The sequence below is a fragment of the Mobilicoccus massiliensis genome, assembly GCF_000826525.2.
Classification (GTDB): Bacteria; Actinomycetota; Actinomycetes; order Actinomycetales; family Dermatophilaceae; genus Mobilicoccus; species Mobilicoccus massiliensis.
This window is the reverse complement of record NZ_LN651322.1, coordinates 1-57,195: the sequence shown is the minus strand read 5'-3', so window position 1 is coordinate 57,195 and position 57,195 is coordinate 1. Positions and strand designations below refer to the sequence as shown.

General features: G+C 69.8%; 51 protein-coding genes (1 of these 51 only partly in view). 27 read left to right on the top strand and 24 right to left on the bottom strand.

Annotated elements, in window-relative coordinates; all coding sequences use genetic code 11:
• The 4 genes from BN1197_RS00385 to BN1197_RS00370 all read right to left on the bottom strand — a co-directional run.
• Positions 1 to 898, bottom strand: the 5' portion of a protein-coding gene (locus tag BN1197_RS00385; RefSeq protein ID WP_052465800.1) for an ABC transporter ATP-binding protein. Its footprint begins 104 nt before the window's first position; 898 of the gene's 1,002 nt are visible here — the first part of the coding sequence; the start codon lies at positions 896 to 898; its stop codon lies beyond the left edge, outside the window.
• Between the two features lie 219 nt (positions 899 to 1,117).
• Positions 1,118 to 1,786 (bottom strand): methionine ABC transporter permease, encoded by a 669-nt coding sequence (locus BN1197_RS00380; protein WP_040155219.1) that lies wholly within the window; start codon positions 1,784 to 1,786, stop codon positions 1,118 to 1,120.
• A complete protein-coding gene (locus BN1197_RS00375) occupies positions 1,783 to 2,763 on the bottom strand; it encodes a methionine ABC transporter ATP-binding protein (RefSeq protein ID WP_040155218.1) in 981 nt (326 codons plus the stop codon). The genes BN1197_RS00380 and BN1197_RS00375 overlap by 4 nt, the downstream gene beginning before the upstream one ends.
• A gap of 2 nt (positions 2,764 to 2,765) precedes the next feature.
• Entirely contained in the window at positions 2,766 to 3,662 is an 897-nt protein-coding gene (locus tag BN1197_RS00370) for a MetQ/NlpA family ABC transporter substrate-binding protein (RefSeq protein WP_052465798.1), read from the bottom strand.
• A gap of 263 nt (positions 3,663 to 3,925) precedes the next feature.
• Here BN1197_RS00370 and brnQ point away from each other — a divergent pair, with 263 nt between their 5' ends.
• Positions 3,926 to 5,347, top strand: coding sequence for a branched-chain amino acid transport system II carrier protein (brnQ, locus tag BN1197_RS00365; protein WP_052465797.1), 1,422 nt, complete (start codon positions 3,926 to 3,928; stop codon positions 5,345 to 5,347).
• On the top strand, positions 5,344 to 6,243 hold the full coding sequence (locus tag BN1197_RS00360) for a Cof-type HAD-IIB family hydrolase (RefSeq protein WP_040155217.1): 900 nt from the start codon (positions 5,344 to 5,346) through the stop codon (positions 6,241 to 6,243). Before brnQ ends, BN1197_RS00360 begins: the two co-directional genes overlap by 4 nt.
• Before the next feature lie 105 nt (positions 6,244 to 6,348).
• Here BN1197_RS00360 and typA read toward each other — a convergent pair whose 3' ends face one another.
• The 3 genes from typA to BN1197_RS00345 all read right to left on the bottom strand — a co-directional run bounded on the left by typA (position 6,349) and on the right by BN1197_RS00345 (position 10,171).
• The gene (gene typA, locus BN1197_RS00355) at positions 6,349 to 8,235 is read right to left on the bottom strand and encodes a translational GTPase TypA (RefSeq protein ID WP_390622692.1); all 1,887 of its coding nucleotides are present in this window, start codon (positions 8,233 to 8,235) and stop codon (positions 6,349 to 6,351) included.
• A gap of 63 nt (positions 8,236 to 8,298) precedes the next feature.
• The gene (locus BN1197_RS00350; protein WP_141397149.1) at positions 8,299 to 9,348 is read right to left on the bottom strand and encodes a glycoside hydrolase family 26 protein; all 1,050 of its coding nucleotides are present in this window, start codon (positions 9,346 to 9,348) and stop codon (positions 8,299 to 8,301) included.
• Between the two features lie 343 nt (positions 9,349 to 9,691).
• Positions 9,692 to 10,171, bottom strand: coding sequence for a (deoxy)nucleoside triphosphate pyrophosphohydrolase (locus tag BN1197_RS00345; protein WP_052465795.1), 480 nt, complete (start codon positions 10,169 to 10,171; stop codon positions 9,692 to 9,694).
• A gap of 115 nt (positions 10,172 to 10,286) precedes the next feature.
• On the opposite strand from BN1197_RS00345, the gene BN1197_RS00340 reads away from it, so the two are divergent.
• The 8 genes from BN1197_RS00340 to BN1197_RS00305 all read left to right on the top strand — a co-directional run bounded on the left by BN1197_RS00340 (position 10,287) and on the right by BN1197_RS00305 (position 22,369).
• Positions 10,287 to 12,785: a sodium-translocating pyrophosphatase gene (locus BN1197_RS00340; RefSeq protein ID WP_082043483.1), complete on the top strand. Its 2,499-nt coding sequence runs from the start codon at positions 10,287 to 10,289 to the stop codon at positions 12,783 to 12,785.
• Between the two features lie 101 nt (positions 12,786 to 12,886).
• Entirely contained in the window at positions 12,887 to 13,315 is a 429-nt protein-coding gene (locus tag BN1197_RS00335; RefSeq protein ID WP_040155215.1) for a CBS domain-containing protein, read from the top strand.
• 316 nt (positions 13,316 to 13,631) lie between these two features.
• Entirely contained in the window at positions 13,632 to 15,308 is a 1,677-nt protein-coding gene (locus tag BN1197_RS00330; protein ID WP_040155214.1) for an ABC transporter substrate-binding protein, read from the top strand.
• Positions 15,309 to 15,378: 70 nt separating this feature from the next.
• The gene (locus tag BN1197_RS00325; protein WP_040155213.1) at positions 15,379 to 16,392 is read left to right on the top strand and encodes an ABC transporter permease; all 1,014 of its coding nucleotides are present in this window, start codon (positions 15,379 to 15,381) and stop codon (positions 16,390 to 16,392) included.
• Complete coding sequence (locus tag BN1197_RS00320) at positions 16,389 to 17,411, top strand: ABC transporter permease (protein WP_040155212.1); 1,023 nt, start codon at positions 16,389 to 16,391, stop codon at positions 17,409 to 17,411. The genes BN1197_RS00325 and BN1197_RS00320 overlap by 4 nt, the downstream gene beginning before the upstream one ends.
• A 3-nt stretch (positions 17,412 to 17,414) precedes the next feature.
• Complete coding sequence (locus BN1197_RS00315) at positions 17,415 to 18,599, top strand: ABC transporter ATP-binding protein (RefSeq protein ID WP_082043482.1); 1,185 nt, start codon at positions 17,415 to 17,417, stop codon at positions 18,597 to 18,599.
• Positions 18,596 to 19,816, top strand: coding sequence for an ABC transporter ATP-binding protein (locus tag BN1197_RS00310; protein WP_040155211.1), 1,221 nt, complete (start codon positions 18,596 to 18,598; stop codon positions 19,814 to 19,816). Before BN1197_RS00315 ends, BN1197_RS00310 begins: the two co-directional genes overlap by 4 nt.
• A 165-nt stretch (positions 19,817 to 19,981) precedes the next feature.
• Positions 19,982 to 22,369, top strand: a complete 2,388-nt coding sequence (locus tag BN1197_RS00305; RefSeq protein ID WP_082043481.1) for a nitric-oxide reductase large subunit — start codon at positions 19,982 to 19,984, stop codon at positions 22,367 to 22,369.
• Positions 22,370 to 22,458: 89 nt separating this feature from the next.
• Here the strand turns inward: BN1197_RS00305 and BN1197_RS00300 are convergent, their stop codons facing one another.
• The 4 genes from BN1197_RS00300 to BN1197_RS00285 all read right to left on the bottom strand — a co-directional run bounded on the left by BN1197_RS00300 (position 22,459) and on the right by BN1197_RS00285 (position 26,321).
• Complete coding sequence (locus tag BN1197_RS00300; protein ID WP_040155209.1) at positions 22,459 to 23,064, bottom strand: response regulator transcription factor; 606 nt, start codon at positions 23,062 to 23,064, stop codon at positions 22,459 to 22,461.
• A gap of 88 nt (positions 23,065 to 23,152) precedes the next feature.
• The gene (locus tag BN1197_RS00295; RefSeq protein WP_176489681.1) at positions 23,153 to 24,478 is read right to left on the bottom strand and encodes a histidine kinase; all 1,326 of its coding nucleotides are present in this window, start codon (positions 24,476 to 24,478) and stop codon (positions 23,153 to 23,155) included.
• 62 nt (positions 24,479 to 24,540) lie between these two features.
• A complete protein-coding gene (locus BN1197_RS00290) occupies positions 24,541 to 25,377 on the bottom strand; it encodes an ABC transporter permease (protein ID WP_040155245.1) in 837 nt (278 codons plus the stop codon).
• Between the two features lie 26 nt (positions 25,378 to 25,403).
• Positions 25,404 to 26,321 (bottom strand): ABC transporter ATP-binding protein, encoded by a 918-nt coding sequence (locus BN1197_RS00285; RefSeq protein WP_040155208.1) that lies wholly within the window; start codon positions 26,319 to 26,321, stop codon positions 25,404 to 25,406.
• 555 nt (positions 26,322 to 26,876) lie between these two features.
• Between BN1197_RS00285 and BN1197_RS00280 the strand changes: the two genes are divergently transcribed.
• The 4 genes from BN1197_RS00280 (at position 26,877) to BN1197_RS00265 (ending at position 31,125) form a co-directional block, all read left to right on the top strand.
• The gene (locus BN1197_RS00280; protein WP_040155207.1) at positions 26,877 to 28,106 is read left to right on the top strand and encodes a pyridoxal phosphate-dependent aminotransferase; all 1,230 of its coding nucleotides are present in this window, start codon (positions 26,877 to 26,879) and stop codon (positions 28,104 to 28,106) included.
• 95 nt (positions 28,107 to 28,201) lie between these two features.
• Entirely contained in the window at positions 28,202 to 28,915 is a 714-nt protein-coding gene (locus tag BN1197_RS00275) for a type 1 glutamine amidotransferase (RefSeq protein ID WP_052465792.1), read from the top strand.
• A gap of 390 nt (positions 28,916 to 29,305) precedes the next feature.
• Positions 29,306 to 30,046 (top strand): type 1 glutamine amidotransferase, encoded by a 741-nt coding sequence (locus BN1197_RS00270; protein WP_052465791.1) that lies wholly within the window; start codon positions 29,306 to 29,308, stop codon positions 30,044 to 30,046.
• Entirely contained in the window at positions 30,046 to 31,125 is a 1,080-nt protein-coding gene (locus tag BN1197_RS00265; protein WP_040155206.1) for an FAD-dependent monooxygenase, read from the top strand. Before BN1197_RS00270 ends, BN1197_RS00265 begins: the two co-directional genes overlap by 1 nt.
• A gap of 596 nt (positions 31,126 to 31,721) precedes the next feature.
• On the opposite strand, the gene BN1197_RS00260 is transcribed toward BN1197_RS00265, so the two are convergent.
• Positions 31,722 to 32,660: an NAD(P)-dependent oxidoreductase gene (locus BN1197_RS00260; protein WP_040155196.1), complete on the bottom strand. Its 939-nt coding sequence runs from the start codon at positions 32,658 to 32,660 to the stop codon at positions 31,722 to 31,724.
• Between the two features lie 703 nt (positions 32,661 to 33,363).
• Here BN1197_RS00260 and BN1197_RS00255 point away from each other — a divergent pair.
• Positions 33,364 to 34,410 carry a DUF808 domain-containing protein gene (locus tag BN1197_RS00255; protein ID WP_040155197.1) on the top strand — a complete coding sequence of 349 codons (1,047 nt, stop codon included), beginning with the start codon at positions 33,364 to 33,366 and terminating at the stop codon, positions 34,408 to 34,410.
• A 77-nt stretch (positions 34,411 to 34,487) separates the two neighbouring features.
• Positions 34,488 to 34,970 carry a TetR-like C-terminal domain-containing protein gene (locus tag BN1197_RS00250; protein ID WP_082043478.1) on the top strand — a complete coding sequence of 161 codons (483 nt, stop codon included), beginning with the start codon at positions 34,488 to 34,490 and terminating at the stop codon, positions 34,968 to 34,970.
• A 99-nt stretch (positions 34,971 to 35,069) separates the two neighbouring features.
• Here the strand turns inward: BN1197_RS00250 and BN1197_RS00245 are convergent, their stop codons facing one another.
• The 4 genes from BN1197_RS00245 to BN1197_RS00235 all read right to left on the bottom strand — a co-directional run bounded on the left by BN1197_RS00245 (position 35,070) and on the right by BN1197_RS00235 (position 38,133).
• A complete protein-coding gene (locus tag BN1197_RS00245) occupies positions 35,070 to 35,516 on the bottom strand; it encodes a methyltransferase family protein (protein ID WP_040155240.1) in 447 nt (148 codons plus the stop codon).
• Positions 35,513 to 35,671: a hypothetical protein gene (locus BN1197_RS17195; RefSeq protein WP_176489679.1), complete on the bottom strand. Its 159-nt coding sequence runs from the start codon at positions 35,669 to 35,671 to the stop codon at positions 35,513 to 35,515. The genes BN1197_RS00245 and BN1197_RS17195 overlap by 4 nt, the downstream gene beginning before the upstream one ends.
• Before the next feature lie 443 nt (positions 35,672 to 36,114).
• Positions 36,115 to 37,209, bottom strand: a complete 1,095-nt coding sequence (gene ychF, locus BN1197_RS00240; RefSeq protein WP_040155200.1) for a redox-regulated ATPase YchF — start codon at positions 37,207 to 37,209, stop codon at positions 36,115 to 36,117.
• A 66-nt stretch (positions 37,210 to 37,275) separates the two neighbouring features.
• Complete coding sequence (locus BN1197_RS00235) at positions 37,276 to 38,133, bottom strand: thioesterase family protein (RefSeq protein ID WP_040155201.1); 858 nt, start codon at positions 38,131 to 38,133, stop codon at positions 37,276 to 37,278.
• A gap of 167 nt (positions 38,134 to 38,300) precedes the next feature.
• Between BN1197_RS00235 and BN1197_RS00230 the strand changes: the two genes are divergently transcribed.
• Positions 38,301 to 39,536, top strand: coding sequence for a DNA recombination protein RmuC (locus BN1197_RS00230; protein ID WP_052465788.1), 1,236 nt, complete (start codon positions 38,301 to 38,303; stop codon positions 39,534 to 39,536).
• Positions 39,537 to 39,645: 109 nt separating this feature from the next.
• Here BN1197_RS00230 and BN1197_RS00225 read toward each other — a convergent pair whose 3' ends face one another.
• Positions 39,646 to 40,659 carry a 4-hydroxy-3-methylbut-2-enyl diphosphate reductase gene (locus tag BN1197_RS00225; RefSeq protein ID WP_040155202.1) on the bottom strand — a complete coding sequence of 338 codons (1,014 nt, stop codon included), beginning with the start codon at positions 40,657 to 40,659 and terminating at the stop codon, positions 39,646 to 39,648.
• Between the two features lie 211 nt (positions 40,660 to 40,870).
• On the opposite strand from BN1197_RS00225, the gene xseA (BN1197_RS00220) reads away from it, so the two are divergent.
• Positions 40,871 to 42,112 (top strand): exodeoxyribonuclease VII large subunit, encoded by a 1,242-nt coding sequence (xseA, locus tag BN1197_RS00220; protein WP_040155203.1) that lies wholly within the window; start codon positions 40,871 to 40,873, stop codon positions 42,110 to 42,112.
• Entirely contained in the window at positions 42,109 to 42,351 is a 243-nt protein-coding gene (locus BN1197_RS00215) for an exodeoxyribonuclease VII small subunit (protein ID WP_040155204.1), read from the top strand. The genes xseA (BN1197_RS00220) and BN1197_RS00215 overlap by 4 nt, the downstream gene beginning before the upstream one ends.
• Positions 42,352 to 42,567: 216 nt before the next feature.
• On the opposite strand, the gene BN1197_RS00210 is transcribed toward BN1197_RS00215, so the two are convergent.
• A complete protein-coding gene (locus BN1197_RS00210) occupies positions 42,568 to 43,254 on the bottom strand; it encodes a DUF4245 family protein (protein ID WP_176489680.1) in 687 nt (228 codons plus the stop codon).
• 210 nt (positions 43,255 to 43,464) lie between these two features.
• Here BN1197_RS00210 and BN1197_RS00205 point away from each other — a divergent pair, with 210 nt between their 5' ends.
• Positions 43,465 to 44,091, top strand: coding sequence for a TetR/AcrR family transcriptional regulator (locus BN1197_RS00205; RefSeq protein WP_040155205.1), 627 nt, complete (start codon positions 43,465 to 43,467; stop codon positions 44,089 to 44,091).
• Positions 44,092 to 44,471: 380 nt separating this feature from the next.
• Here the strand turns inward: BN1197_RS00205 and BN1197_RS00200 are convergent, their stop codons facing one another.
• Positions 44,472 to 45,098: a TetR/AcrR family transcriptional regulator gene (locus tag BN1197_RS00200; protein WP_040155205.1), complete on the bottom strand. Its 627-nt coding sequence runs from the start codon at positions 45,096 to 45,098 to the stop codon at positions 44,472 to 44,474.
• A gap of 210 nt (positions 45,099 to 45,308) precedes the next feature.
• Here BN1197_RS00200 and BN1197_RS00195 point away from each other — a divergent pair, with 210 nt between their 5' ends.
• Entirely contained in the window at positions 45,309 to 45,995 is a 687-nt protein-coding gene (locus BN1197_RS00195) for a DUF4245 family protein (protein WP_176489680.1), read from the top strand.
• A gap of 216 nt (positions 45,996 to 46,211) precedes the next feature.
• Here the strand turns inward: BN1197_RS00195 and BN1197_RS00190 are convergent, their stop codons facing one another.
• Together BN1197_RS00190 and xseA (BN1197_RS00185) are read right to left on the bottom strand one after the other, a co-directional pair.
• Positions 46,212 to 46,454 (bottom strand): exodeoxyribonuclease VII small subunit, encoded by a 243-nt coding sequence (locus tag BN1197_RS00190; protein ID WP_040155204.1) that lies wholly within the window; start codon positions 46,452 to 46,454, stop codon positions 46,212 to 46,214.
• Positions 46,451 to 47,692, bottom strand: coding sequence for an exodeoxyribonuclease VII large subunit (gene xseA / locus BN1197_RS00185; RefSeq protein ID WP_040155203.1), 1,242 nt, complete (start codon positions 47,690 to 47,692; stop codon positions 46,451 to 46,453). The genes BN1197_RS00190 and xseA (BN1197_RS00185) overlap by 4 nt, the downstream gene beginning before the upstream one ends.
• Before the next feature lie 211 nt (positions 47,693 to 47,903).
• Between xseA (BN1197_RS00185) and BN1197_RS00180 the strand changes: the two genes are divergently transcribed.
• Positions 47,904 to 48,917, top strand: a complete 1,014-nt coding sequence (locus BN1197_RS00180; RefSeq protein WP_040155202.1) for a 4-hydroxy-3-methylbut-2-enyl diphosphate reductase — start codon at positions 47,904 to 47,906, stop codon at positions 48,915 to 48,917.
• Between the two features lie 109 nt (positions 48,918 to 49,026).
• On the opposite strand, the gene BN1197_RS00175 is transcribed toward BN1197_RS00180, so the two are convergent.
• Entirely contained in the window at positions 49,027 to 50,262 is a 1,236-nt protein-coding gene (locus BN1197_RS00175; protein WP_052465788.1) for a DNA recombination protein RmuC, read from the bottom strand.
• A 167-nt stretch (positions 50,263 to 50,429) separates the two neighbouring features.
• Between BN1197_RS00175 and BN1197_RS00170 the strand changes: the two genes are divergently transcribed.
• From BN1197_RS00170 to BN1197_RS00160, 4 genes are all read left to right on the top strand, one after another.
• The gene (locus BN1197_RS00170; RefSeq protein WP_040155201.1) at positions 50,430 to 51,287 is read left to right on the top strand and encodes a thioesterase family protein; all 858 of its coding nucleotides are present in this window, start codon (positions 50,430 to 50,432) and stop codon (positions 51,285 to 51,287) included.
• Between the two features lie 66 nt (positions 51,288 to 51,353).
• Positions 51,354 to 52,448, top strand: a complete 1,095-nt coding sequence (gene ychF / locus BN1197_RS00165) for a redox-regulated ATPase YchF (RefSeq protein ID WP_040155200.1) — start codon at positions 51,354 to 51,356, stop codon at positions 52,446 to 52,448.
• A 443-nt stretch (positions 52,449 to 52,891) separates the two neighbouring features.
• A complete protein-coding gene (locus BN1197_RS17190; protein WP_176489679.1) occupies positions 52,892 to 53,050 on the top strand; it encodes a hypothetical protein in 159 nt (52 codons plus the stop codon).
• Positions 53,047 to 53,493, top strand: coding sequence for a methyltransferase family protein (locus BN1197_RS00160; protein ID WP_040155240.1), 447 nt, complete (start codon positions 53,047 to 53,049; stop codon positions 53,491 to 53,493). Before BN1197_RS17190 ends, BN1197_RS00160 begins: the two co-directional genes overlap by 4 nt.
• 99 nt (positions 53,494 to 53,592) lie before the next feature.
• Here BN1197_RS00160 and BN1197_RS00155 read toward each other — a convergent pair whose 3' ends face one another.
• A complete protein-coding gene (locus BN1197_RS00155; RefSeq protein WP_082043478.1) occupies positions 53,593 to 54,075 on the bottom strand; it encodes a TetR-like C-terminal domain-containing protein in 483 nt (160 codons plus the stop codon).
• 77 nt (positions 54,076 to 54,152) lie between these two features.
• Positions 54,153 to 55,199 (bottom strand): DUF808 domain-containing protein, encoded by a 1,047-nt coding sequence (locus tag BN1197_RS00150; protein ID WP_040155197.1) that lies wholly within the window; start codon positions 55,197 to 55,199, stop codon positions 54,153 to 54,155.
• Between the two features lie 703 nt (positions 55,200 to 55,902).
• Between BN1197_RS00150 and BN1197_RS00145 the strand changes: the two genes are divergently transcribed.
• Complete coding sequence (locus BN1197_RS00145) at positions 55,903 to 56,841, top strand: NAD(P)-dependent oxidoreductase (protein ID WP_040155196.1); 939 nt, start codon at positions 55,903 to 55,905, stop codon at positions 56,839 to 56,841.
• Positions 56,842 to 57,195 lie beyond the last annotated feature (354 nt).

The following is a 57,195-nucleotide window of genomic DNA, read 5'->3' as shown; positions in this document are numbered from 1 at the left end:
CCTCGACGTCTCGTGCGGCGGTCGCGGTGAGCAGGTGCCGGGCCAGGGCGTCGGAGTCGCGGGTGTGCAGCCGTACGACCTCACCGCGCCGCTCGAACGAGTTGACGCCGCGAAGGACGGCGAGCGCCTCGTCTTCGCTCGAGTCGGGCAGGGTCGCCCGGACGTGACGCCCGAGAGCGGTGCCCTTGATGCGGCCGGGAGTGTCGTCCGCGACGATCTCCCCGTCGCGCATGAGGACGATGCGGTCGGCGATGTCGTCGGCCTCGGCGAGGTAGTGGGTGGCGAAGAGGATCGTGCGGCCACGCTTCGCGTCCGCGCGGATGGCACTCCAGAAGTCGCGGCGTGCGCCGACGTCGAGGCCGGTCGTCGGCTCGTCGAGCAGCAGGAGGTCGGGGTCGGGCAACAGCGCGAGCGCGAATCGCAACCGCTGCTGCTCACCGCCGGAGCACTTGCTCACCCGTCGCGTGAGGATCTGCTCGATCCCCGCGCGGCGGGCCACCGACGGGACGTCGGCGTGGCGGCCGAAGACGTCGGCGACCATCGTCAGCGTCTCCCCCACCGTGAGCCGCGGCAGCAGTCCCCCGCTCTGAAGCACCGAGGAGATCCCGCCGGTGGCGATGACGTCGGCCGGCCGGCGGCCGAGCACCGAGACGCTGCCCGACGTGGGTGCGGTGAACCCGAGCACCATGTCGAGCAGGCTGGTCTTGCCCGCGCCGTTCGGACCGAGCAGGGCGACGACCTCACCACGCTCGATGCGCAGATCGACGTCGCGCACGGCCTCGACGGGGGCGGTGGCTCCGCGCGGGGGTGCGAACGTCTTGGTCAGGCCCCGCAGCTCGATGGCCGGGTGATCATGTCGGGTGGCGGACGGCTCGTCGGCCGGGTGCGTCGTGGTCATGACCCCACACTCCGCCGGGAGCGGGCCGAGGCCCTGGTCCGGCCGTCACGACCGACCCCTGACATCCGTCATGGGCTCGTCGTTCGCAGGCGCAATCGCTCGATTCCACGGGCACGGCCCCTCGTCTGCACGGACGACGCCTCGCATGCGGGGACTTCTGCTGGCATCCCAGGGGCTGCTCGTGTGACGACGGGTCTGCCCTCGCATCGGAATCCCGTGTCAGCGCTTGTGATTCATCGACCGAACGATGGCGTCGCCGACCATCTGGATGGCCTGGACGATGACGATGAGCACGATGACCGACTCGAGCAGTACGGGGGTGTTGAAGCGCTGGTAGCCGTAGCGGATCGCGAAGTCGCCGACGCCGCCGCCCCCGATCGCGCCGGCCATCGTCGAGTACCCGATGAGGGTGACGAGGGTGAGGGTGCCGCCCGCGACGAGGCCGGGCATGGACTCGGGCAGGAGCACCTTGCGCACGATCTGGCCGGTCGTCGAGCCCATCGACTGGGCCGCCTCGATCTTGCCGGTGGAGACCTCGCGCAACGCCGACTCCACGACCCGCGCGTAGAACGGGATGGCCCCGACGGCGAGCGGCACGATCGCCGCGGTGGGGCCGTAGGCCGTGCCCGCGATGAGTCGGGTCAGCGGGATGAGCACGATCATGAGGATGAGGAACGGCAGTGAGCGCGTGAGGTTCACGATGACGCCGAGCACCTGGTAGACGCCCGCGTTGGGCCGCAGGCCGTCGGGTGAGGAGAGCCGCAGCCACACCCCGAGACCGAGCCCGACGGCGACGGTGATGAGGAACGATCCGAGCGTCATCCACGCCGTCTGCCCGAGAGCCTCTGCGAGCTCGGGCAGAGCCTCGATCCATGTGGTCTGGTTCATGCCGCCTTCACCGTCACTCCGGCCGTGCGCAGGTACTCCGTCACCGCGTCGTCCGACACGGTGTCGCTGGTGTAGGCGACCCGCAGACGCCCCACCTGGTGACCGGCGACGCGTTCGAGCGTGCCGCCGAGGATCGACACCTCGACGCCGAGGTCGCGGGTGAGACGCGAGAGCGTCGGGTCGATCGCGCGCTCGTCGGCGAACGCGAGCGTGAGGTGGCGCCCGGGAATCGCGAGGTCGGGATCGCCGGTGGGCAGGAGGATCTCGGCGAGTCGCGAGTCGGGGTCGCCGACGAGGCGCAGCAGCGGCCCGGATTCGACGAACCGGCCCGCCTCCATGAGCGCTGCCGAATCGCAGATCCGACGCACGACCTCGGCCTCGTGGGTGATGAGGACGACGGTGACGCCGGTGCGCTCGTTGATGTCGCGGATGAGGTCGAGGATCTGGTCGGTCGTCGCCGGGTCCAGGGCGCTCGTCGCCTCGTCGCACAGCAGGACCGAGGGGTCGGTGGCGAGCGCGCGGGCGATGCCGACGCGCTGCTGCTGCCCGCCCGAGAGCTGGGAAGGGTAGTTGCCTGCGCGGTCGGCGAGGCCGACGAGCTCGAGCAACTCGGCCACCCGGTCCCGCCGCCGTGCCGTGGGGACACCCGCGACCTCGAGGCCGTAGGCGATGTTCTCGGCCGCGGTGCGGCTGGCCAGGAGGTTGAAGTGTTGGAACACCGTGCCGATGCGCCTGCGGGCGGCGCGAAGATCCTTGCGGGAGAGGGAGACCAGCTCCACCCCGTCGACCGTGATCGTGCCCGACGTCGGCCGTTCGAGCAGATTGAGACAGCGCAGCAGGGTCGTCTTGCCCGCGCCGCTGCGCCCGAGGATCCCGAAGATCTCACCGGAGTCGACCGAGAACGACACCCCGTCGACCGCCGTCACCGCGCGGGCGCCGGTGCCGTACGTCTTCGTGACCGTATCCAGGGTGATCACGATCAGCCCGCCGACGTGGGCGTGGGTGAGGACGAAACGCTGCCGGAGGCCTTGGCCGGCAGCACCGAGCCGCGGTAGTGCTCGGTGATGAACGCGGCGATCTTCGGGTCCGACAGGGCCTGCGCGACCTTGACCACCCGCGGGTCGTTCGCGAGCTCGGGCCGGGTGACCAGGCCGTTCGCGTACGGGTTGTTCTCGACCTTGTCGAGCACGAGGGCGTCCTTGTCGGGCACGAGCCCGGCCTCGAGGGCGTAGTTGCCGTTGACGACCGAGAGGTTCACCTTGGGGTCGTCGAGGGTCGCTGCGAGCTGCGGCCGGTCGACCTTGGTGAAGGTGATCTTCTTGGGGTTGGCCGTGATGTTCTTCTCGGTCACCTGCGCGTAGTCGAGGTTGGCGTCGTCGGCCTTGACGTCGAGGGTGAGCAGTCCGGCCTGTTCGAGCAGGAAGAGGGCCCGCGCCTGGTTCACGGCGTCGGCCGGGATCGCGATATTGGCGCCGGCCGGCGTCTTGTCGACCGACGACACCTTGCGGCTGTACAGCCCCAACGGCTCGATGTGCACGACATCGACCAGTTGCAGGTTGCCGGAGTGCTCGGCGTTCCAGTTCTTGAGGTACGGCTTGTGCTGGAAGTAGTTGGCGTCGACGTCTCCGGAGGCCACGAGCTGGTTGGGGTCGACGTCGCCGGCGATCTCCTTGACCTCGATCTTCACGTCGCCCAGCAGGCCCTGCTTCTCGGCCTCCTTGAGCAGTGTCGAGTGCGGCTCGGCGTCGGCCATGATCGTCAGCGGCGCGTTCGGGTCGCCACCCGCGGACTTGCCGCCGTTCGCGAGGCCGCAGGCCGAGAGGCCGAGTGACGCGGTCAGCGTGAGGGCGAGCAGGGGCAGGGCGCGGCGAGGCATGGCGGATCCGTTCGTAGACTGGGGTGGTTCGGACGACGACGTCACAGGCGTCGCGCGCGCGGTCGGGTCACACGCCGCAGCGACTCGTCCCATTAGACCATCGACCTAATGTGATTCCAAACTCGGCGTTATAGACGCTGGTCAGAGGCACTGTCGCCACCCCGGAAACGACCGCCGGTTCTCGTCGTCGCGCCGGGAGTCGGTAGCGTTCGCACCGCTTTGCCCCGCCTGCGCCACCCCCTGCCTCTCGAAGGAGCCGCCCCGTGGACACCCGCCTGCGTCCGACCCAGACCCTGCTGTTGGGGTCGCTCGTCTTCGGACTCTTCTTCGGCGCCGGCAACCTCATCTTCCCCGTGGGTCTGGGCCGCGACGCCGGGCAGGCCGCCCTCGTCGCCACGATCGGCTTTCTCGTCACGGCGGTCGGACTCCCGATCGTCGGCGTCGTCGCCTCCGCCCTCGCCGGATCGACGAGTGTCCACGACCTCACGCGCCCGATCTCCCGGCGTTTCGCCCTGCTCTTCACGTGCGCGCTGTACCTGACCATCGGCCCGCTGTTCGCGATCCCCCGTACCGCGACGGTGTCGTTCGAGATCGGTGTGCACCCGCTCGTCGGTGACAGCTCGATCGCGTTGGTGCTGTTCACCATCGCGTTCTTCGCGCTCACGGCGGCAGCGGCCCTGCGCCCGGGCCGGCTGCTCGACTGGATCGGTCGCTACCTCACGCCCGTCTTCCTCGTGCTGCTGTCGGCGCTCGTCGTCGCGGCCCTTCTCGCGCCGATGACCTCGGGCCCGTTGCCCGCGCCCGCCACCCCGTACGACGCCTCCCCGCTGACCGCGGGCCTGCTCGACGGCTACAACACGATGGACGCGCTCGCCTCGCTCGCCTTCGCGATCGTCATCGTCGACGCCGCACGGCGCCTGGGCGTGACGAGCCCGCGCCGGCTGGCCACGGAGCTCGGCAAGGCCGGGATCGTCGGCGGCCTGGGCATGGCGATCGTCTACGGCGCGCTCGCCTACGTCGGCGCGACGAGCGTCGGGGTCGTGGCGCAGGCCGACAACGGCGGCACGGTGCTCGCAGAGACGAGCCGGCATTACTTCGGCCCGGCCGGTCAGTACCTCATCGCCGCGATCGTGCTGGTGGCGTGCCTCAAGACGTCGATCGGGCTCATCGTCGCGTGCGCGGAGATGTTCACGGAGCTGTTCGCCCGCAACGCCGCCACCTCGGACGGCGCGGACGGGCAGGTCCAGGGCGCCCCTCGCGCCTACCGGTGGTGGCTGCTCGCGTTCGTCGGGGTCTCGCTGCTCATCGCCAACGCCGGGCTCGAGGCGATCATCAGCTTCTCGATCCCCGTGCTGATGTTCCTCTACCCCATCGCGATCGTGACCATCGCGCTCGCGCTCGCGTGGTCGTGGGTGTCGCAGCACCTGATCGTCGCCCGCTGCGTCGTCGCGTTCACCGCGGTCACCGCGTTCTTCGACCTGCTCGCGGCTCTCCCCGAGAACCTCGCCGCCACCCCGTTCGTCACGACGCTCACCGACGCGGCGACCGCCGTGCTCCCGGGTTACGAGCTCGGGTTCGGCTGGGTGGTGCCCGCCCTCGTGGGTCTCGTGGTCGGAGTCGTCGCGGATGCCTCCGTCGGCCGCACCTCTCGCCCTCGTCTCGCCGATGAGAGGGTGGGCGTGTGACGCCTCCTGCCCTCATCGCCGTCGACATCGACGGAACGCTGCTCGCGAGCGACGGCACCGTGCTGCCCGGCACGCGCGCGGAGTTCGCCCGCGCCCGCGAGCTGGGCGCGACGATCGTCCTCGCCTCGGGTCGTCCGGTGGCGGGCCTGCGGCGGTTGGTCGACAGACTCAAGCTCGACGACCGTGGGTTCGTGCTCACCGGCGTCAACGGCGCTGTCAGCGTCGACGCCGGCAGCGGGGAGGTGCTGGGTCGGCATCCGATGGGCCTGGACCTCGTGCACGAGATCGTCACCCTCGCCGCCGAGCACGGCGTCATCCCGATGCTGTGCGACGGTGACGACCTCGTCGTCGACAGGCCCGACGACCCGCAGGTCGACATCGAGGCCGAGGGCAACGGACTCCACCTCCGGGCCGTGCCCGACCTCGGCGCCGTGACCGGCGACGACGTCACCGTCGACAAGGTCCTCTTCTACGCCCGGCCGGCGGTTCTGCGTCCGTTCGCCGAGGTCTTCGTCGCGCGGTTCGGCGAGGCGACCGAGCACTCGTTCTCGGCCCCGTTCTACTTCGAGGCGACGACGAGGGGCGTCGACAAGGGCTCCGCCCTCACCGACCTTGCCGCCGCGCGCGGCCTCGACCCCCGCGACTCCGTCGCGTTCGGCGACAACGGCAACGACCTCCCCCTGCTCCGCGCGGCCGGCCTCGGTGTCGCGATGGGCAACGCCATCCCCGCCGTCCTCGAGGCGGCCGACCGCGTCACCGCCTCCCACGACGACGAGGGCATCGCTGCCGTCCTCGCCGAGCTCTACGGAGACGGCGAACCCGCCCCGCTCGTCCCCGAGCCAGAGGGCGTCGAACCGCTGCACGCCCTCGACCTGCGAGACGAGGAGAGTGGATAGGGCGGGGCCGCTATTCGGCGTCCCAGGGATCGACGATGTCGACCCCCAGCGGTTCGAAGTCTGCGATATTGCGCGTGGCCACGCCTGCGGCGGAGCGCCGACAGCTCAGCCCTTCTTCGCCTCGCTCCGGACGCGGGCCGCGTTGCGGGCGCGCACGACCTGATCGAGGTCGACCTTGCGGATGCGCACGGCCTCCGGAGTCACCTCGACGCACTCGTCCTCGCGGCAGAACTCGAGGCTCTGCTCGAGGGAGAGCTTGCGCGGCGGGATGACCTTCTCGAAGTTGTCGGCCGAGGAGGCGCGCACGTTGGTGAGCTTCTTCTCCTTGGTGATGTTGACGTCCATGTCGTCGGCGCGGGAGTTCTCGCCGACGATCATGCCCTCGTACACCTCGGTGCCGGGCTCGACGAACAGCACGCCGCGCTCCTGCAGGTTGACCATCGCGTAAGAGGTGACCGGCCCGGTGCGGTCGGCGACGAGCGAGCCCGACTGGCGCGTCGAGATCGGCCCGAACCACGGCTCGTACCCGTCGAACACGTGGTGGGCGATGCCCGCGCCGCGGGTCTCGGTGAGGAACTCCGTGCGGAACCCGATGAGGCCGCGCGAGGGGACCTTGAACTCCATGCGCACCCAGCCGGTGCCGTGGTTCGTCATCTGCTCCATGCGGCCCTTGCGCGCCGCCATGATCTGCGTGACCGCGCCGAGGTGCTCCTCCGGGGTGTCGATCGTCAACTGCTCGACCGGCTCGTGGACCTTGCCGTCAATCTCCTTCGTCACGACCTGCGGCTTGCCGACGGTGAGCTCGAAACCCTCGCGGCGCATCTGCTCGACGAGGATCGCGAGCGCGAGCTCGCCACGCCCCTGCACCTCCCAGGCGTCGGGCCGCTCGGTGGGCAGCACGCGCAGCGAGACGTTGCCGATGAGCTCGCGCTCGAGCCGGTCCTTGACGAGCCGGGCGGTCACCTTCGAGCCGCGCACCTTGCCGGCCATCGGTGAGGTGTTCGTACCGATCGTCATCGAGATCGCCGGCTCGTCGATGGAGATCACCGGCAGCGGGACGGGGTTCTCGGCGTCGGCGATGGTGTCGCCGATCATGATCTCGGGGATGCCGGCGATGGCGATGATGTCGCCCGGGCCCGCCGCGCCCGTCTCCAGCGGCTTGCGCTCCAGGCCCTCGGTCATGAGCAGCTCGGTGACCTTGACCCGCTCTATCGACCCGTCGCTCTTGCACCACGACACCTGCTGACCCTTGCGGATCTCGCCGTTGAAGACCCGCAGCAGCGCGAGACGGCCGAGGAAGTTCGAGGAGTCGAGGTTGGTGACGTGCGCCTGCAGCGGCGCACCCTCCTCGTACGTCGGCGCGGGGATCGTCTCCATGATCGTCTTGAACAGCGGCTCGAGGTCGGGGCTGTCGGGCAGCTCGCCGTCGCCGGGGCGTTCGACGGAGGCGCGGCCGTTCTTGGCCGAGGCGTAGACGATCGGGAACTCGATCTGCTCCTCGTCGGCGTCGAGATCCATGAACAGCTCGTACGCCTCGTCGACGACCTCGGCGATGCGCGCGTCGGGCCGGTCGACCTTGTTGATGCACAGCACGACCGGCATCTTGGCCGCGAGCGCCTTGCGCAGCACGAAGCGCGTCTGCGGCAGCGGCCCCTCGGAGGCGTCGACGAGCAGCACGACGCCGTCGACCATCGACAGGCCGCGCTCGACCTCGCCACCGAAGTCGGCGTGGCCGGGCGTGTCGATGATGTTGATGGTCACGCCGTTCGGGTACTCCGACGCCGACGGGCCGTTGTAGTGGATCGCCGTGTTCTTGGCGAGGATCGTGATGCCCTTCTCACGCTCGAGGTCGCCGGAGTCCATCGCGCGTTCGTCGACGTGCTGGTGTTCGCCGAACGCGCCCCCCTGCCAGAGCATCTTGTCGACGAGGGTGGTCTTGCCGTGGTCGACGTGGGCGACGATGGCGACGTTGCGGATGTCACCGCGGGTCATCTTCTGCGTAGGCACGTGTCGCATTCTCTCAGGCGTGAGGGGATGCTCCGACCATGCGCGGGATCACCACAGGCTGCGGTACACCTGCGCGGACTTGGGATTCTGCGGCTTCTCGGACCACAACGAGTTCCTGATGTACTCGGCGTGTTCGTTGAAGTAGCCCTCCATCACGAGAATGTCCGCGTTGCTCGTGAAGAACGACCGCATGCTGCGGATGAAGAAGGGGTTGTCGCCGTTGCCGCCGGTCTCCGTCTTGGCCAGACCCCATTCGGGCACCGACAGACCCTTGCCGCGCTTGCGGGCGAAGGCGGCGACATCGGCCAGGCCGGGCGCGTTCTCGGGCTGCAGGGCCTGGCGCCACTCGCTCGAGTTGGTCGCACCCGTGGTGTGCCAGTCGTAGACGTCGCAGCCGATGAGGTCGACGTAGCGGTCACCGGGGTAGAGCTTGGTCAGCGCGTCCAACCGGTTGCTCCCGCCCCGCAGCGGCGAACCGCAGTTGATGTCGAAGTCGATGACGAGCTTGGGGGCGGACTTCTTCATCACCGTGCTGACCCGGGCGAACGCGCGGCGGTAGTCCGCGGCGTTGGAGGCGTCGGCGCTCCAGGCGTACCAGTGGCCGTTGCCCTCCCAACCGATGCGAACGATCGAACGGCCTCGATTCCGACGCTGCAGGTCGCGGGCCACCTTGCGGAAGACGGCGTCGTGCTTGCCTGCGGCCACGTCCGCCAGGCTGCTGCTGCCGTCGGACGGGAGCAGCGGCATGCCGTAGACGAGGACGCCGCGGAAGTTCTTGAAGGTGTCGATGTGCCACGTGGATCCGGCGATCTTCTGCCACGTCCCCCGCTCGGGGTAGGTGAGCGCGGCATCGGACACGGTTCCGCGCCAGGCACCCCACCGCTTCGCACGGGTGCCGCTCAGGTACCCGCCCGTCCAGGCGCCGGAGTACCAGGAGTGAGCCGAGGCGCTGCGCCCGATGTACCGCTCCGCCTGCCCACCCGGCTTGCCCGCGGGCGGCGACGCTTCCGCCGCGAGGCCGGCAGACGTGGTGGCGAGGAGGAGGGCCACCCCTGCGGCGGCACCGATTCGGGTTGCTGACGAGGCGAGGCTGCGCATGGCGGTCCTTCGAACAGGGGGCGAGGGGCGGCCGTGCCGGGTCTCGCCGGCCGAGCCGCCGGTAGGCTACGTTCCCGCACGCCGGAACGGGAGAGCCGCGAGGGCAACCCTCACCGGCCTCACCAGTGCACCCATCGGCGTGACGGCGTGAGCGCTCCCCGTCGGTTCGCTGCGATGAGGATTGCCGCGCAACGAACTTCGCCACCCTGCCGACAGGTCGCAGAGCAGGTCGACGGTGAGCGCACAGCCCTCCAGGCCCCTCGGGAGAAACCGAATGTTCATTCCGAGATGCTTGAGGTCTCACATTCCGGATCGCTCTCGATCGACACGCGGACTCGCGCCCTCAGCGGTCGGATTCCACGGCAGCGAATTTCTCGGCGAGACGAGCGACGATCGCCGCGTTCGTCTCGAGCCACGGCACCGACCCCAACGAGGCCGCATCGAGTGTGCGCAGGTCGTCGTGATCCTGCAGCGGAGTAGGGATCCCGTCCGCCACACGGGCGAGCCACACCGTCATCCGGTAGGGCGGCGTCAGCTCCCACTCCCCGCCGGGCAGCGGCCCCGTCAACCGCTCTCCCACCTCGACCCGGACGCCGAGTTCCTCGGCGAGTTCGCGGTGCAGCGCCTCCAGCCGCGTCTCGCCGGGATCCACCTTGCCGCCGGGCAACTCCCACCGGCCCGCGAGCGCCGCGGGCTTCGTCCGCCTGGCGGCCAGCACGCTCGTGGGCCGGTCGAGCGAGTCGACGAGAGCGGCGGCCACCACGTCGACCGCCTCGCGCGGCGACTGCTCGATGTGGGTCGCGTCCGGGTCCGGCTCGGTCATCGCAGCATCATGCCCGTCTCGTCGGGGAGCATCGGGCGGATCCGATGGAACCCGCGAAGGTGTGTTCGATTCCGGGGACCTTGGGCCCAGGCTCGTGCGCGCACACGGGAGTCCGATGGAAGGGCGGCCGGCCGAGGACGTCTCGACCGACCTGATCGTGCCGCAAGAACAGGACCCCGCCGTGTTCCCCATCCTCGCCGCATCGTCACCCGTCCTCGTTCCCGGTCACCCCGCTGCGGGTGAGGCCGATCTAGAGCTGCCCGACCTCTCGTCGGTGAGGTTCGTCGGCGGCCTCGACGGGCACGTCCTGCTCTACCTCGGGCTGGTCGTCTGCGCCCTCGGCCTCGTCTTCGGGTTCGTCACCTTCCGGCAGCTCAAGCGCATGCCGGTCCACCCGTCGATGCGGGAGATGTCGGAGCTCATCTACAGCACGTGCAAGGCCTACCTCGTCCAACAGGGCCGGTTCCTCGTCCTGCTGTGGGTCTTCATCGCCGCGGTGATCTTCGTCTACTTCTACTTCCTCATGCGCTTCGACCTCGGCAAGGTCGCGATCGTGCTGCTGTTCAGCCTCATCGGCATGGCCGGCAGCTACGGGGTCGCGTGGTTCGGCATCCGCGTCAACACGTTCGCCAACTCGCGCACCGCGTTCGCGTCGCTGGCCGGCAGGCCCTACCCCGTCTACGCCATCCCGATGAAGTCGGGCATGAGCATCGGCATGGTCCTCATCAGCGTCGAGCTGCTGATGATGCTCGTCATCCTGCTGTTCCTGCCCGGCGAGATCGCCGGTGCGTGCTTCATCGGCTTCGCCATCGGCGAGTCCCTCGGCGCCTCGGCCCTGCGCATCGCGGGCGGAATCTTCACCAAGATCGCCGACATCGGTTCCGACCTCATGAAGATCGTCTTCAAGATCAAGGAGGACGACGCCCGCAACCCCGGCGTCATCGCCGATTGCACCGGCGACAACGCGGGCGACTCCGTTGGCCCGTCGGCCGACGGCTTCGAGACCTACGGCGTCACGGGCGTCGCACTTATCACCTTCATCCTGCTCGCCGTGCACGACCCGGCCCTGCAGGTGCAGCTCCTCGTATGGATCTTCGTCGTCCGCGCCGTCATGGTGCTCGCCTCCGGCCTGAGCTACGCCGGTAACGACGTGATGGCGCATCGCACGTACGGCCACCGCGACGAGATGGACTTCGAGGTTCCGCTCACGGCACTCGTGTGGCTCACCTCGATGCTGTGCATCGTGCTCACGTACGTGACCTCCTACCTCGTCATCGGCGATCTGGGCGACGGGTCGCTGTGGTGGAAGCTGTCGACGATCGTCAGCTGCGGCACGCTCGCCGGCGCGCTCATCCCCGAACTGGTCAAGGCGTTCACCTCCACGCACAGCCGGCACGTGCGCGAGGTCGTCATCAGCTCCCGCCAGGGAGGGGCGAGCCTCGACATCCTCTCCGGCCTCGTCGCGGGCAATTTCTCGGCGTACTGGCTCGGCATGGCGATCATCGCCCTCATGGGCGTCGCGTACGGCATCAGCGGCCTCGGCCTCGGCGCGCTCATGCTCGCGCCGGCGGTGTTCGCGTTCGGCCTCGTCGCCTTCGGCTTCCTCGGCATGGGACCGGTGACGATCGCCGTGGACTCCTACGGCCCGGTCACCGACAACGCGCAGAGCGTGTACGAACTGTCGGTCATCGAGGAGGTGAACGGCATCGACGAGGAGCTGCGCACCCGGTACGGCATCGACCCGCAGTGGGAGCGCGCCAAGCTGCTGCTCGAGGACAACGACGGCGCCGGCAACACGTTCAAGGCCACGGCCAAGCCCGTGCTCATCGGCACCGCCGTCGTGGGGGCGACGACGATGATCTTCTCGATCATCATGGCCCTCACCGGCGGTGAGCCGACGCAGATGATCAACCTCTCGCTCATGCACCCGCCGTTCCTGCTCGGCCTCGTCACCGGTGGCGCGGTCATCTACTGGTTCACCGGCGCGAGCATCCAGGCGGTCACCACCGGCGCCTACCGCGCGGTGGAGTTCATCCGCGAGAACATCCGCCTCGACGGCGTCACCAAGGCCAGCGTCGAGGACAGCCGCAAGGTCGTCGAGATCTGCACGCAGTACGCCCAGAAGGGCATGCTCAACATGTTCCTCGGGATCTTCTTCTCGACCCTGGCGTTCGCGTTCGTCGAGCCGTTCTTCTTCATCGGCTACCTCATCTCGATCGCGATCATCGGCCTCTACCAGGCGATCTTCATGGCCAACGCCGGTGGCGCCTGGGACAACGCGAAGAAGATCGTCGAGGTCGACCTCCACGCCAAGGGCTCGGCCCTGCACGACGCGACGATCGTCGGCGACACGGTCGGAGACCCGTACAAGGACACGAGCTCGGTCGCCCTCAACCCGGTCATCAAGTTCACGACCCTCTTCGGGTTGCTCGCCGTCGAACTCGCGGTGCAGATCGCCCAGCAGCAGGGCAGTACGACCCTGACCCACGTCATGGCGTTCGTCTTCTTCGTCGTCAGCGCCTACTTCGTCTACCGCTCGTTCTACGGGATGCGCATCAGCAGCGACCTGAACGAGGTCGCACAGGAGACGAGCCCCGAGATCGCCTCCGCCTGAGCCCTTCTCGCCCCGGCGGCTCGCGCCGGCGGCAGGCGACGTGACCAACTCGGGCACATCTCCTGACGCCGCGAACGCCGTTCGCCGACTAACGTTGTGTCATGTTGATCGCCGACATCATCCGCTCCAAGGGCAGCGACGTCGTCACGGCCGCTCCCACCGCCACGGTCGCCGAACTCACCCGCCTCCTCGCCGAGCACAGGATCGGCGCGGTCGTCGTCTCCGGCGACGGCCGTCACATCGAGGGCATCGTCAGTGAACGCGACATCGTGCGTGCCCTCCCGCAGCAGGGCGGCGAGGTGCTCGACGCCGAGGTCCGCTCACTCATGACCACCGAGGTCGTCACGTGCACGCCCAAGCAGACCGTCGTCGAGATGGCCGAGCTCATGACCCGGCACCGGTTCCGCCACGTGCCCGTCGTCGAGGACGACGAGCTCGTCGCGATCGTCAGCATCGGCGACATCGTCAAGGCCCGCATGGCCCTCCTCGAGGACGAGCGCGACCAGCTCATCGAGTACGTCCAGCAGTAGGACACGCGAGCCCCGATGTGGCGCACGAGAATTGGCGGCGCCCGTCGGTGATTCGACCGGGACGACGGCCTTAGGGCGCCCCCTGATCCACGGGTGTGTCCAAAATTTGGTCGTGTCGTAGATCACTTTGACCCCCACTCGACCAGTACTGTCTCGGCCATCCCCTCGGCGGAGCGTCTCACCCCGAACGTGACCGCCCCAGAGAAAGGCCGACCCCACATGAACAGAACCCGGTCGACGGCAACGCTGGCGCTCGCATCGGTACTCGTCCTGTCCCTCGGCGCCTGCGTTGCCGTCGACCGGGTTCTGTCCCCACATGAACAGAACCCGGTCGACGGCAACGCTGGCGCTCGCATCGGTACTCGTCCTGTCCCTCGGCGCCTGCGCCAAATCGGAGCGCGACTCCTCCGGGGGCGGGGGTGGGGGCGGCGGAGGCGGCACGTTCACGTTCGGAGCGGCCGGTGCGCCCAAGACTCTCGACCCCTTCTACGCGACCGACGGCGAGACCTTCCGCGTCAGCCGCCAGATCTTCCAGGGCCTCGTCGGGTTCAAGGACGGTACCGCCGAGGTCGCGCCCGATCTCGCCACGGAGTGGAAGCCCAGCGCCGACGGGCTGACCTGGACCTTCACCCTGCGGGAGGGCGTGAAGTTCCACGACGGCACCGCGTTCGACGCCGACGCCGTGTGCAAGAACTTCGAGCGCATGTACGGCCAGACCGGCCCCGGGGCCACCGCCGCCGTCTCGCAGTACTGGACCGACAACTTCGGCGGGTTCAAGGACGGCAAGGAGCCCAGCCTCTACAAGTCGTGCACGGTCAAGGACCCCAAGACGGTCGACGTCGCGCTCACCCGCGTCACCTCCAAGTTTCCGGCGCTGCTCGGCCTGCCCTCGTTCTCGATGCAGAGTCCGACGGCGATGGAGCAGTACAAGGCCAACGACGTCAAGGCGCAGGGCGAGGGCTTCGTCTTCTCCGAGTACGCCCAGAAGCACCCGACCGGCACCGGCCCCCTGAAGTTCGAGAGCTACGACCAGGCCAACGGCACGGTCACCCTCGTGCGCAACGACGACTACTACGGCGACAAGGCCAAGGTCGCCAAGGTCGTCTTCAAGATCATCCCCGACGAGAGCACCCGCCGGCAGGAACTGCAGGCCGGCAGCATCCAGGGCTACGACCTGCCCAACCCCGTCGACTGGCAGGCGCTCAAGGACGGCGGCAACGAGGTCATGGTCCGCCCCGCCTTCAACCTCCTCTACCTCGGCCTCAACCCCAAGGCCAACCCCGAGCTCAAGGATCTCAAGGTGCGCCAGGCCATCCAGATGGCCATCAACCGCGACCAGATCGTCAAGACCCAGCTGCCCGAGGGCGCCACCGCGGCGACGCAGTTCATGCCCGACACGGTCGCCGGATACAACAAGCAGCTGCAGGTCGCGCCGTACGACCCGGAGAAGGCCAAGAGCCTGCTCAAGGAGGCCGGCGCCGAGAACATGACGCTCAACTTCTGGTACCCCTCCGAGGTGACCCGTCCCTACATGCCGGCCCCGCAGCGTCTCTACGAGGCGATGAGCAGCGATCTGCAGAAGGTCGGCATCAAGGTCAAGACCACCACCAAGCCGTGGAACGGCGGATACCTCGACGGTGTCGACGCCGGTCAGGCAGGGGCGTTCCTCCTCGGCTGGACGGGCGACTACAACACGCCCGACAACTTCATCGGCACGTTCTTCGGTGACACGAAGAACCGTTTCAACACCGGCATGTACCCCTGGGGCGAGCAGTTGTCGCAGGACCTCAAGAAGGCCGACGGCATGGTCGACGAGGCCCAGCGCAACGCGGCCTACGAGGACCTCAACGCCAAGATCGTGCAGGAGTACCTGCCGGCCGTGCCGATCAGCCACAGCCCGCCCGCCCTCGTCCTCGCCAAGGGCGTCGGCGGCGTGACCGCGAGCCCGCTGACCGACGAGAAGTTCGACCAGGTCACCCTGCCGTCGAACTGATCAACGCCTACCCGACGGGCCCGGCCACACCACGGCCGGGCCCGTCGGGTGAGACCCGGAAGGTCTGCTCGTGCTCCGGTACATCGTCCAACGACTCGCACAGATGGTGCTGGTCGTCCTCGTCCTCTCGCTGTTGTTGTTCGCGTGGCTGCGCTCGTTGCCCGGCGGCCCGGTGTCGGCGCTGCTCGGCGAGCGCGCGACGCCCGAGAGCCGGGCGCAGCTCGAGGCCGCGCTCGGCATGGATCAACCACTGTGGGTGCAATACCTGCGATTCCTGCAGCGCGCCCTCTCCGGAGACTTCGGCGTCTCGACCGGCGTCCTGCCCGGGCGGGAGGTCATGGCCATCTTCCTCCAGCGCTTTCCCGCCACGATCGAGCTGTCGATCTTCGCGATCATCCTCGCCGTCGCCGTCGGCGTGCCTGCCGGCTACCTCGCGGCGCGGCACCGCGGACGTCCGCTCGACATCGGCGGGGTGCTGCTCTCGCTGGTCGGCGTGGCGGTGCCGGTGTTCTTCCTCGCGTTCCTGCTCAAGTTCATCTTCGCCGTCGAGCTCGGATGGCTGCCCGCCTCGGGACGCCAGGCGACGACGCTGGACGCGACCCGCATCACCGGCTTCTTCGTCCTCGACGGGTTGATGACCCGCGAGTGGGACGCGGCCTGGGACGCCTTCAAGCACCTCATCCTGCCCGCGGTCGCGCTCTCCTCGATCCCCTTCGCCGTGATCTTCCGCATCACCCGCGCGAGCGTCCTCGACGTCATGGACGAGGACTACGTGCGCACCGCCGAGTCCAAGGGCCTCACGCAGGGCACGATCCGCAACCGCCACGTGCTGCGCAACGCGATGCTGCCGGTCGTCACGACCATCGGCCTGCAGATCGGCGCGCTGCTCGCCGGCGCGGTGCTCACCGAGAAGGTGTTCTCGTTCCCCGGGATCGGCGACGCGTTGGCCCGCTCGTTCGAGATGCGGGACTACGCGATGCTGCAGCTCCTCATCATGGGCGCCGCGGCCGTGTACGTCCTCGTCAACCTGATCGTCGACCTGCTGTACGCGGTCATCGACCCACGCGTGAGGACGGCCCGATGAACAACCCCAAGAAGGACCGCATCGATCGGCTGGCCCGTTCCACGGCAACGCGCTCGAGCGCCGGGCCCGGTGGTGAGAAGGCCGGGACGACCGGGAGGGGCACCGCACCCACGGCGGTGGCGGACGCCGGTCACGTCTCCGGCGGCGAGGGCGTCAGTCTGCTCGCGAGCGCGTGGAGCCGGCTGCGACGCAACCCGCTGTTCCTCATCGGCGCGGCGATCACGATCGTGTTCGTCCTGCTCGCACTCGTCTCTCCGTGGATCGCGCCGCACGACCCCGCCGCGCGGCTCCTCGAATCGCAGATCCGCCAGCAGACCAACCCCATCCCCCGCGCGCAGGACGGGTTCCCGCTCGGTGCCGACTGGTTCGGCCGCGACCTGCTCTCGCGCCTCCTCGTCGGCAGCAGGCAGACCCTGTTCGTCGGCGTGTTCGCCACCCTCGGCGGCCTCACCGGCGGGCTCATTCTCGGCACGCTCGCGGGCGCCTTCGGCGGCTGGGTCGACGCGCTCGTCATGCGCATCGTCGACGTCATGCTCTCGATCCCCAGCCTGCTCATGGCGTTCTCGATCGCGGCGATCTTCGCCAACCCCAGCCAGCTCACGGTCATCATCGCGATCGCCGTCGTGCAGATCCCCGTGTTCGCGCGGTTGCTGCGAGGCTCGATGATGGCCCAGCGGCACAGCGACCACGTGCTGGCCGCCAGAGCGCTCGGCGTCAAGAAGGCCCCGATCGTGTTCCGGCACATGCTGCCCAACGCCCTCGGGCCGGTCATCGTGCAGGCCACGCTCGTGCTCGCCGTCGCGATCATCGACGCGGCGGCCCTGAGCTTCCTCGGTCTCGGCAGCCCCGACGACCGCACCCCGGAGTGGGGGCAGATGCTCGGCGCGTCGCAGCAGTACCTCGCCGGCCACCCACACCTCGCGTTCTACCCGGCGGCGTGCATCATCGTCGTCGCGCTGGGGTTCACGTTCATGGGCGAGTCGCTCCGCGAGGCCCTCGACCCGAAGACGAGGCGATAAGACATGCCGGCACACACCCCGACCACCGACGACCGCCCCGACACCGGGCCCGACACCCGACGCCGGCACGCCCGCGGCGAGGGTCCCCTCCTGCAGGTCAAGGACCTCACGGTGCAGTTCACGCGCTCGGGCCAGGAGCCGTTCACCGCGGTCGATCACGTGAGCTTCGACGTCCAGCCCGGCCAGACCGTCGGCCTGGTCGGCGAATCCGGCTGCGGCAAGTCGGTCACCTCGCTCGCGATCATGGGGTTGCTCCCCCACCGCGGCAACCGGGTGAGCGGCACCGTCGACTTCGACGGCACCGACCTGCTCACGCTCTCCGACGCCCAGATGCGCGACCGCCGCGGCCGCGATGTCGCGATGATCTTCCAGGACCCCCTGAGCTCGCTCAATCCCGTCGTGCCGATCGGGCTGCAGGTCACCGAGGTCATCGAACGCCACCGAGGGATGAAGCGCTCCGCGGCCATGCCCATCGCCGCCGACCTGCTCAAGAAGGTCGGCATCCCCGACCCTCAGCGTCGCCTCAAGGAGTACCCGCACCAGCTCTCCGGCGGCATGCGTCAACGAGCGCTCATCGCCATGGCCCTGGCGTGCGAGCCGCGTCTGCTCATCGCCGACGAGCCCACGACGGCGCTCGACGTGACGATCCAGGCGCAGATCCTCACGCTTCTGCGCGAACTCGTCGAGGAATCCGGCACGGCACTCATCATGATCACCCACGACCTCGGCGTCGTCGCCGGGCTCTGCGATCGCGTCAACGTGCTCTACGGGGGGCGCATCGTCGAACGTGCCGACCGACACGAGCTCTTCGCCTCCCCACGGCATCCCTACACCAACGGGCTGCTCGCCTCGATCCCGCGCCTCGACGCTCCCCGCGGGCAGCGCCTCGACCCGGTGCCCGGATCGGTCGCCGACAACCTCCCCTGGGACTCGGCCTGCGCCTTCGCGCCCCGGTGCTCACAGCCGATCGAGATCTGCCGAGAGCGCACTCCCGAGCTCGTCGACGAGCCGTCACGCGGCCCGGTACCGCGGGCACTGCGCTGTCACAACCCGGTGCCGTTCCGCGAGAACGAGGACGGGCCGGTCGACGGCGACGGTCACGGTGTCACTGCGGGGGTCGAGCCTGATGCCGATGCCGATGCGAACGGCGTCGAGCCCCACTCCCACGACAGCGAGGAGACGCGATGAGCACCGCTGCCACCCCGCGCCCCGAGAACCACCCGACGGATGCGACCACACCGGCCTCGGATAGCGGCGACGACGTGCTCGTCGACGTCCGCGGCCTCAAGGTCCACTTCCCCATCAAGCGGGGCGTGATCTTCGACCGCACGATCGGGTACGTCTACGCCGTCGACGGCATCGACATGCAGATCCGCCGCGGCGAGACCTACGGTCTGGTCGGCGAATCGGGTTGCGGCAAGTCGACGTTCGGCCGCGCGCTGCTCCAGTTGGAGGAGCCCACCGCCGGCAGCGTCCACTTCGACGGCGTCGACGTCGCCTCGCTCAAGGGCGAGACGCTGCGCCGACGTCGGCAGGACATGCAGATGGTGTTCCAGGATCCGCTCTCCAGCCTCGACCCACGCCAGTCGATCGAGTCGCTGCTGCTCGAGGGCATGCAGGCCCACGGGCTGGTGAGGGACAAGGCCGCCGCGAACACCCGACTGCGCGAACTGCTCACCGCCGTCGGCCTGCCCGTCGCCGCACTGAAGAAGTACCCGCACGAGTTCTCCGGCGGTCAGCGCCAGCGCATCGGCATCGCCCGGGCCCTCTCGGTGAACCCGAAGCTCATCGTCGCCGACGAGCCGGTCTCGGCACTCGACGTCTCGGTGCAGGCGCAGGTCGTCAACCTCCTCGAGGATCTGCAGGAGGAGTTCGGCCTCACCTACCTCGTCGTCGCGCACGACCTCGCCGTCGTCCGTCACATCAGCGACGTCGTCGGGGTGATGTACCTCGGCGGGCTCGTCGAGGAGGCCGACGCCGACGCCCTCTACGCCGACCCCCTGCACCCCTACACCAGGGCCCTCATGTCGGCCGTGCCCGTGCCCGACCCGAGCGTGGAGGACCGTCGCGAGCGCGTCATCCTCGCCGGCGACCTGCCGAGCCCCGCGAACCCGCCCACCGGATGCCGGTTCCACACCCGCTGCCCGTGGCGGCAGGAGACGCGATGCGACTCCGAGCGTCCCGAGTTGCGGGTCATCGACCGTCCCGGGGAGCCCGCAGGCGGGGCCGGCGACGCGAGGCGCCCACACAAGGTCGCGTGCCACTGGGCCGAGCAGATCGCCGACGGCACCCTGCAGCCGCGTGCGGTCGACCCCACCGGCGGCGAGCGTCTCTACGAGGCCGGCACCCCGGTAGGCGTCACCGGGAGTTTCACCGGACCGGCCTCCGTCGCCGAACTGGGGTGAGCGGGGACACGAACGAGCCCCACCGGAGCGGCGAATTCGCCCATTACCAGGGAGCTTTCGCTACGATGTGACGTGAATCATACGGTTCGACGGGCATCAAACTCGCTCCACGCTGTGGGGTGGGCGTACTTTTACACGGTCAGCTTCGTGAAAAAAGGAGTGCCCGTGTCCTCCACGCTCTCGGCCCGGCCCGACGCCGCGCCACCCCCGCCGGACGCCCGGCGGTCCACCGATCGACGTTGGTGGATCGCCCTGGCCACCGTAGTCGTCGCCTCGTTCGCCGTCCTGCTGTGGATGGGCCTGCAGATCAACGAGGCCAAGCCTCCGATTCCCACCAAGGTCGTCGACACCAACGGCCAGGTCATCGCCGAGGGCGACGCCGTCATGGATGGCCAGCGCGTCTGGCAGTCGATCGGCGGACAGCAGATCGGCTCCGTCTGGGGTCACGGTGCCTACGTGGCGCCCGACTGGACCGCCGACTGGCTGCACCGCGAGGCCATGTTCGTGCTCGACGAGTACGCCAAGCAGATGGGCGTCCCGAGCTACGACCAGGCGTCCCCCGAACAGCAGGGCGCACTCCAGGCCAAGCTCAAGTACGCCTTCCGCACCAACACCTACGACCCCGCCACCGGCACCGTCACCCTCGACCCGGTGCGTGCGGCGGCGTTCGAGGCGAACTCGGCCCACTACGCGGAGATCTTCGCGAACGGCCACGAGAAGTACGCGATCCCGCGAGGCGCGGTCACCGACCCCGAGGCCATGCAGAAGATGAACACCTTCTTCTGGTGGAGCAGCTGGGCGGCCTCGACGAACGCCCCCGGTGACGACGCGACCTACACGCGCAACTGGCCGCACGAGCCGCTGATCGACAACGTGCCCACGCCCACGAACATCCTGTGGAGCGTCATCAGCATCATCATCCTGCTCGCCGGCATCGCGGGCATGGTCTGGTACCACAACTTCCAGGCCGACCACGACGAGGTCACCAACGACCCGCCCAAGAACGACCCGCTGCTCGGCTACGAGGCCACCCCCTCGCAGAAGGCGACGCTCAAGTACTTCTTCGTCGTCGGAGCCCTGTTCGTGCTGCAGATCGCCGTCGGCATCCTCACGGCGCACTACGGCGTCGAGGGCAGCACGCTCTACGGCATTCCGATCGACCAGATCCTCCCGTACGCGGTGTTGCGCACCTGGCACACCGAGCTCGGCATCCTGTGGATCGCGACCGCCTGGCTCGCGACCGGCCTGTACGTCACCCCCGCCGTCGGTGGCCGGGAGCCCAAGTACCAGCGGCTCGGCGTCAACGTGCTGTTCGTCGCGCTCATCGTCGTCGTCGCCGGCACGATGATCGGCCAGTGGCTCTCGATCAAGGGGATGATGGGCTACGGCACCACGCTCTCGTGGTGGCTCGGCACGACGGGCATGGAGTACCTCGACCTCGCCCGCACGTGGCAGATCGGCCTCATCATCGGCCTGTTCCTGTGGTTCTTCCTCATGTGGCGCGGCATGGCCCCCGCCCTGGCGCGCGCCAAGGGCGGCAAGCTCTCCCCGACGCAGAACGCTCCGCTCGCGGGCGGCTCGCAGCGCACGCTCGTGGCCATGCTCCTCATGAGCTGCTTCGCGATCGCCTCGTTCTTCGGCGCCGCGTTCGGCATGGGCCACGACACGCACCTGTCGATCACCGAGTACTGGCGCTGGTGGGTCGTCCACCTGTGGGTCGAGGGCTTCTTCGAGGTCTTCGCCACGGTCGTCATCGCGTTCCTCTTCAGCCGCCTCGGTCTGGTGCGGCCGGCGATGGCCGCCACCGCGACGATCGCCTCCACGACGATCTTCCTGCTCGGCGGCATCATCGGCACCGGCCACCACCTGTACTTCACCGGTGGCAACGACCCGGTCATGGCGTGGAGCGCGACGTTCAGCGCGCTCGAGGTCGTGCCGCTGGCCCTCATGGGCTTCGAGGCCTTCCGCAACCTGCGCATCCTGCGCGTCAGCGAGTGGGTGGCCGGCTACAAGTGGGCGATCTACTTCTTCATCTCGGTGTCGTTCTGGAACGCCCTCGGCGCCGGCGTGTTCGGGTTCCTCATCAACCCGCCGATCTCCCTGTTCTACGTCCAGGGCCTCAACCTCACCCCGCTGCACGGCCACACCGCCCTGTTCGGTGTGTACGGCATGCTCGGCATCGGCCTCATGCTCTTCTGCGTGCGCAGCCTCATGCCGGGCAAGGAGTGGAACGACTGGCCGATCAAGCTCGGCTTCTGGGGCCTCAACGGCGGCCTGTTCGCGATGGCGATCTTCAGCCTGCTGCCCCTCGGCCTCGCCCAGGCGTACGCCAGCATCTCCGAGGGTCTGTGGTACGCCCGGAGCTGGGAGTTCCTCTACACCCCGGCGCTCACGGTGATCCGCTGGATGCGCACCCCCGGTGACGTGCTCTTCGGGCTCGGCGCTCTCTCGATCGGCCTCTTCATGGTCGGCCTGCTCACGGGCCACGCCATCAAGAAGGGCGGCGAGGAGACCATTCCCGGTCAGCCGGAACCGGAGCCGGTCGCGCGCTGATCGCGGTCACTCCCGGTACGCGAATGCCCCGTCCTCCTCGGTGGAGGGCGGGGCATTCGCGTGGCCCGGGTGTGATCGAGGACGTGGCCTCAGATCCACCCGCGGTCGCGGGCGAGATGTACGGCCTCGTGGCGGTTGGCGGCGCCGGTCTTGGCCACCGCGGCGGAGAGGTAGTTGCGCACGGTGCCCGGTGAGAGGTGGGCGCGGGCCGCGATCTCGTCGACCGGCGCGCCCTGGGCCGCGAGCTCGAGCACGTCGGCCTCCCGGGCCGACAGGGGGTTCGCGCCGGCCGCGATGGCGTCGGCGGCGAGCTCGGGATCGACGTACCGGGCTCCGGAGTGCACGGCGCGGATCGCCTCGGCGAGCACCCCGGCCGAGGCCGTCTTGGGCAGGAATCCCCGCACGCCGAGTTCGAGCGCCCTCTTGAGATAGCCCGGGCGTCCGTGGCTCGTGACGATGAGGCACGCCACCGGCGGCGTCGACGCGAGCAGGGTCTCGGCGACGGCGATCCCGTCGGCCCCCGGCATCTGCAGGTCGAGCACCGCGACGTCGATCCGGTGAGCTCGGGCCATGGCGATCGCCTCCGGCCCCGAGGCGGCCTGCGCGATCACGTCGAGATCGTCCTGCAGCCCGAGCAAGGTGCCCAGGGCGTCTCGAAAGAGCGTCTCGTCGTCGGCCAACAGCAACCGGATCATCGCCACCTCCTCGTGTCTCCCGCGAGGCTACCTGCCGCAGAGGGTTCCCCGACTGCCACGCCGAGGCGGACGGCTCGCACTCCAGGGGTCACGTGGCGCGAGGAACCGACGCCACCAACCGGTAGCCGTCGGCGACCGGACCGGCCGTGAGCGTGCCGCCGACGGCGCGGAGGCGTTCGCGCAGGCCGGCGAGCCCCGATCCATCGCTCGTCGTGGAGGCCAGGCGGCGAGGCACATCGTTCTCGATGACGAGTTCGACGTGCGTCGGAGTGCGGGTGAGCGCCAGTTCTGCGGTCGTCGCCCGGCCGTGGCGCAGGACGTTCGTCACGCCTTCGCGCACGGTCCACGCGAGGGCGTCGATCACCCGATCCGAGAGACCGGCAGCGGCGGCCTCGAGGGTGTCCGGGTCGGTCACCGCCGCTCGGATCCCCGCGGTCCGCAGTAGCCCTCGCGCTCCGGCGATCTCGTCGGCGAGGTCGACGCGACGGTATCCGCGGACGACGCCGCGCACGTCGGAGAGCGCGTGGTGGGCCAGCTTGCGCACGGCGAGCATCTCCTCGACCGCCCGTTCGTCGCCACGCCGCGCGAGTTCGGCGGCGAGCTCGCTCTTGACGGCGACGGTCGACAGGGTGCGTCCGAACACGTCGTGCAGATCCCGTGAGAAGCGCAACCGCTCCTCGGCGACGGCGAGATCGGCCGCGACCTCCCGCGACCGCCACAGTCTGCGTGCGACGCCGATCATCCACTGCGTGATCACACCCGCGGGAAGCAGGAAGAAGCACGCCCAGAACACGACGGCGAGCAGCGCGAACGTCGACGCCGGAGACAGGTGGTTCGGACCGAACGCGTAGAGCCCGACGAGCACGGCCGCCCCACAGGCCGCCGCCGCGAGCACCCGGCCGCGCGGCCAGAACATCAGAGCGACCATGCCGGTGAACCCGAACGGCGCCGGCCCCAAGGCCATCGCCGACCCGGCTCCGTTGCGGACGACGTCGTCGGTCGCCAGGAGCGCGAAGGCGATGATGACGCACGGCGCGAGGACGAAGAACCAGCGCACGAGACGTCGTGACGGCATGCGCTCCCGGCACAGCAGATCCGTGATGACCGCGCCCAGGAGGACCCAACCCACCGCCACCGGAGTCGCGACGATCCAGAACGCCACACCCCAGCCGTGGAACGGGCCCGGCTCGTCGGCGGCGACCAGACCGCCGAGCGCCCCCGTCACCGCCATGATCCCCGCGACGGCGACGAACAGGATGTGCATCGACCAGCGGCAGTACGCCTCGAAACGGCGAAGCTCCTGTTCGGTGCGGGGAATCGCAGCCGTGGCGAAGCGCCCGCCTTCGGCCGAGTCCATCGGATCATCGGTGGGCGCGGCGGTGGCGGTGGACCCGGAACCGGGCGTGGTCGGCATGTCATCCATGGTGCCTCGTGGGCCGGTGGGGGCCGGGTCGCCGCAGGTTCGACCGGCCGGGATCACCGGCGCGGCTCCCAGCGCAGGTGGCGACGCACCAGCCAGACCCCGAGAACGGTCCACGCGATCAGCACCAGCGTCGGCGGGAGAGCGTGGGTGAACGTCTCTCCGACGGTGAGGCTGCGACCGTCGACATCGATGCCCGCCATCCCGAGGCGCATCAGCGAGACCACCGGGTGCAGCGGCGTGAGCGAGGCGAGCAGCCGCCCCCACTCGGGCAGCAGCGCGAGCGGAAACGAGATGCCCGAGAACAGCAGCGGCACGAAGATCAGCGGCATCGTCGTGATCTGGGCGTGCTCGACGCTGCGGGTGATGGCCGTGGAGGCGATGCCGAGCAGGGTCCACACGAGCGAGCCGAGCACGATCGCGACGGCGATGAGAGCGAGGTTGGTCGGCATGCCCACGCCGAGGAACAGGGCGGCACCGAGGACGCACAGCACGGTCTGAGCAGCGGTGATGAGCGCGAACGGCATCGAGAGACCGGCGAGGATCGTCGCATCGGAGGCCTCTCCGGTGCGCAGGCGCTGCAGCACGTAGGCCTCGCGGCGCGCGACGAGCGCGGTCACCAGCGTGTAGTAGACGACGAAGACGAGCGCCATCCCGAGGATGAAGATCGGTGCGACGACACCGAATCCGAGGTTCTCGGCCACCGGGAGGTTGGCGAAGAACAGGACGAGCAACCCCGGCATGAGCAGGGTGTTGATCAGCGCGACCTTGTTGCGGCCGAGCAGGCGCAACTCTCCGATCGCGAGGGCGCGGGCCTGGGTGAAGCGCCGGGCAGGGGTGATGGTCGGCAGGGCGCCGGCGTCGGAGGTGCGGGCGGTGGTCGGAGTGGTCATCGGCTTCTCCATTCGTGGGTGACTGGTCAGGCGGCGGCGGGAACGTCGGACGCGCCGGCGATGTCGAGGAAGGTCTGCTCGAGCGAGGCGGCCGACGCGCGCAGGTCGATGAGTTCGACGTCGTCGCCGGCCCAGGCGAGCAGCTCCCTCAACGTCCGCTGCAGGTCGACGGTCTGCAGCTCGGTGCGGCCCGCTTCGACGCTGACGGTCACCCCGGCAAAACGCGGCAGCGCAATCTCGGTCGTGCGGAAGGAGATTCGTGCGGGCCGGTCTGCGACGATCTCTGCCGGCGTGCCCGCGGCGGCGATCCTGCCTTCGTGCATGATCGCGATGCGGTCGGCGAGGCGCTCGGCCTCCTCGAGGTAGTGCGTCGTGAGGACGATCGCGGTGCCCTCGTCGAGCAGACCGGAGAGCACGTCCCAGGCGCGGCGGCGACTCTCGGGGTCGAGGCCCGTGGTCGGCTCGTCGAGGAAGAGCAGTCGCGGCCGGCCCATGATCGCGAGTGCGAGGTCGAGGCGACGACGTTCACCGCCGGACAGGCTCTGGACGGGGACGCTACGGCGGTCGAGCACGTCGACCACTGCGAGCGCCTCCTCGACGGGGCGCGGCGCGGCCATCGTCCCGGCCCACATCCGCGCGGTCTCGAGCACGGTGAGGTCGCCCGAGAACCCGGCCTGCTGCAGAACGATGCCGAGGTGAGGCCGCAGGACGCGGCGGTCGGCGTACGGGTCGAGGCCGGCGATCTGTACGGTGCCCCCGGACGGTCGGGCGATACCCTCGAGCAACTCCATCGTCGAGGTCTTGCCGGCGCCGTTGGTGCCGAGGAGGGCGAAGAACTCGCCCGCCCCCACCTCGAGGTCGATGCCACGTACGGCCTCGAATCCGGTCGTCGGGTGGCCGTAGCGGCGGCGAAGATCTGTGGCGCGAAGCAGTGGCGTGGTCATGTCTCCATGCTGGACGCCGATCGCCGCAGCTCAGGATGAGTCCGGGCATCGATGCGGCTGCACTCTTCAGACGAGCGGGATGACGAATGTCATGCCCCGCCTGTCGCGGTCCCTCTCGCGAATCACCGAAACCCCCGAGACAGCCGTCGTTTCCGGCACCTTCGGGCGCCGAGACAGCCGTCATTTCGTCTTAGAGACGTCCGAAGAGGATCGGCACCGCACACGCGAGGCAGAAGGTGGCGGCCGTCAGTGCGTCCGGGGAGTCCGAGCAGGGCTGCGCCTCACCGCGTTCCGGGCCGGTCTGCTCCCGGAGACACGTCACGGGCCCGCAGACCAAGGCGCGTGACGGGCGGCGGCCCCTCCTCCGCCGCCCGTCACGCTCCGCATGCCCTATCGACGGGGCCGGCCCCGACCCAAGCAGTTGCACCGAACTCGCTGGTGGACGCCGGTGAGACCCCTCGGGCGGGGGTGTGTCACCCCCTCACGGCCGAGACCGACGTCACGTCGCGCGGACACCTCCCCCACCCCCGTCGCCGCGAGTGCCATCATGTCGAAATGCGCCCGGTCTCCCAGTCCCGCAAGCTCGCCGACATCCACTACGCCATCCGCGGCCCCGTTCCGGCCGAGGCCAAGCGCATGGAGGACGAGGGGCACCGCATCATCAAGCTCAACATCGGCAACCCCGGGCCGTTCGGGTTCGAGGCGCCGGAGGGGATCCTCGTCGACATGCGTCGCCAGCTCCCGGCGTCGGTGGGGTACTCCGAGAGCAAGGGCATTCTCTCGGCGCGGCGCGCGATCGTGCAGTACTACGAGGAGCGCGGCGTCGAGGGTTTCGACGTCGAGGACGTCTACCTCGGCAACGGCGTGAGCGAGCTCATCACGATGACTCTGCAGGCGCTGCTCGACAACGGCGACGAGGTGCTCATCCCGGCCCCCGACTACCCGCTCTGGACGGCGACGGTCTCGCTCGCCGGCGGCAAGCCCGTGCACTACCTCTGCGACGAACAGGCCGACTGGGCACCCGATCTCGCCGACATCGAGTCGAAGATCACCGACTCGACACGAGCGATGGTCATCATCAACCCGAACAACCCCACGGGCGCCGTGTACCCACGCGAGGTGCTCGAAGGAATGGTCGAGCTCGCGCGCAAGCACCAGCTCATCCTCATGAGCGACGAGATCTACGACAAGATCCTCTACGACGGCGCCACGCACGTTCCCACCGCGAGCCTCGCTCCGGATCTGCTGTGCCTCACCTACAACGGGCTGTCGAAGTCCTACCGGGTGGCGGGGTTCCGCAGCGGGTGGCTCGTCATCTCCGGGCCCACGGAACACGCGCGCGACTACATCGACGGCATCGAGATCCTCTCCAACATGCGGCTGTGCGCCAACCACCCCAGCCAGCACGCCATCGCGACCGCGCTCGGCGGGCGACAGAGCATCGAGGATCTCGTCATGCCCACCGGGCGGCTGGCTCGTCAGCGTGACGTCACCGTCGAGATGCTCAACAGCATTCCCGGCGTCTCGTGCACGATGCCCAAGGGCGCGCTGTACGCGTTCCCACGGCTCGACCCGAAGGTGTACCCGATCGCCGACGACGAGGCCTTCACCCTCGAACTGCTCAAGGCGCAGAAGGTTCTCGTCGTGCAGGGCACGGGCCTCAACTGGCCGCACCCCGACCACTTCCGCATCGTCACCCTCCCCCACGAGGACGAGCTCGCCGAGGCCGTCGGGCGCATCGAGACGTTCCTCTCCTCGGTGCGCTCCGGGGCCGTACGCGTCTGAGCTGCAGGCATACCCGCTGCCTCGGGCCGGGATGCGGCGACGCCGCGTCCCGGGCCGATGCCCACGGCCTGGTGACGGTTCAGTAACCTGGACAGGTGTCCAAGTGTCTCGTCGCCTTGTTCGGAGCCCCTGAGCCCACGGGTCTCCTCGACCGGTTACGGATTCACGGCGTCGCGGTCACCCTCCTCGAGATCACGCCCGACGTCGAGTTCCCGACATCACTCCCCTCTGGAGTCGCCGTCGTCGGAGGCCCCGTCAGCCCCTACGACGATCGCGTTCTGCCTTACGGCCGTGTCGGCGCCTTCCTCGCCACGGCCGTCGCGCGTGAGGTGCCGACGCTCGGTATCGGCGGCGGCGCTCATCTGCTCGCCGTCGCCCTCGGCGCGCGGCCTGGGTGGCCGACCTCCGCCGTCACGCCGGGGCTGCACATGCTGAGGCGCACCGCGCAGGGCGCTGACGATCCGTTGTTCCGCCACATGGCGCCCGAGGCGCAGTGGCTGGAGTTCAGCTACCTGTCGCTGACCGACCTCCCCGTGGGCGCAGAGGTTCTCGCCGTGGACACCGAGGGACAGGCGCAGGCTGCGCGCTTCGGTCCCGGCGCGTGGGGCCTGCAGGGACACCCTGAACTCGGAGCCGCTGCGGTGGCGGCCTGCGTCGAGGCCAGGCCCCTTCACCCTCTCCTGGACGAGGCGGCCCTCGCCTCCGTCGAACGTGCCATGCCTCACCTCGACGCGATCTCCGCGTCGTGGAATCCCGTGTTCGACGCCTACGCTGCGCTCGTCGCCTCGACGCCTGCGCCCACCGGGTGAACCGGGCCCCCGAGTCGAACCGGCCTCAACGCTTCGGCCGGTCTGCGGGGTTCTGCTCGGGGCTCTCGTCGGTCGCGTCCCCGGAATGCTCGGCGGCATCGGAACGATCGTCGTCTCCTCGATGATCCTGGGCGGCAGGACGTTCGTCGCCCTTCGCACGCGTCACTGATGGCCGGCGATCTCGATGTGGGCCCCGGCCGAACGTGGCCGGGTCGGTGAGTCGGATGTCCATGGCACTCCCCCTGCGGTTCGCCCTGTCGGCGCGCGGGATGCACGCCTGCTTCTCGACGAGATCACCGTATCGGCGGGCGCACTCGCGGAGTCGTCACGAGCGAGCGCGAGGTGTGATTCGATCGGCGTCATCGCTGCGGTCCGTCACGAGGAGGCGAGATGACCGTCTGCGTCATCGAACACGAGAAGGACGCCCCACCCGGGCTCGTCGCCCGTCCCGGCATGGAGGTGCGCATCGTGCGCCCGTATGCCGGTGACGAGATCCCGACCCCCGGTGAACTCGACGGATTCACCGGCCTGGTGGTTCTCGGCGGAGAGATGGGCGCGAACGACGACGACTCGCACGCGTGGCTCGCTCCGACGAAAACCCTCATCGCCGCGGCGGTGCGCCGTGAGGTGCCGACGTTGCTCATCTGCCTGGGGCACCAGCTCGGCGCGGTCGCGCTCGGTGGCACGGTGACACGTTCCCCGCTCGGTCCCATGTGGGGTGTCGTGCCGGTCGGACGAACCGAGGCCGGCGAGGATGACGACCTGCTGCGGCATCTGCCGGCCGATGCTGCCGCCGTCCATTGGAACGGCGACCTCGTCGTCGATCCCCCTCCGGGGGCGGTGGTGCTCGCGCGCGACCCACGTGGTGGCATCCAGGCGGTGCGGTACGGGCACCGAGCGTGGGGGGTGCAGTGCCACCCGGAGGTGGGCGCCGAGATCGTCACGCGGTGGGGTGGCTCGGTGGACGCTGACCGCGACCCCGCGGCCGCTGCCCGGCGAGACGTCGCCTTGGCTCAGGTGGGCGCCCGGGAGACGGAATTGCGGGCCACGTGGATCCCGGTGCTCGACGCGTTCGCCGCGATGACGACCGGCGGTGTCGTGATGTCCCGGGTCACCGGTGAGGCCCCGTGATGAAGACGCGCGTCGCGATCGTCGGCGGGAGCATCGCGGGGCTCACCCTCGCGGCGTTGCTCGACCCCGACCGCTTCGACGTCACCCTGCACGAGGAGCGACCCGAGCGGCGAGAGGCCGGTTCGGCTCTGGGCCTGTGGCCGGCGGCATGGCGCGTGCTCGACGCGGTGGGCGCGGGCGACCGGGCGCGTGCCTTCGCCGCCGAACCCACCTCGGGGGCGCTCCGCGACGGCACGGGTCGACCGCTGATCGCGGCGCGCGACCTGCCGATGACCCTCGTGCTGCGACCAGACCTCATCGACCTGCTCGAGGCGGTAGTACCCGACTCCGTGCGGCGGGTGGACGAGCGCGTCGACGACCCCGTGGACCTGCCGGCCGACCTCGTCGTCGGAGCCGACGGGGTTCGCAGCGCCGTCCGCCGGTCGGCGTTCGGTGAGCACCTGCGTCCACGGCTCACCCCCTGGCTGGCGCTGCGAGGGATCCTGCCCGGGCCACCGCCGGAGAACGGGGAGTACTGGGGCCGGGGTGACCTCGCCGGTGTGGTCGAGGCGCCGCGGGACTCGACGTACTGGTTCACGACGCACGTCAGCACACTCGGGTCTCTGCCTGGCTCGGCCGGTGGCGACCCCTGGCGGCGGTCGGTCGAGGTCGATGTCGGTGAGGCCCTCGCCGAGGCCAGGCGCGTGTTCGGTGGCAGACCGGACCGGGCAGCCGCCGTGCAGGACGTGCTCGCGCGCGCGACTCCGGAATCCGTTCTCGCCCAGCGCATCTACGAGACACCACGAATGCATCGGCTCGTGCACGGGCGGGCGGTGCTCATCGGCGACTCCGCCCACGCGATGACGCCCAACCTCGGTCGAGGTGCGTGCGAGGCGATGATCGACGCTCATGTGCTGGCCGGTGAGCTCTCCCGTCGTCCGCTGACGTCGGCACTCGCGCGCTACGAGGCCCGCCGCCTCCCGCCCGCACGCGTCTTGCCACCGGTCTCGCGGGCACTCATGCGCCTCGCGCTCTCGGAGGCTCTTCAGCCCACACGTGACCGCGCGCTCGCGGGAGTCGGCCGTCTCGTGCCCGCCTGAGCGGGGGCAGGACGACGTCGCGAGTGCCGGACGTCAACCCACACGAACGCACGCTCAAACAGGCGGTCCCACCCCACGAGCCAGCCCCTCCCACGCTCAAACAGGCGGTTCCACCCCACGAGCCCGCGCAATGCGCCGACAGACGCGATGAAAGCGCCTGTCTGAGCGGGATCAGGTGACCTCGCCCGGCGCTCGGACAGGCGGTTCCACTCCACGGCCACCGAACACGAGACCTCAGACAGAACAGGCGGTTCCACCCCACGAGCCCGCGCAATGCGCCGACAGACGCGATGAAAGCGCCTGTCTGAGCGGGATCAGGTGACCTCGCCCGGCGCTCGGACAGGCGGTTCCACTCCACGGCCACCGAACACGAGACCTCAGACAGGCGGTTCCACCCCGCGAGCCCGCGTTATGCGCCGACAGACGCGGTGAAAACGCCTGTCTGAGCGGGATCAGACGGCCTGACCCGGCGCTCGAACAGGCGGTTCCACTCCACGGCCACCGAACACGAGACCTCAGACAGGCGGTTCCACCCCACGAGCCTGCGTTATGCGCCGACAGACGCGGTGAAAACCGCCTGTTCGAGCGGAGATGCGTCAGACCCGGTTACGGAACTCACCGTCTCCGTTCAAGGCGGCGAGGTTGTCGCGTACCAGGTCGGCGTATCCGACGGGTCGCCCGCCGGCGCAGTGCGGGGTGAGGATGATGTTCGGCGCATCCCACAGCGGTGAGTCCTGCGGCAGTGGCTCGGTCTCCATGACATCGAGGGCAGCACCGCCAAGGGTGCCGGCCCGCAGCGCCTCGATGAGCGCCTCCTCGTCGAGCACCGATCCGCGGCCGACGTTGACGAGGTACGCGTGCTCGGGCAGGAGGGCGAGCCGGTCGGCGTCGATGGTGTGACGCGTCGCGTCACCGCCAGGAAGGATCGAGATGAGGACGTCGGTCTCCGGCAGCGCGGTCGCGAGGTCGGCGTCGGTGACGACCTCGAATCCTGCCCGCGTTCCGGCAGTGCGCGCGACACCGCGCACTCGCGCCCCGAGGGAGGCGAGCACGGGCGCGAGTGTCTGGGCGATGCTGCCGAAGCCCCAGATCAGAACGTTCGCATCGAGCAATGTCGTGATCGGCCCCTGGGGATGCAGCGGCTGGTGGCCGGCGAAGTCGTGCCGCCACGTGTGGGTGCGCTGCGCCTCGAGGCAGGCGGGCAGCCTCCGCACGAGGGCGAGGACGAGTGCGAGGGTGTGCTCCGAGACGGTGGCGTCGTGCAGCCCGACCCCCGAACAGATGACGACGTCGTCACCGAACCCGGCTGCGGTCAGCTCGTCGGTGCCCGCCATGAAGCCCTGGATGAGGCGCACGTTCGTCAGCAGTTCGGCGTCCTCGCGGTGCAGTCGTCCCGGCCTGCCCCAGACGACGAACACGTCTGTGTCCGCTACGGATCGAGGCAGCGGTCGGGCGGCGTCATAGACGGTGACCCTGATGTCACCGTCGAACTCGGGCGCGTCGAGCGTGTCGGGCCACAGGAGATTGGTCGTCATGCCGCCACTCTCCCCCAGGCCGGTCGACGCCGCTTGTCGGGGCCCCGCGCACGGCGCGTATCGCGGCATCCGTCTACGTCCTCGGTTATCGACACACGCTCGAAGCGCACTGTGCACGCCGACGGTCATCGGCACACGCTCGAGGCGCACCATGCACCCTGCGTACGGCGTGCACAGTGTCTCGACGCCGTCTCCGGTGCGCGTGTCACTTGCACGGAGCCACCCGGCCCGCGGGCCCGCTCGGCCGCAGATCCGAACGTCGCTTCTCTCCCAGCGAGCCCCGCGGCGCCGGCATCGCCTCCTCGCGCGCCGGTGATCGCGAGGCTCACGCAACAAAGACCGGTCACCACTCGACCGTTTTCCGACCGCGCCGCCCTGACCAGCGCTGTTGTGCGAGCACTCCGCCGGACTGCCCCGAGTGACCGGTCTTTGTTGCGTGAGGTCCGCGCCCTCGACGCGAGACGCGGCATTCGTCGCCGGATCCGCAGGCCCGCGCCCTGCCCAGCTCTACCGAGGGGCCCGTCCAGGGTGTCTCGGAGAAGCAGATCTCTCGTCGAATCCACCTCGCCGCAGCGATGTGCCCGGGGTTGCGAGGACGATCACGCAGGCCCCGCGCCGGGACGACGATGCGTCGCCGGTGTCGCCTGAAGCCCGCGGCCCTTTACCGTGTTCCCATGACGATCTCTCGCCCCGGGGCGCTCGCATGAGCGGTGGCCTCGTCGCTCTGCTCGACGACATCGCAACGCTGGCCCGGCTCGCCGCCGCTTCGGTCGACGACGTCGGTGCGGCCGCTGGTCGCGCCAGCGCCAAGGCCGCCGGTGTCGTGGTCGACGACACGGCCGTCACTCCGCGTTACCTCACGGGATTCACGCCCGACCGTGAGCTGCCTGCCATCAAACGCATCACGATCGGGTCGCTGCGCAACAAGCTCGTCTTCATCCTCCCGGCGGCGTTGCTGTTGAGTCAGTTCGCGCCGTGGCTGCTGACCCCGTTGCTCATGCTGGGTGGCACGTATCTCTCGTTCGAGGGTGCCGAGAAGATCTGGGAGAAGCTCCATCCTCACGAGGGAGCCGAAGAGGCCCCTGCCCTGCTCCAGGGCGATGACGCCGAGAACCGGATGGTGTCAGGAGCGATCCGTACCGACTTCATCCTCTCGGCCGAGATCATGGTCATCGCGCTCAACGAGGTGGCCGCGGAGACGTTGTGGGCGCGAGCGATCATCCTGGTCATCGTCGCCTTCGGCATCACCATCGGCGTGTACGGAGTGGTCGCCCTCATCGTGAAGATGGACGACATCGGCCTGCACATGACCCGCCGCAGGTCGGGCGCCGCGCAGGCGATCGGCCGGGGTCTGGTGACGGGAATGCCCAAGGTCCTCACCGCGCTGGGCGTCATCGGGACGGTCGCGATGTTGTGGGTCGGCGGACACATCCTGCTCGTGGGCTTCGACACCCTCGGCTGGCACGGCCCGTACTCGCTCGTGCACCACGCCGAGGAGGCGGTCATGCACGCGACCGGTCCCGCCGCGGGGGTGCTCGGGTGGCTGACGAACACCGTGGGATCAGCGATCTTCGGCCTTCTCGTGGGTGCGATCGTCGTGGCGATCATGCACGTCATCCCGCGCAAGAAGAAGCACGGGGACACGTCATCGCACGCGGCCGCGGACGCGGCATCTACCCCGGCCGCCACTGCCTCGGAGTCCGGCTCCGCAGAGGGCACCGGCTCCACTGCCGCACCGCCCGCGCCCTGACGCACTGAGCGGCGTCGACGGAGTGTTGCCTTCGTCGCCGGTCATCCGGATCGACGCTCGGCCTCCCCGGTGATGGCGTGGAGCACGGCGCAGGAGATCTGCGCATCGAGGAGGTCGCGCGCCGATCCGGGGTGCATCGATCCTCGATCTACCGCAGATGGGGCGATGTCGCGGGGATCGTGGCCGACCTGGCGCACGACATCGCGGCCGGTCTCGACGCGCCCGCGACCGGCAGCCTGCGCGGCGACCTCGAAGCGCTCGCCGTTCAGGTGGCCGCGCGCCTCGACGGGGACGGGCCTGCGCTGATCACCGCACTGCTCGCATGGTCGGATCCGGGGGTCCGCGACGTGCTGCAACAGTTCTGGGAGGAGCGGCGAGCCACCGTCGCCACCGTGCTCCGACGGCACGGTCACAATGACGACCCGGCATCCGTCACCCGGCTTCTCGCCGGCCCCCTGTACTACCAGGCACTCATCGAGCGACGCTCACCGACGCACGCCACCATCAGCGATGCGGTCTCAGCGGCGGTTGCCCGCATCTCGGTGACGTCCCCTGCCTGATCGTCGAGCATTGTCACGCGGGCTGCAGCAGCGTGACCGCGCCGTGTTTCTTGGAGGCCGTTGCTCGCGCCGGTCACACCGGGCTCATGCGCTGACGCGTCAGCCGACCGCCAGCCAGCGAGGTGTCTTCGCCGTGTACGCGTCGTACGCGTCACCGAACCGATCCCGCAGAACGGCCTCCTCCGCGGGGATCTGCCACCGATCGATCGCAGCGACGAACATGGCGACGGGAACGAGCAAGCTCGGCGATCGACGCATGACCGCGTGCGCGGCGAGGAGCCCGGCGATTCCGACGTACATCGGGTTGCGGGTCACGCGGTTCGGACCACTGGTGACCAGCGCCGAGGCATCGGGCGTCATGGGGTTGACCGTGGTGCGGCGCCTACCGAACTCGGCGATCGATCCGACCATGAGCCCGGCCGAGCCCAGACCGACGGCCCCGGCCACCGCGGTCGATGTCTTCGTCGCCTCGAGGTTCCTGCCGAGGGCGAGTTGCGCCCCGAACGCCATGAGCGCGAGGCCGACCGGCGGCACGCGCGGCGTCATCGTCGCCACCCGGCGAGGTCACGGGCACCTCGATAGACCGTGCCGCAGCTGTTCTCACGGTCGTGTTCGTGCTCGCCCCTGCGCGCAGGGATCGGATCGGCCATGGTGACGCCGATCCCGTCCATGACGTCCATGCGCGAATGAATGATCGCCATGCACCGACCATAGAGGGAACGCGGGCCGACGGCCCAACGGTCAGCGCTATGCCAGTTGACAGTGGGAGACCAACAGCCGAGTCCGACGGCACGTGGCGCTACGTCGCACGTTGCTCACTCGACGAAGCGACCGGTGATGTTGTGTGGGAAGTACGCGAGCTCTACCCCCGGGCCCGGCGACGGCTTCGGCTATACCGCGAATCCGATAGCGGCGAGCGACACCACCCTGGAGGAGCTTCGTCAGGACCTCTCTCGAATGCTGACCGACCTGGATCGTCCTGTGCTCGACCTCACCACCGGCCCGGCACGCTTGCTCGACTCCGGAAACGCCAGGATCGAATCAGTCGATCAGTTCGACCCGAATCGACAACCCACCGCGTTCCCGTCGTCTCGGTCATGGCCGACGGCTGCTCACCTCAACTGACAAATGTGGATGTGCAGGGTCACACATTGAACCTGAACTCCACCACGTCCCCGTCCGCCATGACGTAGTCCTTGCCCTCCATGCGGACCTTGCCTGCGGCCTTGGCCTCGGCCATCGAGCCGGCGGCGACGAGGTCGTCGAAGCCGACGATCTCGGCCTTGATGAAGCCCTTCTGGAAGTCGGTGTGGATGACGCCCGCGGCCTGGGGGGCGGTCCAGCCCTGGCGGATCGTCCAGGCGCGAGATTCCTTGGGGCCGGCGGTGAGGTAGGTCTGCAGGCCGAGGGTGCGAAAGCCCTTGTGGGCGAGCTGGTCCAGTCCACGTTCGGTGACGCCCACGGACTCCAGCAGTTCGGCGGCATCGCCGTCGTCGAGTTCGGCGACCTCGGACTCCAACTTGGCGTTGAGGAAGATCGCCTCGGCCGGAGCGACGAGCGCCTGCAGGTCGGCGTGGAGCTTGTCGTCGGTGAGCTGGTCCTCGTCGAGGTTGAACACGTAGAGGAATGGCTTGGTCGTCATCAACCCCAGCTCGCGCAACAGGCCCACATCGGTGCCGCTCTTCGCGAGCTCACCGGCTTTGGCGAACAGCGTGTGCCCGGCCTCGAGCACCTCGTTGGCGGCGACGGCGGCGTCGAGCACAGCTTTGTCGACCTTCTTGCCCTTGACCTCCTTCTCGAGACGCGGGATCGCCTTCTCGAGGGTCTGGAGGTCGGCGAGGATGAGCTCGGTGTGGATCGTCTCCATGTCCGAACTCGGGTCAACCCTGCCGTCGACGTGGGTGACGTCGTCGTCGGCGAACGCGCGCACGACCTGGCAGATCGCGTCGGCCTCACGGATGTTCGCGAGGAACTTGTTGCCGAGGCCCTCACCGGTGGAGGCGCCGCGCACGATGCCGGCGATGTCGACGAAGCTCACCGTGGCCGGGAGGATCTTCTCGCTGCCGAAGATCTCCGCGAGCCGGCCCAGGCGCGGATCCGGCAGCGGCACGACTCCGACGTTGGGCTCGATCGTGGCGAACGGATAGTTCGCGGCGAGCACGTTGTTCTTGGTCAGCGCGTTGAACATCGTCGACTTGCCGACGTTGGGGAGACCGACGATTCCGATGGTGAGTGCCACGAGACCAGGAGTTTACCGGCCGCCCCGCGAACCGCCGCATCCGCCGCGGGCTGACGCCCCGCGCGTTCACGCGGGCAGAGTCCACCCCTCGGGGATACGCACGCTGCAGAGCTGGCGCGACTGCGCGACGAGGCGATCGGTGGAGTCCCAGAGGAGGGCGTCCTCCTCCATGAGTCCGCCGGTGAGTACGCGCGTGCGGGTCTCCATGCGTAGCCACCCCGGCGCGGGCCGCCCACGCACGTGCCCGGTGAATTCCAACGTCGGCGCCCACCCGCCGATGCCGAGGTCGAACGACACCGGCGGCATGGCGTCGAGCATGAACAGCAGCCCGACGGGATCGGCGTCTCGGCCGTCGGCGAACCGCATCCACGCCCGCATCTCCCCGCGGCCCGACGGCCGACCGAGGGCCCACTCCGCCGTCGCCGGATCCAGGCGTAGATCGAGGCGGTGCATGAGTGGCGGGGTCTCCATCGGGCCCGCGTCGCGTGCCGTCGACGCCGACGGGCAGTGCTCGGGATCCGGCATGTCGGGCGGGGTGATCGAGCGGTGGACCTGGGAAGACGCGTCCAGATCGCCGTACGTGGCGAGCGCCCGCATGCGTTCGACGGGCGAGCCGTCGGGGCCGGCCTGACTCACGACGGCCTCACCGGTGGAGAACGTGCGGCCGCGACGCAGCACCTCCGTCGTCACCTCGACCGGCCCGTCCACGCCGGCCGAGAGGAAGTGCGCCGACAACGCCAGGGGGTCGGCGTGGGGTGTCTCGCCCGAGTCGAGTACCTGCCTGAGCGCCTCGGCCGCGAGACCCATGACGACTCCCCCGTTCACCGCGGGTCCGATCGTCCAGTCCTCGGTCATGCGCCCGGTGAACACGCCGGGCCGATCGGTGGCGGTGAGCGCCATCGCGCTGTCGAACTCGAAGTCCATGGCTGTGGTCTACCAGACGCGACCGATGGCAGGGTGCGACACTTCGCGTCGACTTCGTGGCGAGCACGGGCACGAATGGCGCTTTCCACTGCCTGCCCGAGACTGCGGCGACGACTGCGTCCTCGCAGGTGGGAAGGGTTGTCGGTGGTCACTGTCATCGTGCGGTCATGGATCTCGTGCACCTCATCGTGTTGCTGCTCGGCGTGGCCGTCGGCGCGCTCGTCACGTGGCTCGCCGTGCGCGCCCGTTACGCGGCGCCCCTGGCTGCTCTCGGCGCCGAACGCGACGCCTTGCGCGGACGCGTGGACGAACTGCGCCGCCACGAGGAGGACGACGAGGCCGTCATGGCGGCGCTCGCCCCGGTGACGAGCGCGCTGGCCAGGGTGGAGCGTCAGGTGGGTGTGCTCGAGCGCGATCGGGTCGAGCAGTTCGGCGTGCTCGGCGAGCGGCTCGGCGAGGTCGCCACGACCACCCGGGCGCTGCAGCAGCAGACCTCCACGCTGGCCGGTTCGCTCAACTCCTCGACCACACGCGGGGTCTGGGGCGAGACGGCGCTGCGCCGGCTGCTCGAGCACGCCGGACTGCTCGGGCGCTGCGACTTCGACGAGCAGGTCACCGCGCATACCCGGCACGACCAGGCCGTGCGGCCCGACGTCGTCGTGCGCCTGCCCGGAGGCAAGTCGCTCGTGGTCGACGCCAAGGCACCGATGACGGCGTTCCTCGCGGCCCAGTCCGCGGAGCACCCCGAACGAGAACGACGGCGTCTGCTGGCCTCGCACGCGTCGTCGCTGCGGGGTCACGTCGAGACCCTCGCGAAGAAGGAGTACTGGACGGCGTTCTCCTCGACCCCCGAGATGGTCGTGTGCTTCGTGCCCTCCGACGCGGTGCTCGCGGCCGCTCTCGACGCCGACCCCGCCCTCTACGACCACGCGATGGGCCGCCGGGTCGTCCTGGCCTCCCCCGCCACGCTGCTCGCTCTCCTGCGCACGGTCGCCTTCACCTGGCAGCAGGAGGCGCTCACCGAGAACGCGCGCGAGCTCCTCGACCTCGGCCGCGACCTCTACTCGCGTCTCGGCACCCTCGGGGGCCACGTCACCAAGGTCGGCGGTTCGTTGCGCCGCAGCGTCGACGCCTACAACGCGATGGTCGGCGCACTGGAGTCACGCGTCTTCGTCACGGCCCGGCGTATGCACGAACTGGGCCTCGCCCACGATCATCCGGACGCGCTGTCGGTCGTCGACGTCGCACCCCGCCCGCTCACCGCGGCAGAACTCCTCGAACAACTCGATGACGGCAGCGCACGCCGAGACGCCCACGCCCTCGACAGTGAGCGGCCGGCGCGATCGGCGACCGGCGCAGGGTCCGAAGCGCCCGGCGTCGAGCGGGATAACCGGACGGCGTAGGAGAGGGCCGGTCATGCTCACGTCGAGGCCGTGGCGGCGAAGCACGTCGTGGACGACGCCGTCGAGCCGGGCCCGTCAAGATCTGTCACGTGCCCCGCAGTCCGGCAGGTCAGCGCAACGAGGCTCCGGCGTCGCTCTTGACCTTGGCGTCGTACGGGATTCCCCGAGCCTTGAGATCGCGACGCAGGTCGTTGGGGAGCGCGAACAACAGGCTCTCCTCGGCCGCGACGACAGGTTCGACGTCGGTGAAGCCCCGCTCGGCGAGGTAGGCGAGCACGTCGTTGACGAGGATCTCCGGCACCGAGGCGCCGCTACTCACGCCGACGGTGCGCACTCCTTCGAGCCACGCCTCGTCGATCTCGTCGGCGTAGTCGACCAGTTGACCGGCCTTGGCGCCGTGCTCGAGCGCGACCTCGACCAGGCGCACCGAGTTGGAGGAGTTGCGCGAACCGACGACGAGCATGAGGTCGACGTCGGCGGCCATCTTCTTGACCGCGCCCTGGCGGTTCTGCGTGGCGTAGCAGATGTCGTCGCTCGGCGGATCCTGCAGCTGCGGAAAGCGCTCACGCAGCCGGCGCACGGTCTCCATGGTCTCGTCGACGCTGAGCGTGGTCTGCGAGAGCCACACGACCTTCGAGGGGTCGCGCACCTCGATGTTCTCGACGTCGTCGGGCCCGTCGACCAGCGTGATGTGGGCGGGAGCCTCGCCGGCGGTGCCGATGACCTCCTCGTGACCCTCGTGGCCGATGAGCAGGATGTCGTAGTCGTCGCCGGCGAACCGCTTGGCCTCGCGGTGCACCTTGGTGACGAGCGGGCAGGTGGCATCGATCGACCGCAGCGAGCGCGCCTTCGCCTCTTCGTGCACCACCGGCGCCACACCGTGGGCGGAGAACACGACCGTGGCGCCCTCGGGCACCTCGTCGGTCTCCTCCACGAAGATCGCGCCGCGGCGCTCGAGCACGGCGACGACATGCTTGTTGTGGACGATCTGCTTGCGCACGTAGACCGGGGCGCCGTACAGCTCGAGAGCCTTCTCGACGGTGACGACGGCGCGGTCGACGCCGGCGCAGTATCCACGCGGGGCGGCCAGGAGAACCTTCAAGTCGTCAGTCACGCACCTCATCCTACGAAAGCCCCCTGGACGCCGCCTGTGCGCACAGGGTCGCGACCGGAGGACGCCGACCGACTCGCCCACGCCCGCCGTCCCTCCCGGTGCACCGATGCGCACAGGCTGAGAGCCCGCCCCCATCGGATCGAGCACCGATCCGTCGACCTGCCGACGACCGGCTCGCGGCTGCCCGGGCCCGACGACCTGCGCTGGCATACTGGCGCGGGTGAGCGAGCCCCTGCCCGAGAAGGCGGCCGAGACGTCGGCCGAGCGCCCGTGGCCGCTGCGACTCCTCTCGATGAAGATCACCGACTACGTCGACCGGATGTCGCCGGTGTGGGTGGAGGGCCAACTCGTCCAGCTCAACCGGCGCCCGGGCGCCCGCTCCTGCTTCGTGACCCTGCGCGATCCCGACGTCGACATGTCGATGACGGTGACCGTGCCGGTGGTCGTCCTCGACCGCATGCCGATCTCCGAGGGCAGCCGCGTCGTCGTCCACGCCAAGGCGACGTACTGGAGCAAGCGCGGCACCCTGCAGCTCGAGGCACGCGACATGCGTCCCGTCGGCGAGGGCGAGCTCTTGGTGCGCCTCGAACACCTCAAACGGGTCCTCGCTGCGGAGGGTCTGTTCGCGGTCGAGCGCAAGCGGGCGGTGCCGTTCCTTCCTCGCCGTGTCGGCCTCATCTGCGGCCGGGCGAGTGCGGCGATGCGCGACGTGCACGAGAACGCCCGGCGCCGCTGGCCGGCGGTGGCCTTCGAGACGCGCGAGGTGCCCGTTCAGGGCTCCGACGCGGTGGCCGCCGTCACCGAGGCGCTGCGCGAACTCGACGCCCACCACGAGGTCGACGTCATCGTCATCACCCGCGGCGGGGGCTCGTTCGAGGACCTCCTGCCGTTCAGCAACGAGGCGCTCGTACGCGCCGTGGCAGCGGCGACGACGCCCGTCGTCAGCGCGATCGGGCACGAGGTCGACACCCCGCTGCTCGACTTCGTGGCCGACCTGCGCGCCTCGACACCCACCGACGCGGCCAAACACATCGTCCCCGACGTCGAGGTCGAACGGGCCGGCATCCTGCGCTCGGTGGAACGTGCCCGGTCCGGCCTCGAATCCCGGATCGCCGGCGAGCGCCGCCACCTCGAGGTCCTGCGCAGCCGCCCCGTCCTCGTCGACCCGCACGCGACCCTGGCCCCACATCGCAGCGTCATCGAGCAACAGCGCGAGCGCTCCCGGCGGGCCCTGCGATCGCGGCTCGAGCGCGCTCGGGCCCACGTCGAGGCTCTGCGCGCACAGCTTCGGGCGCTCTCGCCACAGGGCACCCTGGATCGCGGGTACGCCATCGTGCTGCACGCCGACGGCCGCATCGTCACCGACCGGACCGAGGTCGACGTCGACGAGATCCTGCGCGTCAAGGTGGCGCGCGGCGACTTCGGGGTGCGCCCCGTGACCAAGAGGAAGGCGAGAACGTGACCTCGACCCACAGCGAGCACGGCGACGAGCGCCCCGAGGTGTCCTCGCTCTCCTACGAACAGGCCCGCGACGAGCTCGTCGAGACCGTCGCCCGCCTCGAATCCGGCACCGCCGACCTCGAGACGAGCGTCGCCCTCTGGGAGCGCGGCGAGGCACTCGCCGCTCACTGCACGGCCGCCCTGGACCGGGCAGAGAAGCGCCTCGACCGGGAGCAGCGAGACGACTCCGAGCCGAGCTGAACGCTTCGAGCTCTCGAGCGGGCCGGCACCGGCCATGGGACGGCCGCCGATCCCCCGGCGGCGAACAGCGCTGCATCAGGCGCAAACACGAGATCCGACTCGGGCGGTCCTGACGCGCTCGCGCCTTCCGCGCTGCCGGAGCGGCGACCTCGGCCGGACGGGCCGAACGCCTCGCGGCACCGACCGGAGCCTCGAACCCGCCTGGCCTCCGACGCCTCATCCTCGGTACGGCCGAAGCGAGGCCGCGACGTGCTCGAGCGTTTCGTAGTCGGCGAGTCCGCTGACGACCGTCGTCATGCCGCCGACCTCTCCGACGAGGCCGCGTCGTGCCGGGTCCCCGTTGGTCGTGTAGCGCGCCCAGGAGCGGCCGTCGACGGTCGTTGTCCCGTCCGGCTTTCCGTGGGCGACGGCCTCCTCGACCCAGGCCGTCCTCGTGTCTGCCGGCGTCTCGGCACCGGCCTGCTGAACCGCGACGAACACCGAGTCGTCGTCGGTGCGCTGGTATCCGGCGTACCAGGTGAGCGTGGGCGCGGTCTGATGCCGCACGCTCGTCGCCTTCCACGGCTGCCCCGGTTCGCCGAGCTGCGGAACCCACACCGTCGCGCCGGTCTCGTCGTGCACGGCGCGGGCCACTGGAGTGACGTCGACAGGGGGCTGGGACACGGCGTCGGGGCGCGGGACGACCGAGTAGAGCACGGCGACGACCGCGGCGACCGCAGCCATCGACAGCACGAGGCTGCGCCAGTTGCCGTGAGCATGCGGATTCAGGCGCGGCGCGGGACCAGCATCCTCGGGCTGCCTGGCACTCTCGACCGGCGCCGTCCCACCGGCCTCCTCAAGGCTGCGGGTGTCGTCCTCGGCATGCGCTCCGGTCGATGAGGGATGAGGGGTCGAGGACGTCATGGGCCCATTCTTGCCCATCCGACCCACCCGTCCCTCCCCCGGCGCCGCGTCGGCCCGCGCCTCACGACCGCCGAGACAGCCGCCGTTTCCGCTCCCACTGAGCGTGTCGGACCCTTCGAGATGGAAACGGCGGCTGTCTCGGCGTCGAGGCTCGTGGGAGGAGAAACGGGGCACCCGGTACATTCACCGCATGATGAAATCGGTGACTGCGTGAGCCCGCGAGGTCGCCGCCCAACCGGCGCCGACGCGCGGGGAGACATCCTCTCGGCGGCCCGACGCGCCTTCGCCCGTTCGGGGTACGCCCGGACATCGATGCGCGCCGTCGCCCGCGAGGCCGGCGTCGACCCGGCGCTCGTCCATCACTACTTCGACGGTAAGTCCGACCTCTTCTTCCACGCCATCATCGGCGACATCGAGAACGAGGGCGAAGGCCGCATCAACCCCGCGGCGATCGTCCGCAGCATCACCGCCGGGCCCCCCGACGAACTCGGTTACCGGTGGACGGTCGGCTTCCTCCGACTGTGGGACCGCCCCGGGGCAGCGGACCGGTTGGTCTCGATGATCGGCGCCGTCGCCTCCGGTGACGAGGTGCGCGAGCCGGTGATGCAATTCCTCCAGGAGGAGGTCTTCACGCCGATCGTCGCGCAGGTCGCCCCCGACCGTCCCGAGCTCCGCTCGCAGCTCGCCGCCTCGCACGTCATCGGCCTCGCGATCACGCGGTACGTCGCGCGCCTGCCCCACATCGTGGCGATGACGGCCGAGGAACTGTCGGCCTTCACCTCCGGCAACCTGCAGCACTACCTCACGGGCGACCTCGGAGCCGGGTCGACCTCCTGACGCGCGACGACGCAGCGCCTGCACGGCGTCACACCTTCACAGCCGGCACCGAGCAGACCTCGACTCAGGGTCTTGGCCTCGACGCCGCCCTCGGCCACGTCGCCTTGCATGGGCCGCGCCACACCCGCCACCTCGCCCCAAGCGCGCGCCACCCTTGCCTCGCACGGGGGGACGGTCTAGATTTCATCACGTGATGAAATCTAGACCGTCCCCCCGTGCGAGGCAAGGGTGGCGCGCGCTTGGGGCGAGGTGGCGGGTGTGGCGCGGCCCATGCAAGGCGACGTGGCCGAGGGCGGCGTCGAGGCCAAGACCCTGAGTCGAGGTCTGCTCGGTGCCGGCTGTGAAGGTGTGACGCCGTGCAGGCGCTGCGTCGTCGCGCGTCAGGAGGTCGACCCGGCTCCGAGGTCGCCCGTGAGGTAGTGCTGCAGGTTGCCGGAGGTGAAGGCCGACAGTTCCTCGGCCGTCATCGCCACGATGTGGGGCAGGCGCGCGACGTACCGCGTGATCGCGAGGCCGATGACGTGCGAGGCGGCGAGCTGCGAGCGGAGCTCGGGACGGTCGGGGGCGACCTGCGCGACGATCGGCGTGAAGACCTCCTCCTGGAGGAATTGCATCACCGGCTCGCGCACCTCGTCACCGGAGGCGACGGCGCCGATCATCGAGACCAACCGGTCCGCTGCCCCGGGGCGGTCCCACAGTCGGAGGAAGCCGACCGTCCACCGGTAACCGAGTTCGTCGGGGGGCCCGGCGGTGATGCTGCGGACGATCGCCGCGGGGTTGATGCGGCCTTCGCCCTCGTTCTCGATGTCGCCGATGATGGCGTGGAAGAAGAGGTCGGACTTACCGTCGAAGTAGTGATGGACGAGCGCCGGGTCGACGCCGGCCTCGCGGGCGACGGCGCGCATCGATGTCCGGGCGTACCCCGAACGGGCGAAGGCGCGTCGGGCCGCCGAGAGGATGTCTCCCCGCGCGTCGGCGCCGGTTGGGCGGCGACCTCGCGGGCTCACGCAGTCACCGATTTCATCATGCGGTGAATGTACCGGGTGCCCCGTTTCTCCTCCCACGAGCCTCGACGCCGAGACAGCCGCCGTTTCCATCTCGAAGGGTCCGACACGCTCAGTGGGAGCGGAAACGGCGGCTGTCTCGGCGGTCGTGAGGCGCGGGCCGACGCGGCGCCGGGGGAGGGACGGGTGGGTCGGATGGGCAAGAATGGGCCCATGACGTCCTCGACCCCTCATCCCTCATCGACCGGAGCGCATGCCGAGGACGACACCCGCAGCCTTGAGGAGGCCGGTGGGACGGCGCCGGTCGAGAGTGCCAGGCAGCCCGAGGATGCTGGTCCCGCGCCGCGCCTGAATCCGCATGCTCACGGCAACTGGCGCAGCCTCGTGCTGTCGATGGCTGCGGTCGCCGCGGTCGTCGCCGTGCTCTACTCGGTCGTCCCGCGCCCCGACGCCGTGTCCCAGCCCCCTGTCGACGTCACTCCAGTGGCCCGCGCCGTGCACGACGAGACCGGCGCGACGGTGTGGGTTCCGCAGCTCGGCGAACCGGGGCAGCCGTGGAAGGCGACGAGCGTGCGGCATCAGACCGCGCCCACGCTCACCTGGTACGCCGGATACCAGCGCACCGACGACGACTCGGTGTTCGTCGCGGTTCAGCAGGCCGGTGCCGAGACGCCGGCAGACACGAGGACGGCCTGGGTCGAGGAGGCCGTCGCCCACGGAAAGCCGGACGGGACAACGACCGTCGACGGCCGCTCCTGGGCGCGCTACACGACCAACGGGGACCCGGCACGACGCGGCCTCGTCGGAGAGGTCGGCGGCATGACGACGGTCGTCAGCGGACTCGCCGACTACGAAACGCTCGAGCACGTCGCGGCCTCGCTTCGGCCGTACCGAGGATGAGGCGTCGGAGGCCAGGCGGGTTCGAGGCTCCGGTCGGTGCCGCGAGGCGTTCGGCCCGTCCGGCCGAGGTCGCCGCTCCGGCAGCGCGGAAGGCGCGAGCGCGTCAGGACCGCCCGAGTCGGATCTCGTGTTTGCGCCTGATGCAGCGCTGTTCGCCGCCGGGGGATCGGCGGCCGTCCCATGGCCGGTGCCGGCCCGCTCGAGAGCTCGAAGCGTTCAGCTCGGCTCGGAGTCGTCTCGCTGCTCCCGGTCGAGGCGCTTCTCTGCCCGGTCCAGGGCGGCCGTGCAGTGAGCGGCGAGTGCCTCGCCGCGCTCCCAGAGGGCGACGCTCGTCTCGAGGTCGGCGGTGCCGGATTCGAGGCGGGCGACGGTCTCGACGAGCTCGTCGCGGGCCTGTTCGTAGGAGAGCGAGGACACCTCGGGGCGCTCGTCGCCGTGCTCGCTGTGGGTCGAGGTCACGTTCTCGCCTTCCTCTTGGTCACGGGGCGCACCCCGAAGTCGCCGCGCGCCACCTTGACGCGCAGGATCTCGTCGACGTCGACCTCGGTCCGGTCGGTGACGATGCGGCCGTCGGCGTGCAGCACGATGGCGTACCCGCGATCCAGGGTGCCCTGTGGCGAGAGCGCCCGAAGCTGTGCGCGCAGAGCCTCGACGTGGGCCCGAGCGCGCTCGAGCCGCGATCGCAGGGCCCGCCGGGAGCGCTCGCGCTGTTGCTCGATGACGCTGCGATGTGGGGCCAGGGTCGCGTGCGGGTCGACGAGGACGGGGCGGCTGCGCAGGACCTCGAGGTGGCGGCGCTCGCCGGCGATCCGGGATTCGAGGCCGGACCGGGCACGTTCCACCGAGCGCAGGATGCCGGCCCGTTCGACCTCGACGTCGGGGACGATGTGTTTGGCCGCGTCGGTGGGTGTCGAGGCGCGCAGGTCGGCCACGAAGTCGAGCAGCGGGGTGTCGACCTCGTGCCCGATCGCGCTGACGACGGGCGTCGTCGCCGCTGCCACGGCGCGTACGAGCGCCTCGTTGCTGAACGGCAGGAGGTCCTCGAACGAGCCCCCGCCGCGGGTGATGACGATGACGTCGACCTCGTGGTGGGCGTCGAGTTCGCGCAGCGCCTCGGTGACGGCGGCCACCGCGTCGGAGCCCTGAACGGGCACCTCGCGCGTCTCGAAGGCCACCGCCGGCCAGCGGCGCCGGGCGTTCTCGTGCACGTCGCGCATCGCCGCACTCGCCCGGCCGCAGATGAGGCCGACACGGCGAGGAAGGAACGGCACCGCCCGCTTGCGCTCGACCGCGAACAGACCCTCCGCAGCGAGGACCCGTTTGAGGTGTTCGAGGCGCACCAAGAGCTCGCCCTCGCCGACGGGACGCATGTCGCGTGCCTCGAGCTGCAGGGTGCCGCGCTTGCTCCAGTACGTCGCCTTGGCGTGGACGACGACGCGGCTGCCCTCGGAGATCGGCATGCGGTCGAGGACGACCACCGGCACGGTCACCGTCATCGACATGTCGACGTCGGGATCGCGCAGGGTCACGAAGCAGGAGCGGGCGCCCGGGCGCCGGTTGAGCTGGACGAGTTGGCCCTCCACCCACACCGGCGACATCCGGTCGACGTAGTCGGTGATCTTCATCGAGAGGAGTCGCAGCGGCCACGGGCGCTCGGCCGACGTCTCGGCCGCCTTCTCGGGCAGGGGCTCGCTCACCCGCGCCAGTATGCCAGCGCAGGTCGTCGGGCCCGGGCAGCCGCGAGCCGGTCGTCGGCAGGTCGACGGATCGGTGCTCGATCCGATGGGGGCGGGCTCTCAGCCTGTGCGCATCGGTGCACCGGGAGGGACGGCGGGCGTGGGCGAGTCGGTCGGCGTCCTCCGGTCGCGACCCTGTGCGCACAGGCGGCGTCCAGGGGGCTTTCGTAGGATGAGGTGCGTGACTGACGACTTGAAGGTTCTCCTGGCCGCCCCGCGTGGATACTGCGCCGGCGTCGACCGCGCCGTCGTCACCGTCGAGAAGGCTCTCGAGCTGTACGGCGCCCCGGTCTACGTGCGCAAGCAGATCGTCCACAACAAGCATGTCGTCGCCGTGCTCGAGCGCCGCGGCGCGATCTTCGTGGAGGAGACCGACGAGGTGCCCGAGGGCGCCACGGTCGTGTTCTCCGCCCACGGTGTGGCGCCGGTGGTGCACGAAGAGGCGAAGGCGCGCTCGCTGCGGTCGATCGATGCCACCTGCCCGCTCGTCACCAAGGTGCACCGCGAGGCCAAGCGGTTCGCCGGCGACGACTACGACATCCTGCTCATCGGCCACGAGGGTCACGAGGAGGTCATCGGCACCGCCGGCGAGGCTCCCGCCCACATCACGCTGGTCGACGGGCCCGACGACGTCGAGAACATCGAGGTGCGCGACCCCTCGAAGGTCGTGTGGCTCTCGCAGACCACGCTCAGCGTCGACGAGACCATGGAGACCGTGCGCCGGCTGCGTGAGCGCTTTCCGCAGCTGCAGGATCCGCCGAGCGACGACATCTGCTACGCCACGCAGAACCGCCAGGGCGCGGTCAAGAAGATGGCCGCCGACGTCGACCTCATGCTCGTCGTCGGTTCGCGCAACTCCTCCAACTCGGTGCGCCTGGTCGAGGTCGCGCTCGAGCACGGCGCCAAGGCCGGTCAACTGGTCGACTACGCCGACGAGATCGACGAGGCGTGGCTCGAAGGAGTGCGCACCGTCGGCGTGAGTAGCGGCGCCTCGGTGCCGGAGATCCTCGTCAACGACGTGCTCGCCTACCTCGCCGAGCGGGGCTTCACCGACGTCGAACCTGTCGTCGCGGCCGAGGAGAGCCTGTTGTTCGCGCTCCCCAACGACCTGCGTCGCGATCTCAAGGCTCGGGGAATCCCGTACGACGCCAAGGTCAAGAGCGACGCCGGAGCCTCGTTGCGCTGACCTGCCGGACTGCGGGGCACGTGACAGATCTTGACGGGCCCGGCTCGACGGCGTCGTCCACGACGTGCTTCGCCGCCACGGCCTCGACGTGAGCATGACCGGCCCTCTCCTACGCCGTCCGGTTATCCCGCTCGACGCCGGGCGCTTCGGACCCTGCGCCGGTCGCCGATCGCGCCGGCCGCTCACTGTCGAGGGCGTGGGCGTCTCGGCGTGCGCTGCCGTCATCGAGTTGTTCGAGGAGTTCTGCCGCGGTGAGCGGGCGGGGTGCGACGTCGACGACCGACAGCGCGTCCGGATGATCGTGGGCGAGGCCCAGTTCGTGCATACGCCGGGCCGTGACGAAGACGCGTGACTCCAGTGCGCCGACCATCGCGTTGTAGGCGTCGACGCTGCGGCGCAACGAACCGCCGACCTTGGTGACGTGGCCCCCGAGGGTGCCGAGACGCGAGTAGAGGTCGCGGCCGAGGTCGAGGAGCTCGCGCGCGTTCTCGGTGAGCGCCTCCTGCTGCCAGGTGAAGGCGACCGTGCGCAGGAGAGCGAGCAGCGTGGCGGGGGAGGCCAGGACGACCCGGCGGCCCATCGCGTGGTCGTAGAGGGCGGGGTCGGCGTCGAGAGCGGCCGCGAGCACCGCGTCGGAGGGCACGAAGCACACGACCATCTCGGGGGTCGAGGAGAACGCCGTCCAGTACTCCTTCTTCGCGAGGGTCTCGACGTGACCCCGCAGCGACGACGCGTGCGAGGCCAGCAGACGCCGTCGTTCTCGTTCGGGGTGCTCCGCGGACTGGGCCGCGAGGAACGCCGTCATCGGTGCCTTGGCGTCGACCACGAGCGACTTGCCTCCGGGCAGGCGCACGACGACGTCGGGCCGCACGGCCTGGTCGTGCCGGGTATGCGCGGTGACCTGCTCGTCGAAGTCGCAGCGCCCGAGCAGTCCGGCGTGCTCGAGCAGCCGGCGCAGCGCCGTCTCGCCCCAGACCCCGCGTGTGGTCGAGGAGTTGAGCGAACCGGCCAGCGTGGAGGTCTGCTGCTGCAGCGCCCGGGTGGTCGTGGCGACCTCGCCGAGCCGCTCGCCGAGCACGCCGAACTGCTCGACCCGATCGCGCTCGAGCACACCCACCTGACGCTCCACCCTGGCCAGCGCGCTCGTCACCGGGGCGAGCGCCGCCATGACGGCCTCGTCGTCCTCCTCGTGGCGGCGCAGTTCGTCCACGCGTCCGCGCAAGGCGTCGCGTTCGGCGCCGAGAGCAGCCAGGGGCGCCGCGTAACGGGCGCGCACGGCGAGCCACGTGACGAGCGCGCCGACGGCCACGCCGAGCAGCAACACGATGAGGTGCACGAGATCCATGACCGCACGATGACAGTGACCACCGACAACCCTTCCCACCTGCGAGGACGCAGTCGTCGCCGCAGTCTCGGGCAGGCAGTGGAAAGCGCCATTCGTGCCCGTGCTCGCCACGAAGTCGACGCGAAGTGTCGCACCCTGCCATCGGTCGCGTCTGGTAGACCACAGCCATGGACTTCGAGTTCGACAGCGCGATGGCGCTCACCGCCACCGATCGGCCCGGCGTGTTCACCGGGCGCATGACCGAGGACTGGACGATCGGACCCGCGGTGAACGGGGGAGTCGTCATGGGTCTCGCGGCCGAGGCGCTCAGGCAGGTACTCGACTCGGGCGAGACACCCCACGCCGACCCCCTGGCGTTGTCGGCGCACTTCCTCTCGGCCGGCGTGGACGGGCCGGTCGAGGTGACGACGGAGGTGCTGCGTCGCGGCCGCACGTTCTCCACCGGTGAGGCCGTCGTGAGTCAGGCCGGCCCCGACGGCTCGCCCGTCGAACGCATGCGGGCGCTCGCCACGTACGGCGATCTGGACGCGTCTTCCCAGGTCCACCGCTCGATCACCCCGCCCGACATGCCGGATCCCGAGCACTGCCCGTCGGCGTCGACGGCACGCGACGCGGGCCCGATGGAGACCCCGCCACTCATGCACCGCCTCGATCTACGCCTGGATCCGGCGACGGCGGAGTGGGCCCTCGGTCGGCCGTCGGGCCGCGGGGAGATGCGGGCGTGGATGCGGTTCGCCGACGGCCGAGACGCCGATCCCGTCGGGCTGCTGTTCATGCTCGACGCCATGCCGCCGGTGTCGTTCGACCTCGGCATCGGCGGGTGGGCGCCGACGTTGGAATTCACCGGGCACGTGCGTGGGCGGCCCGCGCCGGGGTGGCTACGCATGGAGACCCGCACGCGCGTACTCACCGGCGGACTCATGGAGGAGGACGCCCTCCTCTGGGACTCCACCGATCGCCTCGTCGCGCAGTCGCGCCAGCTCTGCAGCGTGCGTATCCCCGAGGGGTGGACTCTGCCCGCGTGAACGCGCGGGGCGTCAGCCCGCGGCGGATGCGGCGGTTCGCGGGGCGGCCGGTAAACTCCTGGTCTCGTGGCACTCACCATCGGAATCGTCGGTCTCCCCAACGTCGGCAAGTCGACGATGTTCAACGCGCTGACCAAGAACAACGTGCTCGCCGCGAACTATCCGTTCGCCACGATCGAGCCCAACGTCGGAGTCGTGCCGCTGCCGGATCCGCGCCTGGGCCGGCTCGCGGAGATCTTCGGCAGCGAGAAGATCCTCCCGGCCACGGTGAGCTTCGTCGACATCGCCGGCATCGTGCGCGGCGCCTCCACCGGTGAGGGCCTCGGCAACAAGTTCCTCGCGAACATCCGTGAGGCCGACGCGATCTGCCAGGTCGTGCGCGCGTTCGCCGACGACGACGTCACCCACGTCGACGGCAGGGTTGACCCGAGTTCGGACATGGAGACGATCCACACCGAGCTCATCCTCGCCGACCTCCAGACCCTCGAGAAGGCGATCCCGCGTCTCGAGAAGGAGGTCAAGGGCAAGAAGGTCGACAAAGCTGTGCTCGACGCCGCCGTCGCCGCCAACGAGGTGCTCGAGGCCGGGCACACGCTGTTCGCCAAAGCCGGTGAGCTCGCGAAGAGCGGCACCGATGTGGGCCTGTTGCGCGAGCTGGGGTTGATGACGACCAAGCCATTCCTCTACGTGTTCAACCTCGACGAGGACCAGCTCACCGACGACAAGCTCCACGCCGACCTGCAGGCGCTCGTCGCTCCGGCCGAGGCGATCTTCCTCAACGCCAAGTTGGAGTCCGAGGTCGCCGAACTCGACGACGGCGATGCCGCCGAACTGCTGGAGTCCGTGGGCGTCACCGAACGTGGACTGGACCAGCTCGCCCACAAGGGCTTTCGCACCCTCGGCCTGCAGACCTACCTCACCGCCGGCCCCAAGGAATCTCGCGCCTGGACGATCCGCCAGGGCTGGACCGCCCCCCAGGCCGCGGGCGTCATCCACACCGACTTCCAGAAGGGCTTCATCAAGGCCGAGATCGTCGGCTTCGACGACCTCGTCGCCGCCGGCTCGATGGCCGAGGCCAAGGCCGCAGGCAAGGTCCGCATGGAGGGCAAGGACTACGTCATGGCGGACGGGGACGTGGTGGAGTTCAGGTTCAATGTGTGACCCTGCACATCCACATTTGTCAGTTGAGGTGAGCAGCCGTCGGCCATGACCGAGACGACGGGAACGCGGTGGGTTGTCGATTCGGGTCGAACTGATCGACTGATTCGATCCTGGCGTTTCCGGAGTCGAGCAAGCGTGCCGGGCCGGTGGTGAGGTCGAGCACAGGACGATCCAGGTCGGTCAGCATTCGAGAGAGGTCCTGACGAAGCTCCTCCAGGGTGGTGTCGCTCGCCGCTATCGGATTCGCGGTATAGCCGAAGCCGTCGCCGGGCCCGGGGGTAGAGCTCGCGTACTTCCCACACAACATCACCGGTCGCTTCGTCGAGTGAGCAACGTGCGACGTAGCGCCACGTGCCGTCGGACTCGGCTGTTGGTCTCCCACTGTCAACTGGCATAGCGCTGACCGTTGGGCCGTCGGCCCGCGTTCCCTCTATGGTCGGTGCATGGCGATCATTCATTCGCGCATGGACGTCATGGACGGGATCGGCGTCACCATGGCCGATCCGATCCCTGCGCGCAGGGGCGAGCACGAACACGACCGTGAGAACAGCTGCGGCACGGTCTATCGAGGTGCCCGTGACCTCGCCGGGTGGCGACGATGACGCCGCGCGTGCCGCCGGTCGGCCTCGCGCTCATGGCGTTCGGGGCGCAACTCGCCCTCGGCAGGAACCTCGAGGCGACGAAGACATCGACCGCGGTGGCCGGGGCCGTCGGTCTGGGCTCGGCCGGGCTCATGGTCGGATCGATCGCCGAGTTCGGTAGGCGCCGCACCACGGTCAACCCCATGACGCCCGATGCCTCGGCGCTGGTCACCAGTGGTCCGAACCGCGTGACCCGCAACCCGATGTACGTCGGAATCGCCGGGCTCCTCGCCGCGCACGCGGTCATGCGTCGATCGCCGAGCTTGCTCGTTCCCGTCGCCATGTTCGTCGCTGCGATCGATCGGTGGCAGATCCCCGCGGAGGAGGCCGTTCTGCGGGATCGGTTCGGTGACGCGTACGACGCGTACACGGCGAAGACACCTCGCTGGCTGGCGGTCGGCTGACGCGTCAGCGCATGAGCCCGGTGTGACCGGCGCGAGCAACGGCCTCCAAGAAACACGGCGCGGTCACGCTGCTGCAGCCCGCGTGACAATGCTCGACGATCAGGCAGGGGACGTCACCGAGATGCGGGCAACCGCCGCTGAGACCGCATCGCTGATGGTGGCGTGCGTCGGTGAGCGTCGCTCGATGAGTGCCTGGTAGTACAGGGGGCCGGCGAGAAGCCGGGTGACGGATGCCGGGTCGTCATTGTGACCGTGCCGTCGGAGCACGGTGGCGACGGTGGCTCGCCGCTCCTCCCAGAACTGTTGCAGCACGTCGCGGACCCCCGGATCCGACCATGCGAGCAGTGCGGTGATCAGCGCAGGCCCGTCCCCGTCGAGGCGCGCGGCCACCTGAACGGCGAGCGCTTCGAGGTCGCCGCGCAGGCTGCCGGTCGCGGGCGCGTCGAGACCGGCCGCGATGTCGTGCGCCAGGTCGGCCACGATCCCCGCGACATCGCCCCATCTGCGGTAGATCGAGGATCGATGCACCCCGGATCGGCGCGCGACCTCCTCGATGCGCAGATCTCCTGCGCCGTGCTCCACGCCATCACCGGGGAGGCCGAGCGTCGATCCGGATGACCGGCGACGAAGGCAACACTCCGTCGACGCCGCTCAGTGCGTCAGGGCGCGGGCGGTGCGGCAGTGGAGCCGGTGCCCTCTGCGGAGCCGGACTCCGAGGCAGTGGCGGCCGGGGTAGATGCCGCGTCCGCGGCCGCGTGCGATGACGTGTCCCCGTGCTTCTTCTTGCGCGGGATGACGTGCATGATCGCCACGACGATCGCACCCACGAGAAGGCCGAAGATCGCTGATCCCACGGTGTTCGTCAGCCACCCGAGCACCCCCGCGGCGGGACCGGTCGCGTGCATGACCGCCTCCTCGGCGTGGTGCACGAGCGAGTACGGGCCGTGCCAGCCGAGGGTGTCGAAGCCCACGAGCAGGATGTGTCCGCCGACCCACAACATCGCGACCGTCCCGATGACGCCCAGCGCGGTGAGGACCTTGGGCATTCCCGTCACCAGACCCCGGCCGATCGCCTGCGCGGCGCCCGACCTGCGGCGGGTCATGTGCAGGCCGATGTCGTCCATCTTCACGATGAGGGCGACCACTCCGTACACGCCGATGGTGATGCCGAAGGCGACGATGACCAGGATGATCGCTCGCGCCCACAACGTCTCCGCGGCCACCTCGTTGAGCGCGATGACCATGATCTCGGCCGAGAGGATGAAGTCGGTACGGATCGCTCCTGACACCATCCGGTTCTCGGCGTCATCGCCCTGGAGCAGGGCAGGGGCCTCTTCGGCTCCCTCGTGAGGATGGAGCTTCTCCCAGATCTTCTCGGCACCCTCGAACGAGAGATACGTGCCACCCAGCATGAGCAACGGGGTCAGCAGCCACGGCGCGAACTGACTCAACAGCAACGCCGCCGGGAGGATGAAGACGAGCTTGTTGCGCAGCGACCCGATCGTGATGCGTTTGATGGCAGGCAGCTCACGGTCGGGCGTGAATCCCGTGAGGTAACGCGGAGTGACGGCCGTGTCGTCGACCACGACACCGGCGGCCTTGGCGCTGGCGCGACCAGCGGCCGCACCGACGTCGTCGACCGAAGCGGCGGCGAGCCGGGCCAGCGTTGCGATGTCGTCGAGCAGAGCGACGAGGCCACCGCTCATGCGAGCGCCCCGGGGCGAGAGATCGTCATGGGAACACGGTAAAGGGCCGCGGGCTTCAGGCGACACCGGCGACGCATCGTCGTCCCGGCGCGGGGCCTGCGTGATCGTCCTCGCAACCCCGGGCACATCGCTGCGGCGAGGTGGATTCGACGAGAGATCTGCTTCTCCGAGACACCCTGGACGGGCCCCTCGGTAGAGCTGGGCAGGGCGCGGGCCTGCGGATCCGGCGACGAATGCCGCGTCTCGCGTCGAGGGCGCGGACCTCACGCAACAAAGACCGGTCACTCGGGGCAGTCCGGCGGAGTGCTCGCACAACAGCGCTGGTCAGGGCGGCGCGGTCGGAAAACGGTCGAGTGGTGACCGGTCTTTGTTGCGTGAGCCTCGCGATCACCGGCGCGCGAGGAGGCGATGCCGGCGCCGCGGGGCTCGCTGGGAGAGAAGCGACGTTCGGATCTGCGGCCGAGCGGGCCCGCGGGCCGGGTGGCTCCGTGCAAGTGACACGCGCACCGGAGACGGCGTCGAGACACTGTGCACGCCGTACGCAGGGTGCATGGTGCGCCTCGAGCGTGTGCCGATGACCGTCGGCGTGCACAGTGCGCTTCGAGCGTGTGTCGATAACCGAGGACGTAGACGGATGCCGCGATACGCGCCGTGCGCGGGGCCCCGACAAGCGGCGTCGACCGGCCTGGGGGAGAGTGGCGGCATGACGACCAATCTCCTGTGGCCCGACACGCTCGACGCGCCCGAGTTCGACGGTGACATCAGGGTCACCGTCTATGACGCCGCCCGACCGCTGCCTCGATCCGTAGCGGACACAGACGTGTTCGTCGTCTGGGGCAGGCCGGGACGACTGCACCGCGAGGACGCCGAACTGCTGACGAACGTGCGCCTCATCCAGGGCTTCATGGCGGGCACCGACGAGCTGACCGCAGCCGGGTTCGGTGACGACGTCGTCATCTGTTCGGGGGTCGGGCTGCACGACGCCACCGTCTCGGAGCACACCCTCGCACTCGTCCTCGCCCTCGTGCGGAGGCTGCCCGCCTGCCTCGAGGCGCAGCGCACCCACACGTGGCGGCACGACTTCGCCGGCCACCAGCCGCTGCATCCCCAGGGGCCGATCACGACATTGCTCGATGCGAACGTTCTGATCTGGGGCTTCGGCAGCATCGCCCAGACACTCGCGCCCGTGCTCGCCTCCCTCGGGGCGCGAGTGCGCGGTGTCGCGCGCACTGCCGGAACGCGGGCAGGATTCGAGGTCGTCACCGACGCCGACCTCGCGACCGCGCTGCCGGAGACCGACGTCCTCATCTCGATCCTTCCTGGCGGTGACGCGACGCGTCACACCATCGACGCCGACCGGCTCGCCCTCCTGCCCGAGCACGCGTACCTCGTCAACGTCGGCCGCGGATCGGTGCTCGACGAGGAGGCGCTCATCGAGGCGCTGCGGGCCGGCACCCTTGGCGGTGCTGCCCTCGATGTCATGGAGACCGAGCCACTGCCGCAGGACTCACCGCTGTGGGATGCGCCGAACATCATCCTCACCCCGCACTGCGCCGGCGGGCGACCCGTCGGATACGCCGACCTGGTACGCGACAACCTCGCCGCCTTGAACGGAGACGGTGAGTTCCGTAACCGGGTCTGACGCATCTCCGCTCGAACAGGCGGTTTTCACCGCGTCTGTCGGCGCATAACGCAGGCTCGTGGGGTGGAACCGCCTGTCTGAGGTCTCGTGTTCGGTGGCCGTGGAGTGGAACCGCCTGTTCGAGCGCCGGGTCAGGCCGTCTGATCCCGCTCAGACAGGCGTTTTCACCGCGTCTGTCGGCGCATAACGCGGGCTCGCGGGGTGGAACCGCCTGTCTGAGGTCTCGTGTTCGGTGGCCGTGGAGTGGAACCGCCTGTCCGAGCGCCGGGCGAGGTCACCTGATCCCGCTCAGACAGGCGCTTTCATCGCGTCTGTCGGCGCATTGCGCGGGCTCGTGGGGTGGAACCGCCTGTT

Bases quoted from the DNA above. Each gene is read 5' to 3' on its own strand.
- BN1197_RS00380 (WP_040155219.1), bottom strand. From the start codon at position 1,786: ATGAACCAGACCACATGGATCGAGGCTCTGCCCGAGCTCGCAGAGGCT.
- BN1197_RS00370 (WP_052465798.1), bottom strand. From the start codon at position 3,662: ATGCCTCGCCGCGCCCTGCCCCTGCTCGCCCTCACGCTGACCGCGTCA.
- typA (WP_390622692.1), bottom strand. From the start codon at position 8,235: ATGACCCGCGGTGACATCCGCAACGTCGCCATCGTCGCCCACGTCGAC.
- BN1197_RS00350 (WP_141397149.1), bottom strand. From the start codon at position 9,348: ATGCGCAGCCTCGCCTCGTCAGCAACCCGAATCGGTGCCGCCGCAGGG.
- BN1197_RS00345 (WP_052465795.1), bottom strand. From the start codon at position 10,171: ATGACCGAGCCGGACCCGGACGCGACCCACATCGAGCAGTCGCCGCGC.
- BN1197_RS00340 (WP_082043483.1), top strand. From the start codon at position 10,287: ATGGAAGGGCGGCCGGCCGAGGACGTCTCGACCGACCTGATCGTGCCG.
- BN1197_RS00335 (WP_040155215.1), top strand. From the start codon at position 12,887: ATGTTGATCGCCGACATCATCCGCTCCAAGGGCAGCGACGTCGTCACG.
- BN1197_RS00330 (WP_040155214.1), top strand. From the start codon at position 13,632: ATGAACAGAACCCGGTCGACGGCAACGCTGGCGCTCGCATCGGTACTC.
- BN1197_RS00320 (WP_040155212.1), top strand. From the start codon at position 16,389: ATGAACAACCCCAAGAAGGACCGCATCGATCGGCTGGCCCGTTCCACG.
- BN1197_RS00315 (WP_082043482.1), top strand. From the start codon at position 17,415: ATGCCGGCACACACCCCGACCACCGACGACCGCCCCGACACCGGGCCC.
- BN1197_RS00310 (WP_040155211.1), top strand. From the start codon at position 18,596: ATGAGCACCGCTGCCACCCCGCGCCCCGAGAACCACCCGACGGATGCG.
- BN1197_RS00300 (WP_040155209.1), bottom strand. From the start codon at position 23,064: ATGATCCGGTTGCTGTTGGCCGACGACGAGACGCTCTTTCGAGACGCC.
- BN1197_RS00295 (WP_176489681.1), bottom strand. From the start codon at position 24,478: ATGCCGACCACGCCCGGTTCCGGGTCCACCGCCACCGCCGCGCCCACC.
- BN1197_RS00290 (WP_040155245.1), bottom strand. From the start codon at position 25,377: ATGACCACTCCGACCACCGCCCGCACCTCCGACGCCGGCGCCCTGCCG.
- BN1197_RS00285 (WP_040155208.1), bottom strand. From the start codon at position 26,321: ATGACCACGCCACTGCTTCGCGCCACAGATCTTCGCCGCCGCTACGGC.
- BN1197_RS00280 (WP_040155207.1), top strand. From the start codon at position 26,877: ATGCGCCCGGTCTCCCAGTCCCGCAAGCTCGCCGACATCCACTACGCC.
- BN1197_RS00270 (WP_052465791.1), top strand. From the start codon at position 29,306: ATGACCGTCTGCGTCATCGAACACGAGAAGGACGCCCCACCCGGGCTC.
- BN1197_RS00265 (WP_040155206.1), top strand. From the start codon at position 30,046: ATGAAGACGCGCGTCGCGATCGTCGGCGGGAGCATCGCGGGGCTCACC.
- BN1197_RS00260 (WP_040155196.1), bottom strand. From the start codon at position 32,660: ATGACGACCAATCTCCTGTGGCCCGACACGCTCGACGCGCCCGAGTTC.
- BN1197_RS00255 (WP_040155197.1), top strand. From the start codon at position 33,364: ATGAGCGGTGGCCTCGTCGCTCTGCTCGACGACATCGCAACGCTGGCC.
- BN1197_RS00245 (WP_040155240.1), bottom strand. From the start codon at position 35,516: ATGACGCCGCGCGTGCCGCCGGTCGGCCTCGCGCTCATGGCGTTCGGG.
- BN1197_RS17195 (WP_176489679.1), bottom strand. From the start codon at position 35,671: ATGGCGATCATTCATTCGCGCATGGACGTCATGGACGGGATCGGCGTC.
- BN1197_RS00235 (WP_040155201.1), bottom strand. From the start codon at position 38,133: ATGGACTTCGAGTTCGACAGCGCGATGGCGCTCACCGCCACCGATCGG.
- BN1197_RS00230 (WP_052465788.1), top strand. From the start codon at position 38,301: ATGGATCTCGTGCACCTCATCGTGTTGCTGCTCGGCGTGGCCGTCGGC.
- BN1197_RS00225 (WP_040155202.1), bottom strand. From the start codon at position 40,659: ATGAGGTGCGTGACTGACGACTTGAAGGTTCTCCTGGCCGCCCCGCGT.
- BN1197_RS00210 (WP_176489680.1), bottom strand. From the start codon at position 43,254: ATGACGTCCTCGACCCCTCATCCCTCATCGACCGGAGCGCATGCCGAG.
- BN1197_RS00195 (WP_176489680.1), top strand. From the start codon at position 45,309: ATGACGTCCTCGACCCCTCATCCCTCATCGACCGGAGCGCATGCCGAG.
- BN1197_RS00180 (WP_040155202.1), top strand. From the start codon at position 47,904: ATGAGGTGCGTGACTGACGACTTGAAGGTTCTCCTGGCCGCCCCGCGT.
- BN1197_RS00175 (WP_052465788.1), bottom strand. From the start codon at position 50,262: ATGGATCTCGTGCACCTCATCGTGTTGCTGCTCGGCGTGGCCGTCGGC.
- BN1197_RS00170 (WP_040155201.1), top strand. From the start codon at position 50,430: ATGGACTTCGAGTTCGACAGCGCGATGGCGCTCACCGCCACCGATCGG.
- BN1197_RS17190 (WP_176489679.1), top strand. From the start codon at position 52,892: ATGGCGATCATTCATTCGCGCATGGACGTCATGGACGGGATCGGCGTC.
- BN1197_RS00160 (WP_040155240.1), top strand. From the start codon at position 53,047: ATGACGCCGCGCGTGCCGCCGGTCGGCCTCGCGCTCATGGCGTTCGGG.
- BN1197_RS00150 (WP_040155197.1), bottom strand. From the start codon at position 55,199: ATGAGCGGTGGCCTCGTCGCTCTGCTCGACGACATCGCAACGCTGGCC.
- BN1197_RS00145 (WP_040155196.1), top strand. From the start codon at position 55,903: ATGACGACCAATCTCCTGTGGCCCGACACGCTCGACGCGCCCGAGTTC.